Here is a 43370-nt window from a genome sequence, read left to right as displayed (position 1 = left end):
GCATACCGTCAGAGAATGATCCTTGTCCGATTGGGTAGATCAAGAATACTGCGGTTGCTGCTGCTACTGGTGCAGAGTATGCTACTGCGATCCAAGGACGCATACCGAGGCGGTAGGAGAGTTCCCACTCACGTCCCATGTAGCAGAAGATGCCGAGGAGGAAGTGGAATACTACTAGTTGATATGGGCCGCCGTTGTATAGCCATTCGTCGAGGCTGTCTGCTTCCCAAATGGGGTAAAAGTGCAGGCCAATCGCATTTGAAGATGGTACGACTGCGCCAGAAATCATGTTGTTGCCGAAAAACAAGCTACCAGCTACTGGTTCGCGGATTCCGTCAATGTCTACTGGAGGAGCACCAATGAAGGCGATGATGAAACAAATTGTGGCTGATAGTAAGCAAGGGATCATGATTACGCCGAACCAACCTACATAGAGGCGGTTGTCGGTGCTGGTGATCCAGTTGCAAAACTGATCCCACAGTGAAGCGCTTTCGCGTCTTTGTACTGCTGTTGTCATAATTGCAAATAATCCTTTTGGGAATGAATAAGATTAAAAAGTTATATGTAAGCTTGCGCTTATATAAATAGATTAAATGAAGTATTGAGTAATGTAAATACTAAAATCTTAAATCTATCTATAGATAAATGCGATCGCTGACAAGCCCCAATTGTTTAGAAATGACCGATCATCTTGACTTCGGTTTCCAGCACTACACCATCGCGATCGCTGATTACAGTTTTAATGTGTTCGATGAGACTGCAAATATCACTAGCTTTTGCATTCCCCAGATTAACTATAAAGTTGGCATGTAATTCTGAGACTTGGGCATTGCCGATTTGATACCCCTTTAATCCAGCGTCTTGAATTAGTTTTGCGGCAAATTGGGGCACAGGATTACGAAAAACACTGCCACAGTTGGGCAAATGATACGGCTGTGTGGTGTGTCTTACTTTTAGTTTTGCCTCAGTATCTGCTGCGATCGCCAATGGATTGCCGCCAGCTTGAAATTTAAAGGTTGTACCTGTAACGATGTTTGACGATTCTTGTAGAGACGAGGTTCGGTAACTGAAATCCAAATCTTGAGGATAGACGAGATGAGTTTTACCAGTTAAGGAGATCGTCTGCACAGAAACCACACAATCAGCCGCACATCCACCCTGTGCGCCTGCATTCATTACGACCAATCCACCCACAGTTCCAGGAATACCAACTGCCCATTCAAAGCCAGACCAACCATGACTAGCAATTTGCATAGCTAAACGAGCCACAGGTTCACCTGCGGCGGCGGTAACTTGCCCAGAATGCTCATCAAATTCAATGCCCCGCAAGTGTCGAGTGCAAACGACCAAACCCTCTAAGCCTTGATCGCTGATTAAAAGATTGCTACCAGCTCCAATAATTGTGATTGGCAGATGCTGATCGCTTGCCCATGAGAGACTTTCAGCTAGCTCCGCAGATGAGCGAGGCGAAATGAAGTACTCAGCCAAACCACCAACTCGCATCGAAGTTAGCCCTGCAAGAGATACATTGGAGCGAATAGAGTTTTGGATTTGAAGATCGAGTGACATTTGCTTAAATTAAAGCTAATTAAGTGACTAAGCTGCTTCGTGCGTTATCTTTCGTGCGTTCTCTAATTTAACAATTCGCTCATTAAATGTGCTATGGCAAAGCCGTGCCACATTTAATGGGTTAATTCTTGGATGGTTGGCGCGATCGCCTGATTGAGGTTGCCCGCACCGAGAAATACAGCCAGATCCCCCGACTGCAAATTTTGCACTAAGAATGCTTGGACATCTTTGAGCGTTGGCAGATAATGCACTTGATCTTGAACTGAGGCGATCGCTTCAGAGACTTGTAGCCCTGATATCTTGCCATCATTGGGTTCACTTGCAGCATAGATATCGGTGACAATCACCATGTCTGCATCGGTGAAGGAATGACTAAATTCTGCTAAGAATCTATGGGTGCGGCTATAGCGATGGGGCTGAAAAATCGCAACTACACGGCTAGTAGTATTCTGTTGTCTTGCGGAAGCAAGCGTGGCAATAATTTCGCTAGGATGATGAGCATAGTCATCAACAAAAGTAATCCCATTTTGCACGCCTTTAATCTCAAAACGGCGACTAGCTCCAACAAAATCGGGTAAAGCATCGGCGATCACTTGCCACTCAACTCCAACATAACGTGCTACTGCGATCGCAGCCAGAACATTGCTGAGATTATGCTTACCTAACAGCCCCACTGAAATTTTACCTAAAGCTTTGCCTCGTTCGATCACTAAGGCTTGAGTATCTGATGGGGTGTAATTCACTTCCGACACCATATAGTCTGCGGTCGAGTCACTCAAACTATAGGTAATGTCTGAATGAATAAACTCCGTGACCGTAGGGCAATCAATACATCCAACTACAATTTCACAACGTTTTGCAAAAGTCTTAAAGATTTCAACTACCTGCTCAAGGCTGTGATAGTGATCAGGGTGATCTAGCTCAATATTGGTAATAATACCAATATGCGATAAAAATTTCACCAAAGTGCCATCGGACTCATCGGCTTCAGCAACTAGATATTTGCCTTGCCCCAAACGGGCATTTCCTTGCCAAGAGCTAACTTCACCACCAATGATAATACTAGGATCTAGTCCAGCCTTGAGTAATAAGAATCCGACTAAGCTACTAGTTGTTGTTTTTCCATGAGTGCCTGCAACTGAGATCGCCTGAAATTGTTCGATCAACGCTGCCAATAAGTCTGAACGATGCAAAATTGGTAAGCCATTTGCTAGAGCTATCTGAAACTCTGGGTTTTGTTGATTGATAGCTGTAGAACAGACGACCTGAGGAGCATTTGCTAGATCGATGTTGTCTGCATGATGCCCTTGAAAAATTTTTACACCCAGAGCCTGTAGTTTTTGAGTGATGCGATTGCTACTAAGATCCGAGCCAGATACCGTAAATCCTTGCTTCGCTAAAATATAGGCGATCGCCGACATCCCGATCCCGCCAATACCCACAAAATGAAACGGCCTACCGCTGAAATCAACTGGATTCAGCATTTATACTTCTTACCTACCAAATAACGAGCCTAATAATAACAGATCAAAAGGTGACGCGAAGCAACACCTTTTGATCTAAACCATCAAAGATTCTAAGCCTTCAGGGTTGAGGATGCATAATACATCGCGATCGGGAATACGCTGAATTAAATTTTTGCGTTCTAGTTTCCCTAGTACACGAGTGACTGTCTCTCTAGCTAAACCACTTAGACTACTAAGCTCACGATGAGGCAAATTGGGGATTTCTAAACCACCACTGACTTTTGTCCCTTGTCCTTCGGCTAGAAATAGCAGGACATCGGCAACGCGAGAAGTACTATCAGCTTCCCGTAAGCGTAAACGTCGATTAACTTGACGTAAGCGCTTTGCCATTAGCCTTGCTAAATGGATGCCCGCGATTGGCTCTGTTTCAAGCAGATGTACAAAATCTGAAGCTGGCAGGCTGCCAATAGTTGTCGGGGTAAGCGTAATCACATCAGTGGATCTAGGCACTTGATCTAGCGGAGCCATTTCGCCAAACATCTCGCCAAAGCCGAGAATGTTAAGGGTGATTTCTTTCCCATCAAGATTATATGTGCGAATTTTCGCCCAGCCTTCCAAGATGAAATAAACAGAGTTTCCCCAGTCGTTTTCCAACAAAATCACTTGATCCGCTGGATGGCTGCGTGTGACCATATGGGCTGTTGCCCTAATTACGGCTTCATCAGGTAAGCCCACAAAGAATGGGGCAGACATAATTTTTTGCTGAAGATCAGTTCCATCCCGCATAGTGGCTGCTCGTACTTCTTAAAGATTTATTGTAAGTAATCACTCTATCCGAGTTTGTAGCGATAGGTATTACCATCAGCACAATGACTTAGGAATGAAAATTAATTAAAACCAAAATTTGTTGGGGCGGGCTTCGCCCGCCCCAACAAATTTTGGTTTTAATTGCACAAGTTAATTAATTTTCATTCCTTAGTTATTTTAGAACCCAAACCTACAGCAATTTACAATTAATAAATTCCAAAATTGGGTTTGATGAAGGTCTGCCGATAGAAGGCTTTCATCAAACCCAATTTTTATAATGCGAATTGCTATGCTTTTTAGCTTAATTCGCATTTCCAAGTAATTTATGTAGCCTTGCTGCCAAAGATTTAATAATTCCGTTGGGATAGGCTCCTTCGTGAGGAACGATCGAGGCTTCAATGTCGGCTACAACATCTGGAGGCAAATCTAGGATTCTGACTAACCTTTGATAGGCGGCGGCTTCATCAAGATTAATCATTGGTTCATCTGGATTACGCCGACTAGCTTGGATCACTTGATATCCAAGTCTGAGAGTCATTTTGCGATCTTCAACACTTTTGATATTTGGTACGACTTCTTCAAGAGGAATATTTTGCCCTAAGTAATCTTTAAGACGAGTTTTCAAAGCGCTACGCTCTATTTCAGTTTTGGCAAATAACATTGCAAATTCATCAAGCATCAGCCGAATTTCATCAGGTTCAAGCTTGCCGTCTGCCCAAGCCATTGCTGCTACAGCACGAAGCATATCCATCTGACGAGGACTAATCGGAGGGGGAAGTTCTTGAGGTGTCATAGATTTACCCTTAGCCAAGTTTATTTGCCAAATATGCTCAAATCATAGGCTGGATTCATTAAAAATATGCCTTACTTTATTAATGTTTATAAGTAGATACTCTCTTCCCAGAGAATAATTAGGGGCGAGCGGCGAAGTAGTTCATCCCTGATTATTCACCTATTCTTTCGATGGGAGAGGATAAGGCATAGTCAAAAACTAGATTTATACCAATCACAAAATGGCGTGGCTATTTTGTGATTTTTAAACCCTTACAGAGTTTGTCTTTTAATTCACAAACGTGTGACAACACTTCTGTGAATTGCTATTAGCAATAAAAGGTTTGCTTAGGACATAAAACCCCAAATAAAAATGGCGGCGCTTCGCGCCGCCATTTTTATTTGGGGTTTTGATTTGTCCTAGCTATCTTTTTTATCGCTATAGCAGCGCAAATATATCCTATGTCTTACTTAGCTTTTGCTTAAGTAAATCGGCATTTACGGCACTCAAATCAATTTGAATTTCTAAGCGTTGGGTTTCATCTCGAAATAGTAAAACTGCATCACCATTGGGCTGAATGATACAGCCAAACTGAGGATCGATGACTTGAGTCTTTTGGTAGACGATTTTGGGTAGAGTAATGCGAAGTTGGTAGCTTCGACCTGACGATGGCAGAATGTCTAGTTGTTGAGTAAATTGGTTGAGTTGGAGGTAGCCAACAGAAATATTGCGTTCGTCGGGGCTATTGGGCTTGTACCAATAAAGAGTAATGCCGCGCAAGCTCGGTGTTTGAATTGCAAAAGTTTCGTCGAGGGACTGTTTGCTCCAGTCGATCGCATTGCGATCGCTATTCTCTGTCAAAGGGCGTTGTTGCCAGGTGATTTCTTGTCCTGCTAAAGATGCCCACCATTGGGCAATACGAGCAAGATTGGCTTCAGCATCGGGTTCAGTGCTGCCAAGTGTCCAAGTAATGGTTGAGTCCATTATTTTTTAGTACTTGTTTGGTTAGATTTACTTGTAAATTCTTTATAGCTTACTGCTTTTGAATACACTCAGAAAGTTGAGTTAGCTTATACTTGCTGAGACAATAGAAGAATATTCAGATACGTTTGAGGAGATCGAAGTTAAATGTTTGGAATTGGCTGGCCAGAAGTAATTGTGATTTCGCTTGTGGGTGTAGCAATTTTTGGGGCAAAGCGAATCCCTGAGATTGGTCGCAGTGTGGGACAAGCTCTACGTGGTTTCCAAGATGAAGTAAAGGGTAATGGCGAACCTGATGAATTAGATTCTAAGTAGCCAAGACATATAAAGACCCAAAATCTATACCGCCCGCTAAGCGGGCGGTATAGATTTTGGGTCTATTTTTTAATCATGCTGAGTTACTTAAAGATAGCTAAATCAAAAAAGTCGCAGTTCAAATCCCTGCTTCTATTTGTCATATAAATTTCTTGTTAAAGGTGCTGCTTGGCATTACTTATGACAAGAATCTTGGTTTCGGCTTCAGCACAAAGTGTAGTCAGAATATCAATATAGGTTTCGCCTTGAGCGATGAGATGAATAAGGCGGGCTTCAGACAAGACTTCTAGATCATCTTCTAAATTTAAGTCAAGATTTTTTGTTTCGTCTTTATTTTGAGAGCTTATTGTTGCTGCGAGATTAATCTTGAGATGAGCTGGCGGCATGGTAAGCAGTTTACTTGCCCACTCGATCGCCACCACACCGAGCGGAAAATCCTCACCACGCCAATATTCTTCTAAATGTAAGCTGGGAATTTGCGATGGCTCTAGACGATAAAGATCAATGTGATAAAGTGGCAAACGACCTTCAATGTATTCATCAATTAGCGTAAATGTTGGACTAGTGATCGTGGCGCTAATACCAAGAGCAAGACCAAAGGCTTGCATAAAAGTAGTTTTGCCACTACCAAGATTGCCTTCGAGTAGAATAATCGTACCAGCAGTGACAAGCTGAGCAAGTTGGCTAGCGATCAATTGAGTCACACTAAGATTATCTGCATAAATCTCAATCTTTACAGTCTCAGTCATAATTCGGTTAAACTTTTGTACTAGGTGAAGAGTCTGGTCATAGCTGACTGGTTAGCAACAACTAACCGTGATTAAATACTTCGTAGCCTTGTTTTGTTTTTATATTATTGAGCTAATTTCGGCAAAGTTTTTTATGGATACGGATATTCTTCAGTCACTCGCTCATCTCGATCAAAGTGGTAATGCTCAGATGGTGGATGTGACTTATAAACCACAAACGGTGAGACGGGCGATCGCTGTTTGCGAGATATCTATGAAAACAACAACGTTAGATGCAATCCAAGCGGGAAATGTGCCAAAAGGAGATGTATTAGGGACGGCAAGACTAGCAGGGATTATGGCAGCTAAACAAACAGCTAACTTGATCCCTATGTGTCATCCGCTTAATCTAACTAGTGTCGATGTCAAAATTTATCTAGATGAAAATATCCCTGGGTATCAGATTGAGGCAGAGGTCAAAACCAAATCTGAAACTGGTGTGGAAATGGAAGCCATGACAGCTGCCACGATCGCAGCTTTAACTCTTTACGATATGGCAAAGTCCCTCGAAAAGACGATGATCATCTCGAATACAAGGCTAATCCATAAGAGTGGGGGAAAGTCAGGTGATTTTAATGCTCCTAAAGGCGATTATTGCGATATATAAGAAATTAGATGCCGTGATTTTCTCGGCATCTAATTCTTATGCAGCTTTGTGACCTGCGATCTCAATTAGTTCTCGAATTTTGACTTCAGATAAATGGCTCTCGATATCTAAAGACTTAGTTGCAGCGTCACCATTAACCACTGCCGATGCATCGACAGATTGGATCGCTCTAGTAATATTTTCGATACAGCTAGAACAACCGATGGAAGGAACTGAGATCGTTAAATTCATAAATAATTAATGTCAATACATTGCGATCACAATTATAGTTGAGCCATTAAGCTCAATAATAGCTGCGATATTGGGTAGAGATTTGGCGATTATGCAAAACATCCTAGATCATATTCAATGCGGAATCTTTATTTTGACGGTTGAAGCAAATTCGCAAGTATCAGATCCAAATGATCAGGGATTTATTCTGCGGTTTGCGATCGCTAATTCCGCATTTGTGCATCTTGTCTTTGGGGAACGTAGTATCGATCAAACTGTAAATCTAGTTGGCTTACAGCCAAAGGAATGTTTGTCTCTAGAATTTGCGGATTTATTGAACAAATATGTTGGTCAATGTTTGAAAACACGACAAGCTGTTGTGTTTGAAGAACAACTTGATTTAGTGACAAATCGGATGCTATCGATTTCGCTATCCCTGGATATTGACAGTATCAACAATTCAGCGCAGATTGTTGGAACTTGCCAAGATATTACTGACAAATCACTATCAAAATTCCAAGTTCAAGATCTCAATCAAAAGAAATTCAGCCATTTAGTGAGTGAAGTTTCTGACGCTTTTGTGGTGGTTGATCATGAAGGTGTAGTGCGATATGTTAATCAATCGGCTGAGAACTTATTTGGGTGTAAATCTGAAGATATTATCGGTGAAACTTTTGGACTTCCTGTAGTAGCGGGGGAAAGCACTGATGTCGATATTCTCAACCGAGGCTGTACAACCTCAGCGGAAATGCGTGTGTCAGAAGCAATTGATGAAGATCGTAGAGTCTACGTGGTCGCCTCATTGCGAGATGTCTCAGAACGTAAGCGGGTAGAAGAGTCTTTGAAATTGCGTGAACGGGCGATCGCAGCAAGCTCAAATGGGATTGTGATTACGGATGCCACTCTGTCGAATAATCCTATGATTTATGTTAATCCTAGCTTTGAGAGAATCACAGGCTATAGCGCAGCAGAAGTAATCGGACGTGATTGCCGCTTTTTGCAAGGCGGCGATCGCAATCAGCTTGGTCTTATAGAGTTACGTAAAGCTATTGAGGAAAAGCGGGAATGTCACTCTGTGCTTCTCAACTATCGCAAAGATGGTACCCCATTTTGGAATGATTTATATATTGCACCAGTCTTTAACGATCATGGCGAACTCACTAACTACATCGGCATTCAAACCGACATTACCGAACAAGTAAAATCAAACCAAAAATTGCTGGGAAGTGAAGAGCGCTTGCGCACTGTACTGACATCGATCAAAGAAGGTATTACATTTAGTGATGATTCAGGCTATTTTTCGATTTTCAATAATGGGATGGAAAATCTCACGGGGTATACATCAGAGGAAGCAAATGCTAGCCATGATTTTACAACCTTCCTATATCCCGATCGTGCCGAACATGATAAAGCTTTGCAACGATTACAGCAACTTCAGGAAAAGGGACAACCGATGACTGTCGAGACTCGCATTTGTCATCGTGATGGCACATTTAAAGATGTCTTAGTTTCCTCAAGACTAATGGCATACAAAGGTAAACGGATGTATTTAAGCAGTTATTACGACATTACCGAGCGGAAAAAAGTCGAGACTCAACTGCGCTATCAAAGTGAAAGAGAAAGATTGCTAAATGCAATTTTACTTAAAATTCAATGCGAATTAAATCTCGATCAAATCCTATCAATTACGGTTAAAGAGACTCAAGAATTATTACGTATTGATCGAGTAGTTATTTATCAGTTTCAGCAGGATTGGAGTGGTACATTTGTTGTAGAAGCTGTTAATAATCCTGTGTTATCCATTCTTGGCAAAACAATTAATGATGCATGTTTTAATCAGGATTATGTGCAAAAATATCAAAACAGAGCTATATCTAGTATCAATGATGTTGAGCTTGCAGATTTAAGCACTTGCCATAAAGATCTTTTACAATGTTTTCAAGTAAAGGCTAATATCGTAGTCTCTATTTCTTTTGGAGATACTTTATGGGGATTGTTAATAGCTCATCAATGTCTTGCGCCTCGTCAGTGGGAAGAATTTGAAATTGATTTGCTCAAACAGTTAGCTAATCATGTTGCGATCGCAATTCAACAAGTAAAATTATTTGAGCGAGTTCAAGATCTCAACAAAAATCTAGAACGTCAAGTTGCCGATCGCACTCAGCAGCTAGAACAAAGTCTCAGCCAACTAGAGAGAGCTTTGCTCAGAGAGAAAGAACTTAACGAACTCAAATCACAATTTATTTCCAGAGCTTCCCATGAATTTCGCACCCCACTAGCAACGATCCAGACAGCAAGTGATCTGCTGCGAAACTATGGTTATAAAATGTCAGACGAGAAAAAGCTAGAAAGAATTGATAAAATCCAACGCGAAGTTAAAGGAATGACAAACCTATTGGAGGAAGTATTAATCATTGGCAAAACTGAATCTGGTAGATTTGATTTACAGTCAGAAGAAATTAATCTTGAAGATTTCTGTCTAGAAATTATCGAGCAAACTAAATTAATAGGCAACGGCAAGCATCAAGTTATATTCAAAAACATTAATACGCCTATAAAGATATCAATTGACACTAAATTTTTTAGGCAAATTATTTCTAACTTATTGTCAAATGCTATTAAATATTCTCCAAATACAAGTGAGGTCTATTTTACGATTTCGCTAACTAGCGATCTCATCCCTCAACTTTTATTAGAGTTTAAGGATCAGGGGATTGGTATTCCTTTAATTGATCAAGAAAAGATTTTTGATCATTTTTATCGCGCCCAAAATGTTGGTATGATCGTAGGAACTGGATTGGGGATGGCAATTATTAAGAATTCAGTAGATATTCTTGGCGGCACAATTCAACTTACTAGTGTTGAAAACAAAGGCACAACTATAAAAGTAAAACTTCCTTACAGCTTTACTCAATGAATAATTATTGATGCTTAGCGTAGCCGAGCACCAGTAATTATTGAATTTAATAATGGAACAAAGTAAATTATGACAACGATTCTAGTCATCGAAGATGTAGAAGCTTTGCGCGAAGAGATCATGGAGACTCTCTCCTACGAAGGTTTTGATGTACTGGGTGCAGAAAATGGACTTGTTGGTGTACAAATAGCCAAAACCTATTTACCAAATTTGATTATCTGTGATATAGCCATGCCAGAACTGGATGGCTTCGGGACATTGGTTGCACTGCGACAAGACCCCAAAACCTCAATGATTCCGTTTATATTTTTGACGGCAATGACGGAAAAAGCTGATATGCGTCATGCTATGCAACTAGGTGCAGATGACTATCTGACCAAGCCTTTTACTTCTGCTGAATTATTGGGTGCGATCGCCTCACGTTTGCAAAAGTACAACTCTGCTAGAGATCATTACTATGATGAAATCAAAGCGGTAGGCGCAAGGTTTGAATACCTGTCTCACCATGATGGCTTAACACAACTGCCAAATCGCATCCTTTTTCATGAGTCGCTAAGCCAAGCTATTTTGCACGCCAAAATTAATAACAAATCGCTCGCTTTACTATTTCTGGATATGGACAATTTCAATATTATTAACAATACTCTTGGTAATAATATTGGCGATCAATTGTTTATAGCGATCGCCGAGCGCCTAAAGCGCTACACCGCACCATGCGATATGGTGGCGCGTATCCAAGGCGATGAATTTGCTCTGATCATTTCTGGTGTCACAGATACGCTCAGCATCAAACTTGAAACACAGAAAATTCTCGATCTATTAAGCCGTCCCTATCATATATATGGGCATGAGGTTTTCATTACGAGTAGTATTGGCATCACCATTTTTCCTGAAGATCATCAAGAGGTGGAAGGATTAATCAAAAATGCTGAATTAGCTATGTATTATGCTAAAACCCATAGCCGAAATAGCTATAAGCTCTACAGTCCAGATCTGAATGTTCAATCTTCAGAATATATGGCGTTAGCAAATAGCCTCCACCGCGCAATTGATCGCAATGAAATTCGGGTTTTTTATCAGCCTTTGGTCAACCTCAAATCTGGAAAAATCGTTGGGGCTGAAGCGTTAGCAAGATGGCAGCATCCCGACTTAGGGTTGATTATGCCGAGTAAATTTATTCCTGTAGCCGAAGAAACAGGGCTTATCCTGCGTTTGAGTGAGGTAATCCTATACTCAGTCTGTGAACAAATGCGCTCATGGCGCAAATCTGGCATAAATTACGGATTTATTGCCGTCAATCTATCTGGTCAGCATTTTCGTCCAGACAATAATCTCACAGAATTAATTAGTAAGGTTTTACAAGAAACTGGTACCGAACCAGATAATCTGGAAATCGAGCTTACAGAAAGCATCATTATGCAAAATGCAGAGTTTACAGTCCAAGTACTATCGCAGTTGCAGTCAATAGGCGTAAAAGTAGCGATCGATGATTTTGGTACAGGCTATTCGTCTTTGAGCTACCTTAAGCATTTTCCAGTAAATATACTTAAGATAGATCGCTGTTTTATCCAAGACATTACAACAGATCGCCACGATGCGACAATTTCCCTAGCGATCATCGATCTTGCCCATAGTTTGTCCTTGCAAGTTATCGCTGAAGGTGTCGAGACTGCGGAGCAAATTCAGTTTTTAAAAGAAAATGGCTGTGATCAGATACAAGGCTACTTCTTTAGCCCACCATTACCTGCACCTGAGTTTGAAAAATTATTGATTGATGGTAAATGCTTGTAAATGAGAAAAGGAAACTTCTAGTTCACCTCATCTTTTCTAGATTACTTTAATCATTGCTATAAAATTTTATTGAGTCCTTCCAAGCCATACTTCATGAGTAAATCTAAACGCGCCTTAATTACAGGTATCACAGGTCAAGATGGATCTTATCTATCGGAACTACTACTAGCAAAAGGATACGAAGTCCACGGTATCATTCGTCGCACTTCCACAATCAATACCGATCGTCTTGATCATATGTATCAAGATCCGCATTTACCAGAAACCAAATTATTTCTACACTATGGCGATCTGACCGATGGCACTACTTTGGGCCGCATTTTAGAAGCTGTTCGACCTCATGAAGTCTTTAACCTCGGTGCTCAGTCCCATGTGCGCGTTAGCTTTGACTCTCCTGAATATACAGTTGATGCAGTAGGAATGGGAACATTACGGTTATTAGAAGCTTTGCGCGACTATCAACAACGCAACGATCGCGAAATCCGTTTTTATCAGGCAGGCTCATCCGAGATGTACGGCTTAGTGCAAGCTGTACCCCAAAATGAGGATACTCCCTTTTATCCACGTAGTCCCTATGCTTGTGCCAAGGTGTATGCCCATTGGCAAACAATTAATTACCGAGAGTCTTACGGACTATTTGCTTGCAATGGCATTTTGTTTAATCATGAGTCACCGCGCCGAGGTGAGACCTTTGTCACCAGAAAGATCACCAGAGCAATCGCCCGCATTGTCGCTAATCAGCAGAAAAAACTCTATTTAGGAAATCTTGATTCCAAACGCGATTGGGGCTATGCCAAAGACTATGTTGAGGCGATGTGGTTAATGTTGCAACAGGAAAAACCTGATGACTACGTGATTTCCACTGGTGAGACCCATTCAGTAAGAGAATTTTTAGAAGAAGCTTTTGCTTACGTCAACCTTAAATGGGACGACTATGTAGAGATCGATCCGCGTTATTTCCGCCCTGCTGAGGTGGATTTGTTGTTGGGAGACTCCAGCAAGGCTAAACAAAAGCTGACATGGGAGCCAAAAGTTACCTTTAAGGCTTTGGTGGAGCTAATGGTAGATGCGGATCTAGAAGCATTGGGCTTACCCAATCCTAAAGGCACACATTCTCAAGATATTGCCACATTGCGAAATATTGGACAAGCCTCGACTTGGTAACTTTATAACTGAATGTTACGCAGAACGCAGATGATTAATCTCTTGCTGCTAGCCAAGCAGGATAACCACGGGGGGATTGCTCCTACCTGCAATATTCATGATCTGTAGGGGCTGCGCCCCCGTGCCAGCCCTAAACCTCAGCTATCGCAGGAATTCCTTCTGCGTAACATATAACATCAGTTTGGATTTTAAATTACTTAGACTTTAATAGAGAAGTTTTTATGTTAGAAAATCGAGCAAAACTACAATTCAAAGATCAAAAGATTCTTGTAACGGGGGGGGCGGGCTTTTTAGGTAAGCAAGTAATTGCCCAACTAATCGCCAGAGGAGCCAGCCCAGATTTAATTACCGTCCCTAGATCAAAAGAGTTTGATTTGCGATCGCTGGATATCTGCGAAAAAGTTGTACAGGGGCAGGATTTAATTATCCATCTTGCCGCTCATGTTGGTGGTATTGGACTCAATCGCGAAAAACCAGCCGAACTGTTTTATGACAATCTGATGATGGGTGTCCAATTAATTCATGCCAGTTATCGAGCAAATGTTCAAAAATTTGTATGTGTTGGCACAATTTGCGCCTATCCCAACTTTACACCTGTACCGTTTAAAGAAACCGATCTCTGGAATGGTTATCCTGAAATTACTAATGCTCCCTATGGAGTTGCTAAAAAGGCTTTACTAGTGCAGCTACAGTCCTATCGACAACAATATGGTTTTAATGGCATCTATCTACTGCCAGTTAATCTCTATGGACCAGAAGATAACTTTGATCCTCGTAGCTCTCATGTAATTCCTGCTCTAATCCGTAAAGTTTATGAAGCTCAGCAAAGAGGCGATCGCTTTATTTCTGTATGGGGAGATGGAACCTCGACCAGGGAGTTTGTATATTCCGAAGATGCTGCGAGAGGAATAGTGATGGCATCCGAGGCTTATAACGAGTCTGATCCAATCAATATTGGTACTGGCTTAGAAATTTCAATCAAGGATTTGATCCATTTAATTTGTGAATTAATGGGATACGATGGCGAAATTATTTGGGAAACTGATAAGCCTAATGGTCAGCCTCGCCGTTGTCTTGATGTAGAAAGAGCTAAGCAAGCATTTGGTTTCACAGCACAGGTAGATTTTCGCGATGGTTTAAATAAGACGATCGCTTGGTATCGGCAGCAAGCAGCATAAAAGCAGAAATGCCGCACTTCGTGCGGCATTTCTGCTTTTAAATTTATAGAAATTTCAGCAAAATGTCGTTAACCATTTCTGGAACTTCATCCTGTGGGCAATGCCCAGCATTCGGAATATCAATAAATTCCTTGACACAGGCAAATTTTGTGAAAGACTTACGACCTAATTCAATTGGCTCCCAAGGATCGCGATCGCCCCATAACACGATCGCATCACAGGGCAAAATCGCTAAGAGATCTTCAGGTCTTGGCCCCTGAGAATAGCGCACAAAAGCCATAAATACATCCACCGCATTCGGATTTTGTGCAGGCTTAGTCAATATGTCAACTAATTCATCGGTCACAGCTTCTTTATGAAAATAAGCTTGTGAAAGAATTTGCTTAACCGATCGCGGATTTCGTACTTGATCAAAAAATAGTTTGGCGATCGCCCGATTACCCAAAATATTTTGGACAGCCTTTACCCCAACACGCTTAAACCAAGGCATATCTAATTGATTTTGTTCTTGTAATAATCGTAATGAACAATTAATCAGCACTGTCTTGAAGATTAGCTCAGGTGCATAGATCGCCGATTGCATAGCCACCACCGCACCGATCGAATTGCCAACTAATATGGCGCGATCACCCACCACTTCGTTCACAAAATCGGCAACCTGTTGCCCCCAAGTCTCGAATGTATAAGCAAGCTCACTCGGTTTAGGCTGAGCAGAGGAACCGAAACCAATTAGATCGATCGCATAAACCCTAAATTTTTGCGCGAGAATAGGGACGTTTTTGCGCCAATGCCCCACTGAAGCCCCAAAGCCATGGATCAAAACAATTGCAGGCTTATCAAGATTTTCATCTAATCCCTCAGCACAATAACCAATCTCATAATCGCGCCATGTCCAGAAGCGATCGGCAAACTTACGATATTCAAAAAACATTGAGATAAATTAATTTTAGGACTCAGAGATAGATCGTACGAAGAGTCAAATATCTCTTGCAAAGGTAAACTTATATTAAGCAAGTAGAACTAGCTAATTTCGCCTATCCTATCATTGACAAGAGGGTAGCCTCTCGTAATTATATTTAGCTTATTTAGCCCCGAACTCATTGTATGTTTGGGAATAGGTATTTTTATAACTTTTCGATAATATTTTGGAGATTTAAACGTGGCTCTTCCTTTATTAAATTATGCCCCAGCATCGCAAAATTCTCGCGTTGCTGGCTTTACAGTGGGTAGTGACAACACACCTCGCATTTATAACACTGCAAACTTACTCTCTAGTGGTGATCTAGGCGAACTGATTGAAGCTGCCTATCGCCAAATTTTCTTCCATGCTTTTACCTCTGATCGCGAAGTTACTCTAGAATCGCAATTGCGTTCTGGCAATATATCGGTCAGACAATTTGTGCGTGGACTAGTTCTCTCTAACACCTATAGAAGCAGTTTTTATGACAAAAACAGTAACTATCGCTTCGTAGAACAAACTGTACAGCGCGTCCTTGGTCGTGATGTATACAGCGAAAAAGAAAAAATTGCTTGGTCAATTGTAGTTGCGACCAAAGGTATTGAAGGTTTCATTGATGCATTGCTCAACAGCGATGAATATCTTGAAGCTTTTGGCGATGATATCTTGCCTTACCAACGTCGTCGGGTTCTACCTAGCCAAAGAATTGGCGAAGTGCCTTTCAACCTCAAGTCTCCTCGCTACGATGCTTACCATCGTGCACAGTTGGGCTTCCCTCAACTTATTTGGCAAAATACTGTCCGCAGCTATGTGGTTACCGACAGAGCACCAAAAACAGGCGATCCAGCTTTGTTCTTGAATATGGCTCGCAGCATTAATACTGCTCCAGCAAACTCAACCCCTGTGTCTGCTCAAAACCTCGATTACGAACGTCTAGTTCCACGTCGTTAAATCTCAACTTAAAAGGTAAACAGCTAAGTCCGTTAATCTTTAAAACCTATAAAGCAAAGGGGGCGCAATGCGCCCCCTTTGCTTTGACTGCAAATTACTATAAAATTTGTGTCATAGCTAAACTAACGTTTGTTCTTTTTATAGCAATTTGCTTTCAAACCCTACACAAATTAAGAATATAAATTCATTGCGGAGCTTTGCCCTGCAACCCTTCTTAGTAAATGGTTTGAGCGAACACTGCTGTAAGTCTCGCCCTTATTTAAGTTGTTTATTTTTCACTAATGGATATTCATCAATTTCTCGAACTCTTTGTCGGTCGCTGGCGATCGCAACGCAGCGATCATCAATTTAGTAAGGGAAATGGTAATGATATTCGCTCTGTGATTGAGATTACCGCTTTAAATCTAGACGATCCAGATTTGGTTGCAATTTGCCAAAAGCATGACATTCATCCTAATACTGCGATCCATCCGATGAAAATGTCATGGGAAGAAGAAGCTCTAAGCAGTAATAAGCCAAAGGGCAACGCCTTAATCGTACCTGTGCCTAATGATCTGAACTCACCACATAAAGGTTTTATATTGACTAAACAAGGTAAAAGTGCTTATGAACTTGGTGCAGACGAAGCTCTGACAATTCAGACGATTACGGCTCACAACATAATTGAGGAAAGGATTTGGTATGGAAATCCTAACTTAAGATTTCGAGTAGCAACTTTGTTACAAGGAGATGGAGTTGGCGATCGCCATGTCCAATCGTCCAAGTTTTATTCAGAAATTCGTAGTGCTGTCCCAAAGACATAAAGTAAATGCGGCATTTATAGCCTCATTTATAGCTTTTACCAAATGGACTAAGACATAAAACCCAAGAATTGATTGGCGGCGCGGAGCGCCGCCAATCAATTCTTGGGTTTTATGTAGCTATACTTTATGTTTTTATGAGATGGGATATCAATGTCCAGACTTCTAAGCTGATAAAACCTGCTAAAAAGATAAAAATTGCAATATTTAGACTAGTTTTAATTTTTTCCATATTTATGTTAGGTATTAGGCTCTTAAATAGATTTGTATGGGCAGCGTTAAGCATCGCCAATATGAATCTATTTAAGAGTGTCATATTTTGATGAAATAGGTGCTTAAATAAACCAAATAATTTTGACTAGAAAAATCATCACTTTATCTAGTTGAGTTAAACTTAACCGTTATTACATTCAAGTGTGAGGATGTACTGCTGTGAATTGGGTCAAAAGGTTTAGTATTCTCGGATCTATAGCGATATCATCTTTGGCGATCGCTCAATCCGCCTCGGCACGCTTTGTGATTTTTGTTGCAGGTAATGATGCTGCAACATTACAGAGGGTTCGCACTGTTTCTCCGACTGCTTTTGCGACAAAGATTAACGATCAACCTGCAATCCAAGCAGGAACCTTTAACTCCGAGTCTAGCGCTGATAGTCTCGCGATCGCCCTGCAACAGACTGGATTGTCAGCCCAAAAATATTTTCGCGCTTCAGGCGGTAAAGAAACTAATGTCCAAATTCCTTTCTCAGAAACGCCTACCGCTCCAGTAAATTCTTCATCTGTCTCTTTAACCAACCCGCAACAGGTTGTCATTCAATCAAGCCCAACTCCTCAACCAGTTAGCTTTCAGGTAGATTCTCAGCCTCAAGTTTATAGCTCAGCGCCTCAACAAGCGATCGCCTATAACCAGAATCAATATCAGCAGATCACAACAAATACTGTCGTTCCACAGGTACAAACTCAGCAGGTGCTGGTACCACGTTGGCAACAAGTATTAGTTCCAGAAACAAGACAAGTCATTACCCAGACGGTTGTACCTCAAACTCAAATCGTCCAAACTGGCTATACCCAACAGTCAACTGGTTATGTGCAGCCAACGGCTTACGTACAGCCAACAGCTACTACTTACATACAGCCAGTACAAGCCACAGGCTACACACAAACAACTGGTTATGTGCAACCTCAGACAGGGTTTATACCTGCAACATCAACATTAGCCCCGACGACCTTCGACAATTCGATCTCGACAACTAATAGCTTCGCTTTGCCCCCCCAATCAACCAATACTGCTTATAGCACTGGTTCATATACCAATACTGCAACTATCGAGCCACAGTTACCACAAGCCACTCAAAATTCAAATTTTCGCTATGTTGCTGCCGTACCAGCAGCTGCAAGCAATCAGTTTTTACTATCACGAGTACGTCAATATGTTCCTAACGCCTTTTTGACAAATTCTGGCCGTGGTACTTACATTCATGCAGGTGCTTATCAAAGTCGCGATTCGGCTGAGGCGGTATCTCGCTATTTGAGATCGCAAGGTGTTGACTCCCGAGTTCTTTACTTCTAAATATGCCTGTGAATAGCTCTTCAGATATTCCCCCTAACCCAAACCAAAAATCAGTTCGGCGACTCAAGTGGCTAGAGCCTTTAGCTCTATTATTCCCAAGTGGCTTTTGGCTGATCTCGTTTTTGATTATTCCAACAGTTTTTATTTTAATTCAGAGTCTAGTACCCCTAGGTAAAACTGAGTTTGGACTAGACAATTACCAAAGAGTATTCGAGTACGTTGGTGGTAACTTTATCTATCTAGTTGTCGTGTGGCGATCGCTACTTTATGCAGTTATCACTACAGGATTTTGTTTAATCTTAGGGTTCCCTGTAGCTTACTGGCTAGCCGTGATTGCTCCTAAGCGGTGGCGCAATATTTTACTACTTCTATTTGTCCTACCTCTATGGACATCATCGTTATTGAGATCCTATGCATGGATCACAATTTTGCGCCCGACAGGAGTTCTAAACACTTTTCTTAATTTTATTGGACTATCAGGGATCAATGTACTAAATAAAGCTGAGGGTGTAATCATTGGCATGATTTACACTTATCTTCCTTACATGGTTTTAGTTCTATATACGTCGCTCGAGCGCCTTGATCTCCGTCTACTTGAAGCAGCAGCTGATCTCGGTGCCAATTCTAAACAAACTTTTTGGCAGATTACAGTTCCACAAGTTTCATCAGGAATTATCGCGGGAGTCTCACTAGTATCGATCACTAGTTTTAGCGATTACATCAACCCCCAACTATTAGGCGGTCCAGGTAGCCGCACGATCGCCTCAATTATTGAGTTGCAATTTTTGGGCGCAAGTAGTAATCGAGGATTTGGCTCGGCGCTGAGTATGGTACTCATTCTTGCCGTAACAATTGTAATTGCCTTACTAATTAAATATGGCGACCGCAGGGTGGTAAGTGATGGCTAATCAAATCAATGTAACAACTGTTAAACGCTGGCAGACTTGGTATACGGTACTTGCATTCTTTTACATGTACTTGCCGATCGCTGTTCTGACACTTTTTAGCTTTAATAAATCCCCATCCCCATCAAAATGGACTGGGTTTACGTGGGAATGGTATGCCAAGTTTCTGCAAAACCCAATCCTGCTAGCAGCTCTAAAAAACAGTCTGAGTGTTGCTCTAACTGCGGTATCAGTCTCCGCAATATTAGGCACGCTCACCGCAGTCGGATTAGCTCGATATTATTTCCCTGGCAAAAGCCTGTATCGTGGCGCGACCTATTTACCTTTGATCATTCCTGACATTGCGATCGCAGTAGCAACCCTAGTATTTTTCGCGGCAATTAAACTGCCTCTCAGCCTTGCCACAATCGTGATCGCCCACATCGTTTTTTGCTTAGCTTACGTAGCTGTAGTTGTATCTAGTCGGCTTGCGACAATCGATCCCCAACTAGAAGAAGCTGCTCTTGATTTAGGCGCTACACCTGTGCAAGCTTTTTTGCGCGTACTTTTGCCACAGCTTCTACCAGGAATTTTGTCGGGCTGTCTTCTGGCATTTATTCTCAGCATGGATGACTTTGTAATTGCATACTTTACCGCAGGTGTTGGCTCAACCACTTTACCGATCGCCATTTTCTCGTCGCTGCGGAGTGGTGGTGTAACCCCAGAGTTAAATGCTCTCAGTGTGTTGCTAATTATTGGGTCAGCCTCAATGGCAGCAATTGCAGAAGCAATCAGAAGTTGGGGTAACCATGATTAGGACATGATAGCAATAACAAATATTAAATCTTAATCAAGCTTAAATAGCATCTAAAGCATCTAGGCTAGTCTGTTGAAATTGATATCAGAAATTTGGAAATTGTGATATTTTTTGAACGTCTTTATCAAAAATTAATTGGTTTTGCAAACATAGGTTAAAAACGTGTGGTATATTACATTTGGCAAAGCTAATCAAAGCTACAGAATGACTCCCCATGAGTGAGAAGCCTTTAAAGCTGCGAATCTCAATTCCACCCGTTGAGGGAATCGAGGACATTCCCATCGCAGCAGTCGAAGTACTCGCTACAAAAATGGGGTTTGATCCTGATGCTGTGCAAGATATCGTACAAGCTCTTACGGAAGCTTTAGTTAATGCGGTTCTTTACAGTACATCTGATCTTGACGTAGAAGTTGTAGTTTTCGCGGCAAATACCAGCCTAATTGTAGAAGTCCATGATCGTGGATCGGGTTTTGATATTGATAGTGTACCGCCACCTGATTTTGATTTGATATCCGAGATTGGTGTCAAAAATGGTGGATTTGGTATACATATGATCAAAGCACTGGTTGATAAGGTCGAGATCGAATCTACCAATCAAGGTACAACCGTCCGTATGAGTAAGTTCCTGTCTATCCCAAAACCCATTCTCCAATCATGACTCATTCCTCATTTTTACAAGATGAACTCAAGATCGTCGAACAGATTGACGGCGATCAAGTTATTCTCAAACTGAATGGTGCTTTGAGTGTAACCACGGTTCCATATTTTAGGCAAGCCGTGCAACCATTTATCGACCGCAAATTATCAGCGATAGTTTTGGATTTTGAAGGAGTGACCAAAATCGTCAGTAGAGGCGTAGGTGCTGCAATTGATATGGCAGTACAAGCCAAGAAGCAAGGTGGTAAGTTGCGCCTAGAGAACGTCGGCAAATATGGTCGCTCTCTCTATATTCAAGGTGTACATCTAGTGGCTGAAGTACCTGAACTCGAAGGATTTGAACCATAAATTTTATTCAATGAAAATAAAATAGAGGTGGTGCTTTGCGCCACCTCTATTTTATTTGTTTTTAAATTAATTTTTAATAGGCAATAAAAATGAAAATCATCAGTCGTAAATCGTTGGGCATACAATGTGTTTTCGATATCGGCTTAGAGCGGGATCATAATTTTTTATTAGATAAAGGCTATATAGCTTCAAATTGCTTTAATAAGTCTCATAGCGTCGCCTATGGATATGTAACGTATCAAACCGCATATCTTAAAGCAAATTATCCCGTTGAATATATGGCGGCTCTTTTATCTTCAGTTAGTGGTGACCAAGAAAAGGTTCAGCGATATATTGCTAATTGCCGCAGTATGGGCATCCCTGTTGTTCCTCCTGATGTCAATAGCTCTGGTGAAGACTTTACTCCTCGTGGGCATCAGATTGTATTTGGCTTGGCTGCTATTAAAAATCTAGGAGCTGGACCGATCGCAGCAATTTTACACGCCCGTCAAGAGGGATCTTTCACATCTTTGGCAGATTTATGTAGCCGTCTCGATTCGCGATCGCTAAACAAAAAAGCTTTAGAAGCATTAATTCAAACTGGCGCATTAGACTTACTAGAGCCAAATCGCCACCAATTAATGAACGATCTTGAAATCACGATGGAATGGGCTTCGCGACGTGCTAAGGAGCTTGCCTCAGGGCAAGGTAATATCTTCGATTTCTTTGGTGAAAGTAGTAATACAAAAACTTTTGATACTGCCCCAACTACATCCCGCGTTCAAGACTATTCTTCTCAAGACAAACTTCGCCTTGAAAAAGAACTGTTAGGTTTTTATATTTCTGATCATCCGCTTAGTGTGGTCAGTCGTTCAGCAAAATTAATGGCTCCGATCAATCTCTGTGATATACCCGAATCTTCAGAGACGAAGGTAGTAACTGCGATCGCTTTAATTCTGGAAATTAAAGAGGTCGTCACAAAAAAAGGCGATCGCATGGCAATTTTACAGCTCGAAGACTTAACAGGCAGTACTGAAGCCGTCGTTTTCCCAAAAACCTTTGATAAGGTCAAGCATTTAATGGAAAAGGACAAACGCCTAATGGTATGGGGAAAAATTGATCGCCGTGACGAGCAAACGCAATTAATTATTGATGATATGCAGCCGATTGAGTCAGTGCGTATGGTACGTGTCGAACTCACTCGCGAGCAAGCAAGAGATCGGCAGGTTTTGGAACAACTCAAAAAAGCTTTAAATCCTAACCCCAGTTATAGCAGCCATACCAGTAATGGCAATTCCAGCTATGGCAAGTCCAATTATGGTAGAAATGAGCCTGATACTTCTAACAAAATTCCTGTAATCGCGTCGATTGAGTATATGCCGAAGTTAGTTCGCTTAGGCAATCAGTTCTGGGTGCAAGATGAAGAAACTGCCGTTAAAGCTTTAGTGCAAGCAGGATTCAAAGCAACTTACGATGCACTAGTTACTTAAATAAGAGAGGGGCTTTGCGCATTACTTATTTTATAAGCCTAATTGTCGTCTGGCTTCAAACAGCCCCAGAGCTGCACTTACGGATAGATTGAGACTACGCACTTTGGGGTGTTCCATAGGAATCTGGACAGTTAGATTGTTGGCAATAATCTCTTCGGGCAGTCCGCTCGATTCACTGCCAAATAGGAGCCAGTCCCCATCTTGGTATTGAAATTCTCGAAAGCTTTGTGAACCACGAGCACTAAAGCAAATCCATCGTCCTCCTTTTGAGGCTTCGCGTAAAGATTCAATATGTGGATGTACAGTTACGTCCACATATTCCCAGTAGTCTATGCCTGCGCGTTTGAGTTGACGATCGCTAATTTCAAAGCCCAAAGGCTCTACCAGATGTAATTGCGTGTTCGTTGCTGCACAGGTACGAGCGATGTTGCCAGTATTAGGTGGGATTTCAGGATAGATGAGAGCGACTTGTAGCATTGACTATGAATAAATTTAAAAACTGCGTTGTTAGCACAGTCTTTAAATATAAAAGAATTGCGGCACTTCGTGCCGCAATTCTTTTTCTTAGCCTTTAGCTCGCTCTTCGATGTCTTCTAAGGTTTGTAGGACTAGACGCTTGGCTTGAAGTTTCCAACCCCATTTCTGTAAGGCGATCGCGGCTCCTGTACCAACAACTGTGGCAATAAAATCTAAAGGTTGCTCCATCGATATACCTAAAAGCAAACCCAGTCCAGCGATACCCCAAAAAGGTAAAGAGACAGACTGGCGGTTTTTTTCTACTATTTTACTTATGTCGTCAGTTGGCATTGCTGCTACTAATTCAGCTTTTACTTGTTTTTGTTCCGACTTGTTGAGAGATAGACCAATTTTTTGGCGTAACTTTTCGATTTTGCGAGCGTTGGTGCTGTACTGCACCAGCTCATCTTCAGCCAACATGATTAAGCGCTCTAACTTTGCCATTGGTAAATATATCGAGATAATTAAATGAGATGGACTTTACGTATTTCCTCAATCTAAGCATCATAGCGATCGCGATCGCAATTACCAAAAGGAGAGAGGTAATACCAAGTTAAGAAATGGCTACGCCATTTCTTAACTTGAAAACCCTTACTGGATTTAGTTTTTAATTCGCAAAAGTGTTGTCACACTTTCGTGAATTGGTATAAGGCGATCGCCGCAAAAAGTATCAAAAAAAATATTTGACAAGATGCAACATTCTTGTTGTAGAATGTAAGTCTTGAAAAAAAGGGCGAATGGCGGAATTGGTAGACGCATCAGACTCAAAATCTGACGACTTCGGTCATGAGAGTTCGATTCTCTCTTTGCCCATAAAAAACAAAAAGACCTCTCACTTTGTGGCAGGTCTTTTTTATAGGGAAAGTTTTTGAAAGACTGAATTTGTGGAAACGATGTGGCGATCTAAGCCGAGAACTTTTGGCTCAATACCGATCGCTAGTCCAATCAACTGTGGTAAATGCAAAATCGGAATCCCTAATTTGTGACCAATCACCTTTTCAACTTCAGGTTGGCGCGAATCGAGATTGAGATGACAAAGAGGACATGGCGTGACAATACAATCTGCTCCTGCGGAGATCGCTGCCGTTAGATGTCGTCCTGCCATTGAGAAAGATTCTTTGGGGGCATAGCTAGAAATTGGCCAACCACAACATTGCACCCGACCTTCGTAATACACAGGAGTTGCGCCGACAGTACGAAAAATATTTTCCAGAGATTCGGGTTTGAAGGGATCGTCGAAACGAGTGACCGTTTGCGATCGCAATAAGTAGCAACCATAAAAGGAAGCACATTTAAGATTAGCTAAAGAACGAGTTACTTTAGCGGCGATATTTTCTAAGCCATAGTCGCGGATCAGAATCCAGAGTAAATGCAAAACTTCCGTAGAACCTTGGAAATTATGTCCTTGAGTATTCAGCAACGCATTTACTTCGTCTTTGCGTGAGGAATCTGTACATTTAAGTTTATCGTTGACACGACCGAGTACACCCTGACAGGTGCTACATTGCGTCATTACTGTGAGATTTAATTCTTCGGCAAGAGAAATATTGCGGGCATTGATCACGTCCTCCACCAGTTCGTCAGTTTCCTTGAATGTGCCAGAACCGCAGCAGGTTGCCTTAGTCAATTCCACCAATTCAATCCCTAATGCTTTAGCGATCGCTGTTGTTGATGCATGTAGCTCTTTGCAAGCACCCTTAGCAACGCATCCTGAATAATAAGCGTATTTCAATGCTTTAGTTTCTGTCATTTCTCTTATCGCAACATCTTTCCCGTGAGATTCTAAATTACCACCAAAAAAGAAAGGCGGCGCTAAGCGCCGCCTTTCTTTTTGATTAATTAAGCAGTGACCAGATCAGGACGCTTGCTGTTGCGAATACCTTTGATTGCTTCAGCATAGTCGGGCGCATTAAATACTGCTGAACCAGCAACGATCGCATTAGCACCAGCTTCTAAAACTTGCCAAGTGTTATTAGCTTTCAGACCACCATCAACCTCGATCCAAGGATCAAGTCCGCGATCGTCACACATTTGACGCAGCTTAGCAATTTTAGGAATTACGTTAGGAATAAAGCTTTGACCACCAAAGCCAGGGTTTACACTCATGATCAAAACCAAGTCGCATAGATCGAGAACATACTCAATAAAGCTCAAAGGAGTCGAAGGATTGAGGGAAACACCAGCAAGTTTGCCGAGTTCCTTGATTTGGCAAAGATTGCGATGTAAGTGAGGGCAAGCAGTATGCTCTGCATGAACAGTGATGATATCTGCACCAGCTTTTGCAAAGTCAGGAACATATCTTTCTGGCTCAGTAATCATCAAATGCACATCTAAAATTTTGGTCGTCACAGGACGAATTGCGGAAACGATCAATGGCCCAATAGTGATATTTGGAACAAAGTGACCGTCCATAACATCAACGTGAATCCAATCTGCACCCGCCGCATCAACTGCACGAATGTCGTCACCTAAACGGCTAAAGTCAGCAGACAAGATTGAAGGGGAAATAACTGTGGACTTTTTAGGCATATGATTTACGGGGGCTTAGCTTTACAAAGATCTAAAAAACAGCAGATAAAGGTAGTTTTAACTACAGTCTTACCTTAATTATTAATTAAATTTAGCAGTTTTGATCGAAAGCTGCACAATTAAAAATCGAGAATGTATGGAGCCGATTTATTTTCAGACTTTTAAACCCATATACATATAAGTGATGATTGCTGCAAATCTCTGCTCATCACTTATAGCTTTCTTCCGCTTGTGTTAGGACAAACTCAAAAAGAGAATGGCGACGCTTTGCGCTGCTATTCTCTTTTTGGGTTTTGATGTGTGTGTCTGAATCTATACAAGCAAAATTCCAATGGAATATGTAATGAAGCCAAGTAGAATGCAGACTGGTAATGTTAACAACCAAGCTAGTAACAAGTTTTTTAAAGTCTCAATCTGTACACCTGAGCGATTTGCAACCATCGATCCAGCAATACCTGATGAAAGTATATGGGTGGTGCTAACTGGCATCCCGAAATAATCTGCTGTTACGATTGTGGTCATGGTGACTATTTCTGCGATCGCACCTTGAGCATAGTTAAGTGGCTCTTGACCAATCTTTTCACCGACGGTGACGACGACTCTCTTCCATCCAATCATTGTCCCCAAGCAAAGAGCAATAGCAACTGTAATTTTCACCCAATAGGGAATATAATTGATAGTTTTATCTAATTGATTTCGATAGTCAATTAGTAAAGATTGCTGATCCAAATTAGCTAATTTTTGTTGTTTTTCTAATTTAGTAATTGTATTAGCGACAAGATAGATCTCTGCTCTGATTTGATAGCGATCGCTATTTGCAATATCAATAAAGTCACTATGCTTCGATAAATTATTCACTATTAACTGACTTTCAGATAGTAGTGAGCGCCAAGTATTCTCATCCATCTGACCTTGAGGTTTTAAGAAATTAGTAAGTTCTATTTGTCCATTCTCAAATTGCTTATCCTCAAACATAAAATTATGACTGGAAGATTGCTGTAACTGCGAAGCAAATACTGGTATGACTGCTTGAGATATCTCAACTAATTGGGCGATCGACTGATTGCTTGTATGCATATTCAAAGAAAACATACTTGGCAAAATACCCACCAAAACCAACATCATTAAACCCATGCCCTTCTGTCCATCATTAGAGCCATGGGCAAAGCTCACACCTGTACAGGTCAAAATCAAGGCTGCCCGAACTTTGAAAGGCGGAATATTATCCTTGGGAGCGTTATATAGATCCTCTTGTTTAATTACAGATTTAACAATTAGAAATAGAATTAATACTCCACAAAAACCTATGAATGGAGAAACGAAAAGTGAAATTAATACTTCCTGTAATTTAAGCCAATTTATACCATCCCACCAATTGACCCCAGTTGCGAATACTGAATTTGCTATACCAATTCCTATAATTGCTCCAATGAGAGTATGTGTACTCGATACAGGTATTCCCAAATACCAAGTTCCCAAATTCCAGATAATTGCTGAGATTAATAAGGCAGCAACCATCATAAAACTTTGCCATAAAGTTGCGTTTACCATCAATTCCACAGGCAATAAAGCCACAATTGAGAAGGCAACCACACCACTAGAGGTCAAGACACCCAGAAAGTTGCAAAGCCCTGACCATATCACCGCGTAAGTCGGCTTGAGAGAATTTGTGTAAATGACAGTCGCTACTGCGTTAGCGGTGTCATGAAATCCATTAACAAACTCGAATCCAATTACAAGAGAAACTGCCAAACCTAAAAAAAGATATTCCATTTTTTTATGGTTTTAAAATCTAAGCTTTGCTCAGATTTTAAATTAATCCTCTTTTCTCTCTAGAGATCGCCACCAACGGCTGAGAGGAAAGTAAATTACAGGAGACCACAAGCTACTCAAAATTGCGGAGCTAAGAGCAATTCGTTGTTGGAGAATCCAAACATTATCCATACCAGAGCCCATCACGGTCAGTTGCACTGCGTGCATAGTCTCAACAATTACTGCCATTCCAAACACAATTAAAGCGATCGAAATAAAATCCTCTTGGACATATCTCTGTTTTTGCAAAAGTGAGGTAAGTCCACCTGCGATCGCAAGACCAAGAGCATGAGTTGGCGCAATACTCATACCAGCAAAAGTCATACTATCTTGTATAAATCCCAGCGCAATACCCACCATCACAGACAAAAGTACAGGACGATTGACGCTCCAAGCCACTAGCCAGATTAGTAGCCAGTTAGGAGCAATTCCCATCAAGGTCATTCCAGGGAATCTGGTATACATCGATAAAATGCAAACTAGCAGGGAACCAATGGTTACCACCCAGTTTAAGAACTTTTTTGATAGAGGAACTTTGCGATCGAGCATTCTTCTTTTTGATTAGGTTATCGCCTCTCTTGAAAAGCATATACCTCAACATAATCGAGTAATCCTAGAGGAGTAGAGAACTCAACAACAGCTTCAGGTGCAGGTTGCTTATCAAGATTTATAGATTTAATCCTACCAACAGGGAGATTTTCGGGAAATAAAGTACTAAATTGTGAAGTACTCACAATATCGCCCACTTTTACATCTGGGTCACGTTCAAAAAACTCTAAGGTAGCAATATTTTGGCTTTGCCCTTTGAGCATTCCACTAATGCGGCTGCGACTAATTACAACACCGACTTGACTGTTAGGATCGCTAATTAGCAAAATTTGACTACTATTTGGGGATACATGAGTAACGCGACCCACTAATCCCCCTGGAGCTATTACATACGCCCCAGACTTAATCCCATCATTACTACCCTTAGCAATTAAAATTTGATTCCACCAGGAGTCGGCACCACGACCAATTACAGCTGCCCAAATACCAGAACCATTAGAAGATACTTTCACCTTTAAAAGCTCTTTCATCCGTTGGTTTTGTGACTCTAGCTCAGTTAGGCGATAACGGAGTTCACGTACTTGAGCATCTTGCAATATCTCTTGCTTAGATACATTTGATTGGAAAGGGCGGCTGAGAAACTGATAAGTCTCCATAATTGCTACACCTTGAGTTTGACGGATTAACCAAGCCAAACTAATTCCAGCAGCAACAACAACACTCTGAAAGCGATATCGCTCCCACCAACTACGGATTGAATCCATGAAAAATTTACCTATAAACTTTTCAAACGGCTGGTTAGAACTCGACCAAGATTCTTGTAATCTTCTAAGACGCGACCAGCACCGATAACTACACAGTCCAATGGGGCTGGAGCTATATGAGTAATAATTCCTGTCTCATGGCTAATCAAGGTGTCAATACCATTTAGCATTGCTCCGCCACCAGCTAACATGATGCCTCGATCAATAATATCGGCAGCTAGTTCGGGAGGTGTTCGTTCGAGTGTACGCTTCACTGCTTCAATAATTACTGAGAGTGGCTCACTCATACTTTCTCGAATTTCTGAAGATTTAACTGTCACTGTACGAGGCAATCCCGATAATAAGTGCAATCCTCTTACCTCCATCGAAGTCTCTTCTTTAATTGGATAAGCTGAACCAATTTTGATTTTGATTTCTTCTGAAGTCCGTTCCCCAACAACGAGGTTATGTACAGTCTTCATGTATTTCATAATCGCTTCGCTGAGCTCGTCGCCTGCAACGCGCACCGACTCACTCAAGACAATTCCTTGTAAACTCATCACCGCAACTTCGGTAGTACCACCACCGATGTCGATGATCATATTACCTGTGGCTTCAGTCACAGGCAATCCTGCGCCGATCGCTGCGGCAATCGGCTCGTCAATTGGGTAAACTTCACTTGCCCCAGCACGACGAGCTGCATCCATGACGGCTCGCCATTCTACGCCTGTTACGCCACTAGGAATGCCGATGGCAATACGTGGATTAAAAACCCCTTTTTTAACTTTCTGAATAAACGAACGCAGCATCAACTCAGCCGAGTCAAAGTCAGCAATTACTCCATCTTTAAGGGGACGCACTGCGATGATGTCACCAGGAGTGCGTCCGATCATTTTGTTAGCTTCATTTCCGACTGCATAGGCAGTCTTATCTCGTTGATCGATTGCGACAACTGATGGCTCTTGCAGAACAATACCTTCACCAGACACATAAATAAGCGTGTTGGCAGTACCGAGGTCAATGCCGATGTCTTTAGTAAAATGGCGGAATAAACCCACAGTAAAACTCTTCCAGTGGTCAAACTAGCTACATCACCTTAATATTTTATTACGATTGTTGTCACTTAGTCTAGTCTTCTTAACTATTCCGAAAGTCTTGTCTTTATAAATAAAAGTGAAAAGCATTGCAAAGCAATGCTTTTCACTTTTATTTATAAAGACAGCTTTGTTATTATGATGGGTAAGTAGATACGCACGATTAAATATAAAGCTCAAGAATCTTTACCGTCCGCGTAGATTTTGGCTATTTTTTTAATTTTGCCGAGGTACTTAATAAGTAAAACTTTGTAACAAACTAACGATTATCCGATGAGTGATTGGCTCGAACATACTGTCCAGACTGAAGTAGCTATTCCCGTAGAATATGCATGGTCGTTATGGTCAGATTTACAGGCTATGCCCCGTTGGATGAAGTGGATTGACTCCGTGGTAGTCACAGCCGATCCTGAAATATCAGCATGGAAACTAGGCACAAACGGTTTAACTTTTACTTGGAAGTCACGAATTCTCAAACAAATTCCCAATCAAATTATTCAGTGGGAATCGATTGGTGGTCTGCCAAATCGTGGGGCTGTGAGGTTTTATGGTCGTCCAAACAATATGACAATCGTGAAGTTAAGCATTTCTTATGCGATTCCTGCAATTGGGCAAATTATGGATAATTTATTTTTGGGGCAAGTTGTTGAGTCCACTTTGCAGGCTGATTTAGATAGATTCAGAATTTATGCCCAAGAAGATTTTGCAAAAACCAATTAAATAAAAAAGAGCGCAATGCGCTCTTTTTTATTTAATTGGTTCTTTGTGCTGTAGCCCAATGTATTAGGACATAACACGCAATATAGAAATTGGCGGCATCTTGCGTCGCCAATTTCTATATTGGGTTTGGATTGCGCCATAACAAATACGGAAATAGCTAAAAGAATCGCTTGTCATTGCCTTATTGCTTAAAAGATGGATCGTTGTCCTTCAGGGCTTACCCCAATGATGGTGAGTTGGCAATCTAGTACTGAGAAGCCATACTTATCAGCTACTTTTTTACTAATCGTAAGGATCTGGTCATTTTTGAATTCAATAACACGGTTAGTTTTGACGCAGACTAGATGGTGATGATGGTGAGGCTTGGGCTGATTAATTTCATAATGTTTATGATCTTCGGTGAGTTCTAATTCACGTAATATCCCCATTCTTGCCATCATCTTCACAGTACGATAAATTGTCGAAAGACTAATATTTTCACCTAGCACTTTTAACCGTTCGTAAAGATCCTCAGCACTGAGATGCTCACCTTCGGGTAGGGTTTGAAATGTACTTAAAATCACCTCGCGCTGCGGTGTCATGCGACAACCCTTTGAGTTGAGTTCAGCTTTGAGTGCCTCAGGTGAATAGGTAGGCTCCGCAGAAGTCATAGCATTATCAATAACGGTAGCTTCTTGAGAATAACATAAATGTCATTAGCAAGGCAGTAATTCTCATTTAAAAAATTGGTTTTTGGAAAGTCAGCCAGCAAATCGCTTTCCTAAAACCAATTTTGTGATTTTCAGAGCCGCAGTCTCTGAAAATCACAAAATTGGTTTCATAATGAGAAATGCTACAAAATGTTGCTGTTTTTGATGCTGAAACATTGTTCTTGACACGCTGAGAGGAGAGTGACATTGCCCACCATACTCCTTTCTATGTTATGTTTAGCAGCCTATCCCCTCAAAAGTTATTACTTATGTCATCGTTGCCCCGTGCGATTATTCATCGTAAAAAAGTCGATGCGGTTCAGCGTTTTCACCCTTGGATTTTTTCGGGCGCGATCGCTAAAATGCATGGTGAAGTCAGTGATGGTGACTTGGTAGAAGCCTATAGCGAAGATGGCAAGTTTTTAGCGATCGGCTTGTGGGGTATGGGCAGTATTGCGATTAAGGTGCTGTCATTTCAGGCTGTAGAGTCGATGCAGTTGTTGCTTCGCGATCGCCTACATCAAGCATTTACTTTAAGAAAACAACTAGGATTAATCGATAATCCAAAGACAAATTGCTATCGCTTGATTAACTCTGAAGGGGATGGTTTAGCAGGATTAATTATTGATGTGTATGGTGGTACAGCGGTTTTGCAATGTCATTCATTGGGAACCTATCGCTATCGTCAGGATATTGCGGAGATATTGAAAGAAATTTACGGCGATCGATTGCAAGCTGTTTACGATAAAAGCTCGGCCACTCTTTCGCGCAAATCACAAACTCAGTCTCAGGATGGGCTATTAATTGGTGAAAAATCTACTGATAGTGCTGAAGTTTTAGAATATGGACAACGCTTTATTGTTGATTGGGAAAGGGGGCAAAAGACAGGTTTTTTCCTAGATCAACGCGAAAATCGCCGCTTGTTTGGTAAATATGCCACAGGCAAAAAAGTTTTAAATACCTTCTGCTATTCGGGCGGATTCTCTGTTTATGCAGTGGCAGCAGGAGCGCGAGAAGTACATTCTATTGATAGCTCAGTCAAGGCGATGGAATGGACAGATCGGAATATTGCTGCAAATTTTGATGCGGAGCGTCAAGCCACTCATACTTCCTTTACAGGCGATGTCTTTGATTTTCTGAAGCAATGCGATCGCGATTACGATGCGATCGTGCTTGATCCACCTGCTTTTGCCAAAAGCTTATCAGCACGACATTCAGCAATGCAAGCTTATCGGCGTTTGAATTTGCAGGCTATGTCTAAATTAAAAAGTGGCGGGTTGTTGTTCACTTTCTCCTGTTCTCAGGTAGTGAATGTGGAGAATTTTACAGGAGCAGTGACGGCTGCTGCGATCGAGTCAGGGCGGACGATTCAAGTTTTACATCATCTAACGCATCCTGCGGATCATCCTACGAGTATTTTTCATCCAGAAGGCGCGTATCTTAAGGGCTTAGTTTTGAGCGTTATCTAAGCAGCCATAATTTGCGCAACAGTGAGATTTAATTCTGGAAAGGTTGGCGAAACTAGGCGATCGCTATTTTGAAACCTTGTTAGTTGGTACTTACCTTCTGTATCTAAGGTAAATATGAAAACAGATGGGAGCTTAGGATCGCCTAGATAGTCGCGAGAACCAATCGCTAAATAATCAACAATCCAATACTCAGGAATCCCTAAACGTTCGTATTCTGCGAGTTTATCAATGTAATCATCTTCCCAATTAGTGGACACCACCTCAACAGCAATCTGAATTGGTTCGCGAATACCTCGATGATTCTGGCGATCGCTCCGCCAAACATCCCGATTAATTACACTTACATCTGGATGTCGGCCCTGTTCTTTGCCGTTTTTATTTGTGGTTAAAACCGCAGCAACATCATTGACTACATAGTTTAAACTCAATCGCTCAACCTCTCGATCAAAGCTTTTTAAAATTAGCCAAGCGACATCGTAATGAATTCTTGTTGCTAAAATTTTTACCATTTTGCCATCCACAAGTTCATAGCGACCATCTTCAGGACATTGCTCCAAAAATTTATCAAAACTTAGATCTAGCTTTTGTTCTAGTTCTGAGCCAGATTTTGGTTGAGTGAGTGTAATCATAGATTTCCTCAAAATGCGTAGTCTAAATTATATCAAACCCCTATCAAAGCCTCTCTAGTTCAAAAAAGCCGCAAAGTGCAGTAGTGATTCGCACCGCACTTTGCAGCTTTAATTGTAAAAATGTCAGAAAAAGTCAGAAAACTTCTAGAGAAAATTGCTTTTATGTCGCTACAATGTGTGCACCTTTTTGGTGAGGATGTAGGGATATGTATAGAAAGCGTCAGAAAATGTCCGTTGCAAGTCTAGGAGCAACAATCTTAGCTGCTTTTGTAGGAGTGATCGTTGTGCCGATGCCGATACAGGCGCAACAGGCAACTGTCAACCCCGCAAATCGTTCAGTTAGAGATGAAGCCGATCGCTTACTCGATCTTGGCTACGGTCAACTCAAAGATGGTAAACATCGCGAAGCAATCAAGACTTGGCTCTATGCAATCGGTTATTACCGCCGCGTCAATGATCAATCTGCAATTTCCTACACTTTGGCTCGGGTGAGCGATGCCTATGAAATGATGGGGTCAGCTAATGCGGCTCAAGACACAACTCGGCAGAGAATACGTTACGCCAATACTCTGAAGGATAATGGCGCTAAGTTAGAAAGCTCAAATAACTTAGTCAGTTTTGAGATCGCCCAAAACAAACTAGAGTCCGCCGCAAAACTCAACACAGAATCCCTTGATCTAGCTATTCAAAATGATCAAGGACTGAATACCGCGATCGCGTTGAATAACAAAGGGCTAATTGCAGGGCGATATGGCGATCATATGGCGGCGATCAAGCTTTATTACGCATCGATCAAACAATATCCCATCCGTGAAGCGCTCGGTGAAGGATATGTCTATGTCAATAGCGGTGACAGCTTGATGGCATTGGATAACTACAAAGCCGCGATCAAAGACTACGGCATGGCTCTGACAATTGCTCGTCAATATCGCAATTATCCATTGATGGCAGTAGCTAGTGATCGCTTGATTGCTGCTTATCTCGAAGTCCCTAACTTTTATCGCATTGAGGAATTGTTGCAAAATCGTTCTAGCTTGGCTTTGGTCATGGGCGATCGCGAAACAGCCGCGATCGTGCAGCGATATTTGGGTGATTTGTACTTATCTTTTGGAAATCTGCCAAAATCACGCGCTGCTTACCAAGAATCCTATGATTTTGCTGCTATGCTAGAAGATACTTCTAGCTTGCAACTGCGAGAAGCTTATTACAAATTGCAGACACTAGAAAGATTGTAAGTTTTGCGAGGTGGTGCATTGCATCACCTCGGATTGAATATAAAAGCGCTTTTTATTTAAAATTTAGTAAAATCCTTAAACTTGCCATGCCAGCGATCGTCATTCCGCGTCGGTTAGATGTAGCTGCTCCTGATCATGATCTCAATGATCTAGCAACTAAAGCGCAATTATCTGCGCCCACTCAATATATTCTTCCCAATGGGATCAAGATTATTGCCGAACAGGTTCCTGTTGATGCGGTTAACCTTAGTATTTGGGTTGATGTTGGCTCTGCTGTTGAAAGCGATGACATCAACGGTATGGCGCATTTCCTAGAACATATGGTGTTTAAAGGTAGTGAGCGCCTTGGTTTAGGAGAATTTGAACAGGCGATCGAGTCTCATGGTGGTAATACTAATGCGGCAACTAGTCAAGACTACACTCATTTTTATATCAATGTTGCGCCCAAGGACTTTGCTAAGCTTGCGCCATTACAACTAGATATTGTGTTGAAGTCAAGTATTCCCGATGAAGAGTTTCAGCGCGAACGGCATGTGGTGTTAGAAGAAATTCGCCGCAGTGAAGATAATCCTGATCGCCGTATTTATCGTCATATTTCGGAATTAGTGTATGAGCAGTTACCCTATCGTCGTGCTGTTTTGGGTCCCGTAGATGTGATTGAAAACGTCACCTCAGAGCAAATGCGATCGTTTCATCGCCAATGGTATGCGCCACAAAATATGACGATCGCCGTTGTGGGTAATTTACCCGTGAGCGAGATGATCGGTGTGATTGCAAATTATTTTGAGGCAGGCAATCAAGAAATTGCGATCGCAGCTAAGCCTAAACCGCACACCTTTACAGCAGAAAAGCCTTTTGAGTCGATTGTTCGTCGGGAAGTGACCGATCCTAGTCTCAAGCAAGCAAGGCTGAGTATGAGTTGGCGCGTCGCCAGTTTGCGGGACTTATCAGAAACTTATCCCTTAAGTATTCTGGCGAATATTCTCGGCAGTGGGCGTACTTCGCGGATGGTACAAGACTTGCGAGAAAATCGTCGCATCGTCGATCGCATTTCTGTAAGCAATTCAGCGATGCGTTGGCAAGGCACATTCCAAGTATTTGCCAAGTTGAACGTAGAAGATGTGGAAATAGTTGAGCAAGCAATTCGTGAACATATCATCAAATTGCACGAAACTCCCGTCACTGATGAGGAACTAGCCAAAATTCGCACCCAAGTTAGCAATCGCTTTATCTTTGGTAATGAGTCACCCAAAGAACGTGCAGGTATCTATGGCTATTACGATCGCATTGTCGGTTCGTTAGAGCCAGCCTTAAACTATCCCGATCTCATGAAATCGATCACTAAAGAGGACATTCAAGCCGCTGTTCGCAAATATCTCAATCCTGATGCTTATGGAATTTTGATTGTCAAACCCTAAGTGCGCAATTGTGCGATCGTCATGCTTAAACACATCAGCATTAAAGGCTATAAATCAATTAAAGAATTAGATTTAGATTTATTTCCCATCAACGTTTTAATCGGCGCGAACGGTTCAGGTAAATCTAATTTTATTTCCTTTTTTAAATTGTTGCGTTGGATGATACAACGCACTGGACAATTGCAGTTTTTTGTTGGGCAATCAGGGGGGGCAAGCTCTTTTCTTTTTGACGGATCTGCTGTTACTCCACAGATAGAAGCTGAGCTTAACTTTGAGACTACTTCAGGCAAAAATGATTATTTCTTTAGACTTTTTTACGCTGCATCAGATACATTTATATTTGCTGAAGAAAAGTATCGACGTAATATTTATAGTAATTCGACAGGTCAGGGGTTATTAAATGTCAGGAGTAATAATCTAAGAACTGCCATACAAAGAAACTATTCTGATAATTCAGGAAATATAGATATAAGTCCTTTTAGTGGCTTAGCAACTTGGAAATCATTAGATGCTGGGCATAAAGAATCACGATTAATTGATGATATAAACTTAGGTAATCAGATTTCTACAGATATATTTTATCTAATACAAAGCTTTGAGACTCACCAGTTTCATGACACATCTCAAACTGCACGATTTAAGCAGCGATGGAGTATTGATGATAACCAACGACTTAAAGAAGATGCTGGTAATTTAGCACCATTTCTTCTAAAGGTTAGAGATAATGAGCCTCGTTATTATCAAAGAATCGTAGAAACGCTTTCGCAAATTGCACCATTTTTTGATGATTTTGTACTAGCACCAGTGGGAAATACAATTCTTTTGCAATGGAGAGAAAAGGGAACTGATTTGATATTTAGTCCATATCAAGCATCGGATGGAACATTAAGAGCAATGGCTTTAGTAACGCTTTTATTACAACCTCCTGATAGTCTGCCTGATGTTTTAATTTTAGATGAACCAGAGTTAGGCTTACATCCCTATGCTATTAATATTATCGGTAGCTTAATTAATAGTGTTTCTAATCGTTGTCAAGTAATTTTAGCAACTCAATCACCATTATTAGTGGATTGTTTTGAGCCAGAAGACATAATTGTTGTTGAAAGAAATGGTCGAGAATCTTCTTTTAAAAGATTAATTGTGGAAGAGTTAGAAGATTGGCTAGAAGAATACTCATTATCTGAGCTATGGAATAAAAATGTAATTGGCGGGAGACCATAACTAATGGTTGTTCTAAATATTCTTGTAGAAGGGCCAACAGAAGAAGCCTTTGTTAAAAATATTTTGCGTCAACATTTAAAATGTCTAAATATTAATACTAAATATAGTTTAGTACCAACAAATAGATCTAAGGGCATAGGAGGAGGAATAGCTAACTATGCAAAAGTTAAAAATGAAATTAATCGTTTATTGAAAGAGAGAAATAGTCAACCATTAATACTTACAACAATGTTTGATCTATATGCATTACCAAATGATTTTCCGAAATTTGAACAAGCTAGTAAAATATTAGATCCTTGTCTCAAAGTTAAAGCATTAGAATTTGCTTTTGCAAAGGATATTAATCATTATCGATTTATACCCTATATTCAATTACATGAATTTGAAGCTTTAATATTTACTGATCTAGAAGAATTGTATAAAGACTTTCCTGACAATGATCAATATAAGAAAGGTATTGATCGTCTATTAGCAGAATGTAGAAGGTATTCTTCTCCAGAATTAATCAACCAAGGTGTAACTACGGCTCCTTCTAAGAGGCTTGAAAAAGTTATTCCAAAATATAAAAAACTAAAAACGAGTTTAGCGCCTCAAGTAGTTGAAAAGATTGGGTTAGCAAAAATTAGAGAAAAATGTCCGCACTTTAATCAATGGATTACGCGGTTAGAAAACTTGCAAGTCTGATCCAAATCACGATATATGCCAAAATTAGAACACTGAAGATATTGATTTAGCCATGCAGCAGTTACTTTACATTGAAATCCCTACACCTCAAGTTGCAGCCGTGAAAACATGGCTCCAGACTGAGTACCAACCTCCCTTTGGGAAAAAATCCGTTGCTAAGCATGGCTTTATCCTCGATCGCCAAAATCGTTCAGGTGAGATCGCGCAATTATCAGTATTTCTCTGGACATTACAACGTACTACTTATCTAAAAGTGTTTCGCTGGTCGGATGAGGCGATGGATGGCGAAAAAGATTTTCTCGATCATTTGACTAAAGCTGCCCGTCAGGCATTTCCTTATGAATATAAGCAGCCACCTGCGATCGCGCCTAATCAATCTATTTTTGAAGCATTAGCTGCGGAATATCCGCTTACAGTTAAATTCTTTCAACGCATTCCTAATGGCGAATACGATCTCAATCGTGTCTATTGGTGGGAAAAGCGCTGGCGCGAAAGTGTGAAATCACCTGAAACTCCGAAGAAGGTGATCTTTACAGAAGCAAATTCTCCAAAGCAAGATTTGCAATACGATATTGTCTATTTAGGAGGTGCATTGGGGGCAATCCATGCGGCGATGATGGCGAAATTGGGATATCGCGTTTGTCTAGTGGAACGAATCCCTTTTGGAAGAATGAACCGCGAATGGAATATTTCTCGTGCGGAATTTCAGAATCTTATTGATTTCGGGCTCTTCACTAAAGAAGAATTTGAATTAATGATTACGGCGGAATATGTCGATGGCTTTAACAAGTTTTTTGATAGCAATAATCCAGCACATCTTAAGGCTAAGGTGCTACATACGCCAACGGTCTTAAATATTGCGATCGATACTAATCGATTGTTAGAAATTTGCAGTAAGAAATTACATCAATATGGTGCAGTAATTTGCGATCGCACTGAGTTCCAAAAGGTTGTCATTGATAACAATAGCGCGACTATCTTTGCAAAGAATCTAGAAACAGAAGCAGAAGTAATTATTACTTCTCGGTTAGTAATTGACGCGATGGGCTCGGCTTCTGCGATCGCGCAGCAAATTAACGCAGGTCAAGCTTTTGATAGTGTTTGTCCGACTGTAGGTGCAGTTTTAGAAGGAATTGATAAGCATGTATGGGATTCCCAATATGGGGATGTGCTGTTTAGTCATGGAGATATCTCAAGGGGAAGGCAGTTGATTTGGGAACTCTTTCCTGCGGAAAAAGATGAACTGACAATTTATCTATTCCATTATCACCAAGTGCATCCAGAGAACGCAGGATCGCTGCTAGAAATGTATGAGGACTTCTTCACGATTTTGCCCGAATATCGACGTTGTGATATGGAAAAGCTGACTTGGAAGAAAGCAACTTTCGGTTACATTACAGGACATTACAGTCTCAATGAAGATTCTAAAAAATGTGCTTTTAATCGGATCTTAGCGATCGGTGATGCTGCCTCTTTGCAATCGCCCCTTGTATTTACTGGCTTTGGATCACTCGTTCGCAACTTGCCACGCCTAGCGACCTTACTTGATACTGCATTGAAACATGATTTGCTAAGTGCTGATGACCTCAAGCAAATTAATGCCTATCAAAGCAATATCGCCGTTACTTGGCTATTTTCTAAGGGGATGATGGTTCCGACGGGGATGCACTTGCCGCCAGAGCGAGTAAATTCAATGCTAAATACTTTCTTTGGACTACTTGCCGATGAGCCGCAACCCGTAAGCGATCTCTTTATCAAAGATCGCCTCAATTGGTTGATGTTCAATCGCCTTGCCCTAATTGCCGCTTTTAAAAATCCAAAGCTTATTCTCTGGATTATTGAAATGGCAGGTACAAAAGATCTGTTGAAATGGCTTTCTAGTTATGGAGCCTTTACCCGCAGTTCCTTTGCCAATGCTTTATTAGGTGGATGGTTGCCTCAACTCATACGTAGTTGTCAAACTTGGTTAGAGCCGTCAAATCCCCGTCTGTGGTTACGCTTACTAAGTTGGAGCTATGCTCTCAATTACTCTGTTGGCAAGCCTGTAGATTAAATAATAGTTGAATTTAGTGATTTTCTAGGAACACCAAAATTTATAAAGTGCAAGAAAAAGCAACAAAAACATCTTCTCAAAATGGCGTTGCTATTTTGAGAACTTAGAGAACAAACTTAGCTTCCCCAGATATAAATCGAGCCATTCTCCATTTTCATGATTCTGGCACTAGTTCCATCCGCTTGCTCTTCACCACGTTGTTGATAGACGATACCGCCACGATCATCAGTGTAGACCATGGGACGACCTGATATGGGTCGAAAGCTATCTCTTACTCCATCTTGCCAAATTACATCAATAAACCCTTGACGCATCGAAAATGTGCAAGGCATAGAGACCTTCGGCTTAGAATCGCCATTAGGGAAATATTGACAGAATGCTTTTCTCGTATCAGCCTGTGCTGAGAAGGGCACTGCTAGAGCAGCAACAAGAGAAATTGTTACAACAGATATAGTTTTCATCATGATAGCTTTAGTAGAGGTGAAGCAAATATATGGGGGGCTGAGGATCTGATGTATTAACATCAATTATGACTTAAGGCAGTCTTGGTTGTTCCATTGATGATGGCAGTGCAACAGATTCTGCTCTTAATACAAGCTTCTAAGATATTATTCTTAAAAACCTAACGAAATGAAATCCTTGACTACTTCTCAGTCTTTTTTAGCCTTGAACTTTGCCATTGAGCTGCTACCAGGATTAAACGCCGAAGACTGCAACAACCTCAAGAAGAAAGGCGTTACGACAACTCACGCTTTGCTGCAAAAAGCAGGGCGTAGCAAAGCCCAAAAAGAAGCTCTTGCGATCGCGCTCGGTGTGAGAGTTCAGCTATTAACCAAATGGTTAGCTTTTGCTGATTTAGCACAAATCCCTGCGGTGGGCTGTCAGCATTGTGGTGTGATTGTACATAGCGGCATTGTCTCACTGGAGCAGCTTTCCCAAACTCCACTCGACAAACTCCACAAACACATTATGCGTTTACAAGTGCAGAATTTTAACCGTGCTGATTTATGCCCTGATATTAGTGAGATGTCCATCTGGATCAAGCAAGCCCAACAACTAATAGCAGCTAAAACACTTGCTAAATGATAGGTTGTTTGACCGTATGTCGATGGTAGTAAAGGCTTAAAAATTTATAGATCACCAGGATTTAGCTTTTCATACTTCTCAAAAGGCTGATGAATCCAAGGATTGTCCGCCAAGAAATCCACATAATAGTCTGGCTTAGCCACAGAGCAAGCCTTAAACCACAAAACTGCTGATCGCACTTCGGTAATTGCAAATTCTTCGTGTTGTTGCAACCATTCCAAGATCCGCGCAAGAGTCACGCCCGAATCTACTAAATCATCCACTAGCAAAATCCTTTTGCCAAGTGTCTCTGTAGTCATAGTGATATTACTAGCGATCGTCAAGTTGCCCCTTTCCTGAAAATCTTTTCCACCATAGGAAGAGGTCGAGAGAATGGCAAGGGGCTTGTCGTAAATCCGCGAAAGAGCATCACCAATACGTAAGCCGCCCCTAGCAAGACAAAGAATTTGATCGAATTCCCATTGAGATTGATAAATTTGGGCTGCCAATCTCTCGATGTTGGCGTGATATTCTTCCCATGAAACGTAAAGATCTGACATAGTAGGGGATTTGGGTTTATAGCCCAGAAATTAAGTGGCGGCACTTCGTGCAACTACCTAATTTTTGGTTTTTGGTAAGTTACTTATAGTATCAATTAGCACATTCAATTGGACTTGTCCAAAAGTAAGCATTAGACTAGAGATAGTTGAAAATCAGATAGGGAGACAAGATCGTGGTTGCTGCTGTTGAGAGTCCTTCTATTGTAAATGTTATAGAGAAGCCGATTGAACGCCGACTCACTATACAAGTAGCCGAAATTGCGGCTGACACGACCACGATCCGATCGCTTGACTGGGATCGAGATCGCTTTGATATCGAGTTTGGCTTGCAAAATGGTACAACCTATAACTCCTTTATCATTCGTGGTGAAAAACTGGCGCTAGTCGATACATCTCACGCCAAGTTTCGTGAACTATATCTCAAAACCTTGCAGGGGTTAATCAATCCCGCAGAGATTGATTATTTGGTAATTAGTCATACAGAGCCAGACCATAGTGGCTTGGTAAAGGAAATACTAGCCTTAGCTCCCAATGTTACCGTGGTGGCAACCAAAGTAGCTTTGCAATTTCTCGCCGAGCTGATCAATCAGCCGTTTAAGCAGCAAGCTGTTAAAAATGGCGATCAGGTCGATCTGGGAAATGGTCATATTTTGCAATTTGTGAACGCGCCAAATTTGCATTGGCCAGACACAATGATGACCTTTGATCTCGGCACCTCGATTTTATATACCTGCGATATTTTTGGAATGCATTATTGCAGTGATGCTGTTTACGATGAGGATTTAAAGAGAATTACGCCCGACTATCGCTTTTATTACGAATGCTTGATGGCTCCTAATGCGAGGTCAGTAATTGCGGCGATGAAACGGATGGATGACCTACCACAGGCGGAAATAGTCGCCAATGGACATGGACCCTTGCTGCGCTACAACATCAAAGAACTAACAGAAAACTATCGCCAATGGAGCCAAGCACAAACGAAGGGGGAAACGAATGTAGTTGTTTGTTATGTATCTGACTATGGCTATTGCGATCGCCTATCGCAGGCAATTGCCCGTGGCATCGCTAAAACTGGTGTGGCTGTGGAAATGGCGGATTTAAAGGCGATCGACTTGCAGGAATTGCGCGAACTCGTCGGTCATGCTTCCGGGCTGGTCGTCTGCACACCGCCAGCATCCAATAGTCATGTAGAAACTGCGATCGGCGCAATTTTAGCGGCAGCAAGTGAAAAGCAAGTAATTGGTTTGTATGAACCACATGGAGATCAAGATTCCTCTATCGATTTGTTAAATAACAGGTTTAAAGATCTGGGCGTTGTCACAGCATTTCCAGCTATTCGCGTCCGCGAAAATCCTAACGAAGCAAC

Annotated in this window: 43 protein-coding genes, 1 tRNA gene and 1 pseudogene (1 of these 45 cut by a window edge); 24 read left to right on the top strand and 21 right to left on the bottom strand. The window is 41.3% G+C overall.

From position 1 onward, the window contains the following. The 6 genes and pseudogenes from PseudUWO311_RS04640 to PseudUWO311_RS04615 form a co-directional block, all read right to left on the bottom strand. Positions 1 to 517: pseudogene (locus PseudUWO311_RS04640) on the bottom strand (photosystem II q(b) protein); the annotation flags it as partial. A gap of 155 nt (positions 518 to 672) precedes the next feature. Next, positions 673 to 1569 (bottom strand): UDP-N-acetylmuramate dehydrogenase, encoded by an 897-nt coding sequence (murB, locus tag PseudUWO311_RS04635; protein ID WP_142654002.1) that lies wholly within the window; start codon positions 1567 to 1569, stop codon positions 673 to 675. Between the two features lie 113 nt (positions 1570 to 1682). Continuing rightward, positions 1683 to 3053 (bottom strand): UDP-N-acetylmuramate--L-alanine ligase, encoded by a 1371-nt coding sequence (gene murC / locus PseudUWO311_RS04630; protein ID WP_142654000.1) that lies wholly within the window; start codon positions 3051 to 3053, stop codon positions 1683 to 1685. 75 nt (positions 3054 to 3128) lie between these two features. Further along, positions 3129 to 3788, bottom strand: coding sequence for a Crp/Fnr family transcriptional regulator (locus PseudUWO311_RS04625; RefSeq protein WP_236580002.1), 660 nt, complete (start codon positions 3786 to 3788; stop codon positions 3129 to 3131). A gap of 355 nt (positions 3789 to 4143) precedes the next feature. Beyond that, a complete protein-coding gene (locus PseudUWO311_RS04620; protein ID WP_142653996.1) occupies positions 4144 to 4635 on the bottom strand; it encodes a TerB family tellurite resistance protein in 492 nt (163 codons plus the stop codon). A 438-nt stretch (positions 4636 to 5073) separates the two neighbouring features. Beyond that, on the bottom strand, positions 5074 to 5598 hold the full coding sequence (locus tag PseudUWO311_RS04615) for a hypothetical protein (RefSeq protein ID WP_142653995.1): 525 nt from the start codon (positions 5596 to 5598) through the stop codon (positions 5074 to 5076). Between the two features lie 144 nt (positions 5599 to 5742). Between PseudUWO311_RS04615 and tatA the strand changes: the two genes are divergently transcribed. Next, complete coding sequence (gene tatA / locus PseudUWO311_RS04610; protein ID WP_103669228.1) at positions 5743 to 5910, top strand: twin-arginine translocase TatA/TatE family subunit; 168 nt, start codon at positions 5743 to 5745, stop codon at positions 5908 to 5910. A gap of 155 nt (positions 5911 to 6065) precedes the next feature. Here the strand turns inward: tatA and tsaE are convergent, their stop codons facing one another. Continuing rightward, complete coding sequence (gene tsaE, locus PseudUWO311_RS04605; RefSeq protein WP_142653993.1) at positions 6066 to 6659, bottom strand: tRNA (adenosine(37)-N6)-threonylcarbamoyltransferase complex ATPase subunit type 1 TsaE; 594 nt, start codon at positions 6657 to 6659, stop codon at positions 6066 to 6068. 133 nt (positions 6660 to 6792) lie between these two features. Between tsaE and moaC the strand changes: the two genes are divergently transcribed. Continuing rightward, positions 6793 to 7305 carry a cyclic pyranopterin monophosphate synthase MoaC gene (moaC, locus tag PseudUWO311_RS04600; protein WP_142653991.1) on the top strand — a complete coding sequence of 171 codons (513 nt, stop codon included), beginning with the start codon at positions 6793 to 6795 and terminating at the stop codon, positions 7303 to 7305. Positions 7306 to 7341: 36 nt separating this feature from the next. Here moaC and PseudUWO311_RS04595 read toward each other — a convergent pair whose 3' ends face one another. Further along, on the bottom strand, positions 7342 to 7536 hold the full coding sequence (locus PseudUWO311_RS04595) for a cation transporter (RefSeq protein ID WP_142653988.1): 195 nt from the start codon (positions 7534 to 7536) through the stop codon (positions 7342 to 7344). A gap of 91 nt (positions 7537 to 7627) precedes the next feature. On the opposite strand from PseudUWO311_RS04595, the gene PseudUWO311_RS04590 reads away from it, so the two are divergent. From PseudUWO311_RS04590 to PseudUWO311_RS04575, 4 genes are all read left to right on the top strand, one after another. After that, the gene (locus PseudUWO311_RS04590) at positions 7628 to 10432 is read left to right on the top strand and encodes a PAS domain S-box protein (protein WP_142653986.1); all 2805 of its coding nucleotides are present in this window, start codon (positions 7628 to 7630) and stop codon (positions 10430 to 10432) included. Between the two features lie 69 nt (positions 10433 to 10501). Next, entirely contained in the window at positions 10502 to 12223 is a 1722-nt protein-coding gene (locus PseudUWO311_RS04585) for an EAL domain-containing protein (RefSeq protein WP_142653983.1), read from the top strand. A gap of 93 nt (positions 12224 to 12316) precedes the next feature. Next, positions 12317 to 13387 (top strand): GDP-mannose 4,6-dehydratase, encoded by a 1071-nt coding sequence (gmd, locus tag PseudUWO311_RS04580; protein ID WP_142653981.1) that lies wholly within the window; start codon positions 12317 to 12319, stop codon positions 13385 to 13387. A gap of 221 nt (positions 13388 to 13608) precedes the next feature. Next, positions 13609 to 14565, top strand: coding sequence for a GDP-L-fucose synthase family protein (locus PseudUWO311_RS04575; protein ID WP_142653979.1), 957 nt, complete (start codon positions 13609 to 13611; stop codon positions 14563 to 14565). A gap of 43 nt (positions 14566 to 14608) precedes the next feature. On the opposite strand, the gene PseudUWO311_RS04570 is transcribed toward PseudUWO311_RS04575, so the two are convergent. After that, positions 14609 to 15496 carry an alpha/beta fold hydrolase gene (locus PseudUWO311_RS04570; protein WP_142653977.1) on the bottom strand — a complete coding sequence of 296 codons (888 nt, stop codon included), beginning with the start codon at positions 15494 to 15496 and terminating at the stop codon, positions 14609 to 14611. A 228-nt stretch (positions 15497 to 15724) separates the two neighbouring features. Between PseudUWO311_RS04570 and PseudUWO311_RS04565 the strand changes: the two genes are divergently transcribed. The 8 genes from PseudUWO311_RS04565 to PseudUWO311_RS04530 all read left to right on the top strand — a co-directional run bounded on the left by PseudUWO311_RS04565 (position 15725) and on the right by PseudUWO311_RS04530 (position 23018). Next, entirely contained in the window at positions 15725 to 16474 is a 750-nt protein-coding gene (locus PseudUWO311_RS04565; protein ID WP_142653975.1) for a phycobilisome rod-core linker polypeptide, read from the top strand. Positions 16475 to 16755: 281 nt separating this feature from the next. Next, positions 16756 to 17277 carry a phycobiliprotein lyase gene (locus PseudUWO311_RS04560; RefSeq protein ID WP_142653973.1) on the top strand — a complete coding sequence of 174 codons (522 nt, stop codon included), beginning with the start codon at positions 16756 to 16758 and terminating at the stop codon, positions 17275 to 17277. Positions 17278 to 17706: 429 nt separating this feature from the next. Continuing rightward, on the top strand, positions 17707 to 18843 hold the full coding sequence (locus PseudUWO311_RS04555; RefSeq protein ID WP_142653971.1) for a hypothetical protein: 1137 nt from the start codon (positions 17707 to 17709) through the stop codon (positions 18841 to 18843). A gap of 2 nt (positions 18844 to 18845) precedes the next feature. Beyond that, on the top strand, positions 18846 to 19751 hold the full coding sequence (locus PseudUWO311_RS04550; RefSeq protein ID WP_142653969.1) for an ABC transporter permease: 906 nt from the start codon (positions 18846 to 18848) through the stop codon (positions 19749 to 19751). Continuing rightward, positions 19744 to 20544: an ABC transporter permease gene (locus tag PseudUWO311_RS04545; RefSeq protein WP_142653968.1), complete on the top strand. Its 801-nt coding sequence runs from the start codon at positions 19744 to 19746 to the stop codon at positions 20542 to 20544. The genes PseudUWO311_RS04550 and PseudUWO311_RS04545 overlap by 8 nt, the downstream gene beginning before the upstream one ends. Before the next feature lie 214 nt (positions 20545 to 20758). Then, positions 20759 to 21202: an ATP-binding protein gene (locus PseudUWO311_RS04540; protein WP_103669241.1), complete on the top strand. Its 444-nt coding sequence runs from the start codon at positions 20759 to 20761 to the stop codon at positions 21200 to 21202. Further along, positions 21199 to 21549 (top strand): STAS domain-containing protein, encoded by a 351-nt coding sequence (locus tag PseudUWO311_RS04535; RefSeq protein ID WP_094536281.1) that lies wholly within the window; start codon positions 21199 to 21201, stop codon positions 21547 to 21549. The genes PseudUWO311_RS04540 and PseudUWO311_RS04535 overlap by 4 nt, the downstream gene beginning before the upstream one ends. Positions 21550 to 21638: 89 nt before the next feature. Further along, the gene (locus PseudUWO311_RS04530) at positions 21639 to 23018 is read left to right on the top strand and encodes an OB-fold nucleic acid binding domain-containing protein (RefSeq protein WP_142653966.1); all 1380 of its coding nucleotides are present in this window, start codon (positions 21639 to 21641) and stop codon (positions 23016 to 23018) included. Positions 23019 to 23048: 30 nt separating this feature from the next. On the opposite strand, the gene PseudUWO311_RS04525 is transcribed toward PseudUWO311_RS04530, so the two are convergent. Beyond that, positions 23049 to 23495 (bottom strand): tRNA (cytidine(34)-2'-O)-methyltransferase, encoded by a 447-nt coding sequence (locus PseudUWO311_RS04525; protein ID WP_142653963.1) that lies wholly within the window; start codon positions 23493 to 23495, stop codon positions 23049 to 23051. 87 nt (positions 23496 to 23582) lie between these two features. After that, positions 23583 to 23978, bottom strand: coding sequence for a hypothetical protein (locus PseudUWO311_RS04520; RefSeq protein WP_142653961.1), 396 nt, complete (start codon positions 23976 to 23978; stop codon positions 23583 to 23585). 287 nt (positions 23979 to 24265) lie between these two features. On the opposite strand from PseudUWO311_RS04520, the gene PseudUWO311_RS04515 reads away from it, so the two are divergent. Then, positions 24266 to 24347 (top strand) — tRNA-Leu (locus PseudUWO311_RS04515). A 40-nt stretch (positions 24348 to 24387) separates the two neighbouring features. Here PseudUWO311_RS04515 and PseudUWO311_RS04510 read toward each other — a convergent pair. From PseudUWO311_RS04510 to PseudUWO311_RS04485, 6 genes are all read right to left on the bottom strand, one after another. Further along, positions 24388 to 25284 carry a CoB--CoM heterodisulfide reductase iron-sulfur subunit B family protein gene (locus tag PseudUWO311_RS04510; protein WP_142653959.1) on the bottom strand — a complete coding sequence of 299 codons (897 nt, stop codon included), beginning with the start codon at positions 25282 to 25284 and terminating at the stop codon, positions 24388 to 24390. An 89-nt stretch (positions 25285 to 25373) separates the two neighbouring features. Then, positions 25374 to 26063 (bottom strand): ribulose-phosphate 3-epimerase, encoded by a 690-nt coding sequence (gene rpe / locus PseudUWO311_RS04505; protein ID WP_142653957.1) that lies wholly within the window; start codon positions 26061 to 26063, stop codon positions 25374 to 25376. A 312-nt stretch (positions 26064 to 26375) separates the two neighbouring features. Further along, positions 26376 to 27836 (bottom strand): inorganic phosphate transporter, encoded by a 1461-nt coding sequence (locus PseudUWO311_RS04500; protein WP_142653955.1) that lies wholly within the window; start codon positions 27834 to 27836, stop codon positions 26376 to 26378. 42 nt (positions 27837 to 27878) lie between these two features. After that, positions 27879 to 28424, bottom strand: a complete 546-nt coding sequence (gene mreD / locus PseudUWO311_RS04495) for a rod shape-determining protein MreD (protein WP_142653953.1) — start codon at positions 28422 to 28424, stop codon at positions 27879 to 27881. A gap of 17 nt (positions 28425 to 28441) precedes the next feature. Next, the gene (gene mreC, locus PseudUWO311_RS04490; protein ID WP_142653951.1) at positions 28442 to 29188 is read right to left on the bottom strand and encodes a rod shape-determining protein MreC; all 747 of its coding nucleotides are present in this window, start codon (positions 29186 to 29188) and stop codon (positions 28442 to 28444) included. 11 nt (positions 29189 to 29199) lie between these two features. After that, a complete protein-coding gene (locus tag PseudUWO311_RS04485) occupies positions 29200 to 30225 on the bottom strand; it encodes a rod shape-determining protein (protein WP_142653949.1) in 1026 nt (341 codons plus the stop codon). Positions 30226 to 30534: 309 nt separating this feature from the next. Here PseudUWO311_RS04485 and PseudUWO311_RS04480 point away from each other — a divergent pair, with 309 nt between their 5' ends. After that, complete coding sequence (locus tag PseudUWO311_RS04480) at positions 30535 to 30981, top strand: SRPBCC family protein (RefSeq protein WP_142653947.1); 447 nt, start codon at positions 30535 to 30537, stop codon at positions 30979 to 30981. A gap of 188 nt (positions 30982 to 31169) precedes the next feature. Here the strand turns inward: PseudUWO311_RS04480 and PseudUWO311_RS04475 are convergent, their stop codons facing one another. Further along, positions 31170 to 31631, bottom strand: coding sequence for a Fur family transcriptional regulator (locus PseudUWO311_RS04475; RefSeq protein WP_142653946.1), 462 nt, complete (start codon positions 31629 to 31631; stop codon positions 31170 to 31172). A 308-nt stretch (positions 31632 to 31939) separates the two neighbouring features. On the opposite strand from PseudUWO311_RS04475, the gene PseudUWO311_RS04470 reads away from it, so the two are divergent. Beyond that, entirely contained in the window at positions 31940 to 33139 is a 1200-nt protein-coding gene (locus tag PseudUWO311_RS04470; RefSeq protein ID WP_142653944.1) for a class I SAM-dependent rRNA methyltransferase, read from the top strand. On the opposite strand, the gene PseudUWO311_RS04465 is transcribed toward PseudUWO311_RS04470, so the two are convergent. Further along, the gene (locus PseudUWO311_RS04465) at positions 33136 to 33768 is read right to left on the bottom strand and encodes a Uma2 family endonuclease (RefSeq protein ID WP_142653942.1); all 633 of its coding nucleotides are present in this window, start codon (positions 33766 to 33768) and stop codon (positions 33136 to 33138) included. The genes PseudUWO311_RS04470 and PseudUWO311_RS04465 overlap by 4 nt on opposite strands. A 227-nt stretch (positions 33769 to 33995) precedes the next feature. Here PseudUWO311_RS04465 and PseudUWO311_RS04460 point away from each other — a divergent pair, with 227 nt between their 5' ends. The 5 genes from PseudUWO311_RS04460 (at position 33996) to PseudUWO311_RS04440 (ending at position 40379) form a co-directional block, all read left to right on the top strand. Beyond that, positions 33996 to 35003 carry a hypothetical protein gene (locus PseudUWO311_RS04460; protein WP_142653940.1) on the top strand — a complete coding sequence of 336 codons (1008 nt, stop codon included), beginning with the start codon at positions 33996 to 33998 and terminating at the stop codon, positions 35001 to 35003. Positions 35004 to 35089: 86 nt separating this feature from the next. Continuing rightward, on the top strand, positions 35090 to 36421 hold the full coding sequence (locus tag PseudUWO311_RS04455) for a M16 family metallopeptidase (protein WP_142653938.1): 1332 nt from the start codon (positions 35090 to 35092) through the stop codon (positions 36419 to 36421). A gap of 21 nt (positions 36422 to 36442) precedes the next feature. After that, positions 36443 to 37642, top strand: coding sequence for an AAA family ATPase (locus tag PseudUWO311_RS04450; protein WP_142653936.1), 1200 nt, complete (start codon positions 36443 to 36445; stop codon positions 37640 to 37642). Between the two features lie 3 nt (positions 37643 to 37645). Further along, positions 37646 to 38326 (top strand): DUF4276 family protein, encoded by a 681-nt coding sequence (locus PseudUWO311_RS04445; protein ID WP_142653934.1) that lies wholly within the window; start codon positions 37646 to 37648, stop codon positions 38324 to 38326. 52 nt (positions 38327 to 38378) lie between these two features. Continuing rightward, positions 38379 to 40379, top strand: coding sequence for an FAD-dependent monooxygenase (locus PseudUWO311_RS04440; protein ID WP_142653932.1), 2001 nt, complete (start codon positions 38379 to 38381; stop codon positions 40377 to 40379). A gap of 116 nt (positions 40380 to 40495) precedes the next feature. On the opposite strand, the gene PseudUWO311_RS04435 is transcribed toward PseudUWO311_RS04440, so the two are convergent. Further along, positions 40496 to 40843: a hypothetical protein gene (locus tag PseudUWO311_RS04435; protein ID WP_142653930.1), complete on the bottom strand. Its 348-nt coding sequence runs from the start codon at positions 40841 to 40843 to the stop codon at positions 40496 to 40498. 166 nt (positions 40844 to 41009) lie between these two features. Here PseudUWO311_RS04435 and PseudUWO311_RS04430 point away from each other — a divergent pair, with 166 nt between their 5' ends. Then, entirely contained in the window at positions 41010 to 41465 is a 456-nt protein-coding gene (locus tag PseudUWO311_RS04430) for a DUF4332 domain-containing protein (RefSeq protein ID WP_142653928.1), read from the top strand. Between the two features lie 44 nt (positions 41466 to 41509). Here PseudUWO311_RS04430 and PseudUWO311_RS04425 read toward each other — a convergent pair whose 3' ends face one another. Continuing rightward, the gene (locus PseudUWO311_RS04425; protein ID WP_142653926.1) at positions 41510 to 42004 is read right to left on the bottom strand and encodes a phosphoribosyltransferase; all 495 of its coding nucleotides are present in this window, start codon (positions 42002 to 42004) and stop codon (positions 41510 to 41512) included. A 200-nt stretch (positions 42005 to 42204) separates the two neighbouring features. On the opposite strand from PseudUWO311_RS04425, the gene PseudUWO311_RS04420 reads away from it, so the two are divergent. Then, positions 42205 to 43370 carry the 5' portion of a diflavin flavoprotein gene (locus PseudUWO311_RS04420; protein WP_142654022.1) on the top strand. The gene runs 556 nt beyond the window's last position, so only the first 1166 of its 1722 coding nucleotides appear in the window; the start codon lies at positions 42205 to 42207; its stop codon lies off the right edge, out of view.

This window comes from Pseudanabaena sp. UWO311, assembly GCF_006937785.1.
In the GTDB taxonomy this organism is placed as follows: domain Bacteria; phylum Cyanobacteriota; class Cyanobacteriia; order Pseudanabaenales; family Pseudanabaenaceae; genus Pseudanabaena.
Note: the sequence above shows the minus strand (reverse complement) of the source record. Positions and strands in the feature narration are given on the sequence as shown.

Bases quoted from the DNA above. Each gene is read 5' to 3' on its own strand.
- PseudUWO311_RS04620 (WP_142653996.1), bottom strand. From the start codon at position 4,635: ATGACACCTCAAGAACTTCCCCCTCCGATTAGTCCTCGTCAGATGGAT.
- PseudUWO311_RS04535 (WP_094536281.1), top strand. From the start codon at position 21,199: ATGACTCATTCCTCATTTTTACAAGATGAACTCAAGATCGTCGAACAG.
- murB (WP_142654002.1), bottom strand. From the start codon at position 1,569: ATGTCACTCGATCTTCAAATCCAAAACTCTATTCGCTCCAATGTATCT.
- PseudUWO311_RS04425 (WP_142653926.1), bottom strand. From the start codon at position 42,004: ATGTCAGATCTTTACGTTTCATGGGAAGAATATCACGCCAACATCGAG.
- tatA (WP_103669228.1), top strand. From the start codon at position 5,743: ATGTTTGGAATTGGCTGGCCAGAAGTAATTGTGATTTCGCTTGTGGGT.
- PseudUWO311_RS04595 (WP_142653988.1), bottom strand. From the start codon at position 7,536: ATGAATTTAACGATCTCAGTTCCTTCCATCGGTTGTTCTAGCTGTATC.
- PseudUWO311_RS04545 (WP_142653968.1), top strand. From the start codon at position 19,744: ATGGCTAATCAAATCAATGTAACAACTGTTAAACGCTGGCAGACTTGG.
- PseudUWO311_RS04440 (WP_142653932.1), top strand. From the start codon at position 38,379: ATGCAGCAGTTACTTTACATTGAAATCCCTACACCTCAAGTTGCAGCC.
- PseudUWO311_RS04480 (WP_142653947.1), top strand. From the start codon at position 30,535: ATGAGTGATTGGCTCGAACATACTGTCCAGACTGAAGTAGCTATTCCC.
- PseudUWO311_RS04575 (WP_142653979.1), top strand. From the start codon at position 13,609: ATGTTAGAAAATCGAGCAAAACTACAATTCAAAGATCAAAAGATTCTT.
- PseudUWO311_RS04570 (WP_142653977.1), bottom strand. From the start codon at position 15,496: ATGTTTTTTGAATATCGTAAGTTTGCCGATCGCTTCTGGACATGGCGC.
- PseudUWO311_RS04625 (WP_236580002.1), bottom strand. From the start codon at position 3,788: ATGTCTGCCCCATTCTTTGTGGGCTTACCTGATGAAGCCGTAATTAGG.
- PseudUWO311_RS04530 (WP_142653966.1), top strand. From the start codon at position 21,639: ATGAAAATCATCAGTCGTAAATCGTTGGGCATACAATGTGTTTTCGAT.
- PseudUWO311_RS04470 (WP_142653944.1), top strand. From the start codon at position 31,940: ATGTCATCGTTGCCCCGTGCGATTATTCATCGTAAAAAAGTCGATGCG.
- PseudUWO311_RS04430 (WP_142653928.1), top strand. From the start codon at position 41,010: ATGAAATCCTTGACTACTTCTCAGTCTTTTTTAGCCTTGAACTTTGCC.
- PseudUWO311_RS04500 (WP_142653955.1), bottom strand. From the start codon at position 27,836: ATGGAATATCTTTTTTTAGGTTTGGCAGTTTCTCTTGTAATTGGATTC.
- PseudUWO311_RS04585 (WP_142653983.1), top strand. From the start codon at position 10,502: ATGACAACGATTCTAGTCATCGAAGATGTAGAAGCTTTGCGCGAAGAG.
- gmd (WP_142653981.1), top strand. From the start codon at position 12,317: ATGAGTAAATCTAAACGCGCCTTAATTACAGGTATCACAGGTCAAGAT.
- PseudUWO311_RS04560 (WP_142653973.1), top strand. From the start codon at position 16,756: ATGGATATTCATCAATTTCTCGAACTCTTTGTCGGTCGCTGGCGATCG.
- PseudUWO311_RS04525 (WP_142653963.1), bottom strand. From the start codon at position 23,495: ATGCTACAAGTCGCTCTCATCTATCCTGAAATCCCACCTAATACTGGC.
- murC (WP_142654000.1), bottom strand. From the start codon at position 3,053: ATGCTGAATCCAGTTGATTTCAGCGGTAGGCCGTTTCATTTTGTGGGT.
- tsaE (WP_142653993.1), bottom strand. From the start codon at position 6,659: ATGACTGAGACTGTAAAGATTGAGATTTATGCAGATAATCTTAGTGTG.
- PseudUWO311_RS04475 (WP_142653946.1), bottom strand. From the start codon at position 31,631: ATGACTTCTGCGGAGCCTACCTATTCACCTGAGGCACTCAAAGCTGAA.
- mreC (WP_142653951.1), bottom strand. From the start codon at position 29,188: ATGGATTCAATCCGTAGTTGGTGGGAGCGATATCGCTTTCAGAGTGTT.
- moaC (WP_142653991.1), top strand. From the start codon at position 6,793: ATGGATACGGATATTCTTCAGTCACTCGCTCATCTCGATCAAAGTGGT.
- PseudUWO311_RS04510 (WP_142653959.1), bottom strand. From the start codon at position 25,284: ATGACAGAAACTAAAGCATTGAAATACGCTTATTATTCAGGATGCGTT.
- PseudUWO311_RS04520 (WP_142653961.1), bottom strand. From the start codon at position 23,978: ATGGCAAAGTTAGAGCGCTTAATCATGTTGGCTGAAGATGAGCTGGTG.
- PseudUWO311_RS04450 (WP_142653936.1), top strand. From the start codon at position 36,443: ATGCTTAAACACATCAGCATTAAAGGCTATAAATCAATTAAAGAATTA.
- PseudUWO311_RS04445 (WP_142653934.1), top strand. From the start codon at position 37,646: ATGGTTGTTCTAAATATTCTTGTAGAAGGGCCAACAGAAGAAGCCTTT.
- PseudUWO311_RS04615 (WP_142653995.1), bottom strand. From the start codon at position 5,598: ATGGACTCAACCATTACTTGGACACTTGGCAGCACTGAACCCGATGCT.
- PseudUWO311_RS04465 (WP_142653942.1), bottom strand. From the start codon at position 33,768: ATGATTACACTCACTCAACCAAAATCTGGCTCAGAACTAGAACAAAAG.
- PseudUWO311_RS04455 (WP_142653938.1), top strand. From the start codon at position 35,090: ATGCCAGCGATCGTCATTCCGCGTCGGTTAGATGTAGCTGCTCCTGAT.
- PseudUWO311_RS04590 (WP_142653986.1), top strand. From the start codon at position 7,628: ATGCAAAACATCCTAGATCATATTCAATGCGGAATCTTTATTTTGACG.
- rpe (WP_142653957.1), bottom strand. From the start codon at position 26,063: ATGCCTAAAAAGTCCACAGTTATTTCCCCTTCAATCTTGTCTGCTGAC.
- PseudUWO311_RS04460 (WP_142653940.1), top strand. From the start codon at position 33,996: ATGTCCGTTGCAAGTCTAGGAGCAACAATCTTAGCTGCTTTTGTAGGA.
- PseudUWO311_RS04550 (WP_142653969.1), top strand. From the start codon at position 18,846: ATGCCTGTGAATAGCTCTTCAGATATTCCCCCTAACCCAAACCAAAAA.
- PseudUWO311_RS04435 (WP_142653930.1), bottom strand. From the start codon at position 40,843: ATGATGAAAACTATATCTGTTGTAACAATTTCTCTTGTTGCTGCTCTA.
- PseudUWO311_RS04540 (WP_103669241.1), top strand. From the start codon at position 20,759: ATGAGTGAGAAGCCTTTAAAGCTGCGAATCTCAATTCCACCCGTTGAG.
- mreD (WP_142653953.1), bottom strand. From the start codon at position 28,424: ATGCTCGATCGCAAAGTTCCTCTATCAAAAAAGTTCTTAAACTGGGTG.